Consider the following 56,961-nt stretch of genomic DNA (forward strand, 5'->3'; position numbering starts at 1 on the left):
GGATGTCGGGGCTGCACGCGCAGGTCGTCCGCGAGCAGCGCCGCCTCGGCGTCCGGGTGGCGTCCGCCGGCGCGGCCGCGAAGACCGGCAAGGCCGGGAAGGACCTGCCGTTCGGGCTGTCGCCGCGCGAGCACGAGATCGCGCTGCTGGTCGCCGACGGCCTCGGCAACCAGCGGATCGCCGAGCGGCTCTACCTCAGCGTCCGGACGGTCGAGACCCATCTGTCCCGCGTCTTCGCCAAGATCGGCGTCTCCTCGCGGGTCGGCGTCGCGACCGCTATGAACCGTTCCGAGTAGAGCCGACTCTTACTTCACGTACGTCCCGTACGTACTGCGGGCCCGCTCGCGCACGTAAGTACGGGTTCTCCACGATGCCGCGCCGATATCCGTGTTTGGCAAGGTTGGGGCGTCAGGAAGCGGAGGAGACGGACATGGATGAGCAGCGGATCGCGCGCTTCACGCACGCGGGCGTCGCCGACGCCGAGATCTCCGTGCATCCCTTCGCGACCGGCGACGGGCTGGGCCTGAACCTGACCCGGTTCCGCCGCGCCGGCGCCGACCGCGGCGACGACACCGTCCTGCTGGTGCACGGCCTGACGACGTCCAGCGACATGTACATCATGCCGGAGCACGCCAACATGGTGAACTTCCTGCACGACGCCGGGTTCGGCGACGTGTGGGCCGTGGACCTGCGCATCAGCGGGCGGTTCCCCTACAACTCCGAGATGCAGCGCCACAACCTCGACTCCCTCGCGCTCTGGGACCACCCGGCGGCGCTCGCCGAGCTGCGCCGCCACATCGGCGACAGGCGCCTCCACGTGATCACGCACTGCGTGGGCTCGATCTCGTTCGCGATGGCGCTGTTCGCCGGCACCGTCACCGGCGTCACCAGCCTGGTCTGCAACAGCGTCGCGCTGACCCCCCGGACCCCGGCCTGGTCGAGGATCAAGCTCGGCTACGGGCCCGCGCTGATGGAGTACGTCGTGGGGCCCTGCCACCTGGACCCGAGGTACGGGACCGCGCCGGTCATGACGCGCGGCTGGATGCTCGCCAAGGCGGTCGCGCCGTTCCACCGCGACTGCGCCGAGCCCGCCTGCCACATGCTCAGCTTCATGTGGGGCGGCGGCAAACCGATCTTCACGCACGAGAAGATGTCGCCGGTCACCCACGGCCGGTTGCCCGACCTGTTCGGGGCCTGCAACGTCAACTACTACCGGCACCTCCACGCGATGGTGAAGGCCGGCCGCGCGGTGAAGTACGACCGCCGCGACCCGCGCTTCGCCGCCCTGCCGGACGACTACCTGTCGCGCGCCGCCTCGGTCACGACGCCGATCCTGTTCCTCACCGGAGACCGCAACCACGTGTTCACCGACTCCAACATCGTCTGCCACCGCACGCTCGAAGAGGCCGCGCCCGGCCTGCACGAGCTGGCGATCCTGCCCGGCTACGGCCACCAGGACCCGTTCATGGGCCGGTACGCCGATACCGAGGTGTTCCCGCAGGTCGTCGACTTCCTCAAGCGGAAGGCGGGGTGATCCTCATGGAGCATGCCGACACGGTCGTCGTCGGGTCCGGGTTCGGCGGATCCGTCGCGGCCTACCGGCTGGCGGAGGCCGGCGAGTCGGTCGTCCTGCTGGAGCGCGGGCAGCCGTACCCGCCGGGCACCTTCCCCCGCTCCCCCGCCCAGATGGGACGGGCGTTCTGGGACCCGGCCGAGGGCCTGTACGGGATGTTCGACGTCTGGAGCTTCAAGGGCTGCGACTCCGTCGTGTCGGCCGGGCTCGGCGGCGGGTCGCTGATCTACGCGAACGTGCTGCTGCGCAAGGACGAGCACTGGTTCGTCAACGACCGCCCGGACGGCGGCCACGACCCGTGGCCGATCACCCGCGCCGACCTCGACCCGCACTACGACGCCGTCGAGCGAATGCTGGGCGCGACGCCGTACCCGCTGGAGCAGGTGCCGTTCGACGACACCCCGAAGTCGCACGCGATGCAGGACGCGGCGGCCGAGCTGGGCCTGGAGATCTCGCTGCCGCCGCTCGCGGTCAGCTTCGCCTCCCGTCCCGGCGGCACGCCCGGCCTCAGCCTGCCGATCGCCGACGCCGGCTACGGCAACATCCACGGCGAGGTCCACGGCGCCGCACGGCGGACGTGCAAGCTGTGCGGCGAGTGCGACATCGGCTGCAACGAGGGCGCCAAGAACAGCCTCGACCACACCTACCTGTCGGCGGCGGCGCACCACGGCGCCGACATCCGCACCTCCCGCGAGGTGAAGGCGATCCGGCCGCGGCCGGGCGGCGGGTACGAGGTCGACTACGTCCACCACGCCGACCTGACCGCGAAGAAGAGCCGCCCGCCCGTCCGGACGATCTCCTGCGACCGGCTGATCCTCGGCGCCGGCGCCTACGGCACCACGTACCTGCTGCTGAAGTCGCGGGCGGCGTTCCCGGGCCTGTCCGCGGCGCTCGGCACCCGGTTCAGCGGCAACGGCGACCTGCTGACGTTCCTGCTGCGCGCCAAGGACCGCAACCGGGTCCGGCCGCTGAACGCCAGCCGCGGGCCCGTGATCACCAGCGCGATCCGGCTGCCGGACGAACTGGACGGCGTGCCCGGCGCGGGCCGCGGCGCCTACATCCAGGACGGCGGCTACCCCGGCTTCACCGACTGGATCGTCGACAGCCTCGACCTCGGCAACGACTTCGAACGCGCCGTGAAGTTCCTGTGGAACCGGTTCACCGAGTTCTTCAAGGACGCGCCCGACACGAACCTGTCCAAGGAGATCGCGGACCTGATCGGCGACGGCGCCCTCACGGTCAGCTCGCTGCCGCTGCTCGGCATGGGCCGCGACAGCGCCGACGGGCGGCTGCACCTGAGGGGCGGGCGGCTCGTCGCCGACTGGGACGCCGAGACCAGCGAGGCGCTGTTCAACCGCGTCCGCAAGACGATGCAGGGGATCGCGGACGTGCTCGGCGCCGACTACCACGACAACCCGATGTGGTTCCGCAAGCGCATCATCACCGTCCATCCGCTGGGCGGCGCCCCCATGGGGGGCCACCCGGGCGAAGGCGTCTGCGACGCCTTCGGGGAGGTGTTCGGGTTCCCGGGCCTCTACATCGCCGACGGGGCGGCGATGCCGGGGCCGGTGGGCCCGAACCCCTCGCTCACCATCGCCGCGCACGCCGACCGGCTGGCGACGCGGCTGCTGGAGGACGCGTCCGCACAAGGGCGTGCGGCCGGGTCCGCCACCGCCCCGTCTGCCACGGGGGCCGAGCCGGCCGGGGGGGCCGGCTCGCTCGGCGGGGCGGGGAACGGCTCGATGTACGGCCCGTCTTCAGGGGGCCGCGGCGGGACACGGGGACCGTCCGCCGCGGCTGCGGGCCGTACGTCGCTGTCGTTCACCGAGGAGATGAAGGGGTTCGTCACCTACGGGGAGGCCGACGCGCGGATCGGCGAGCTGGCGGAGGGGCGCCGGCCCCTGTCGTTCCGGCTGACGATCACCGCGGACGACACCGACCGCTTCCTCGCCGAGCCGGGCCACGAGGCGAAGGCCGAGGGGTGGATCGACGCGGGCGGGCACGGGGGCCGCTGCCCGGTCGAGCGGGGCACGTTCAACCTGTTCGTCGCGGACGGCGCCGACGACCGGCGGCTGATGCGGTACCGGCTGCTCTACACCGACGGCGAGGACCGGCGGCGGACGCTGAGCGGGCACAAGAACGTCCTGCACGGGCCGCCGACGCGGATCTGGCCGGACACGTCCACGCTCTACGTGCGGCTGCTGGACGGCCACGTCGGCGCGGACGAGGAGGACGGCGCGGACGTCGTCGCGGCGGGCGTGCTGCACATCCAGCTGACCGACTTCGCGCGGCAGCTGACGACGTTCCGCACGTCCGGCCCGGACGGGGCGGGCAAGCTCCTCGACTTCGGCAGGTTCTTCGCCGGGGAGCTGTGGGAGGTGTACGGCCCGGACCCCGTCTGAGCGGGGTCCGAAGGGGGGCCAGGTTCGTGCAGGCCGAGGGAACTGCGGGGTGCTCTCGGCCTGCACCTTTTCGCCGGAGGCCGTGCGGGGGGTCGCGCGGCCTCCGGCCTTCTCCCGTGTCGTCCTAGATGTCGCCGGCCAGGCGGGCGGGGCAGTCGGCCGGGCAGTGCTCGAGGTGCGCGGGCAGCCGGCGGACGAACGTCTTCAGCATCAGCCCCAGCGCGAACCCCACCAGCGGGCGGGTGCCGGGGATCAGCGGCTCGAACGCCGCCTCCCAGCGGATACCGGTGCCGGAGTCGCGGGCCTCCAGGTACACGTCCGAGCGGTAGCGGCGCACCGGCAGCCCCGACAGGGCGATGTAGCCGAAGTGCGAGTACGGCTCGTAGGCGACGGTCTGCTCGCTGGCGGGCCAGATCTTCTTGACCGTCCCGACGCCGTAGGCGGTGGTGTCGCCCTTGCGCACCTGCTTGGCGGGTGTGGGGAACCTGCCCCAAGCACCCCACGCCTCCGGGACGGCCAGGTGCCGGAACACCTCTTCGGGCGTGGCGCTGGTGGTGGCGGTGGCCTGGATCATCACCGAACCGTAGCCACCCGCGCACCACCCGCACAAGGATTGTCAGCTCGCGTGCCCGTAGAGGCGCTCGACGTGGAGGCGGATGACGAGGCGGCCGTCGGCGACCATGACGCGCCGGTAGTCGTCCCAGTCGGGGTGCTCGCCGCGGATGTCGCGGTACACCTCCACCAGTTCCTCGACGGCGGCGTCGTGCGGGTCGGCGGCGACCGCGGACAGCTCGGCGCTGCCTTCGGCGACGGCGTAGGACCAGCCGTCCTGCGAGCTGACGTGCAGGCTGGCGCGCGGGTCGCGGGCCAGGTTGCGGGCCTTGGCGCGGTCGGCGGTGACGGAGATCCGGACGAGCCGGCGGTCCTCGTCGAAGTGGTAGTTGATGTTGGACAGCTGCGGCCGCCCGTCCCGCTTCAGCGTGGCCAGGACCCCGAGGTCCCGGTCCTTCAGCAGCTTCACCAGCGCCGCGTCGTCCGCCATCGTCCGCCTCCAGGGAGAGAGATCCGCTTTCCCTGCCACAACCGCCGCCCGCCCTGATCCCTTCCCGGTCAGCGCGCCGCCGCGGCCGGGAGGGGCAGGACGCGGGCGTGCGGGGGCGCCCCGGCCTCGGGACGGGGAGCCGGGACGGCGGCGGGGCCGCCCCGCTCGCCGTCCGAGCCCGCCTCCCGGTGCGCGGCGCGGCGGGCGGCGCGCCCGGTGTGGACGTGGCCGGTGTGGACGTGGCCGCGGAACACCGCGCCCTTCGCGGTGACCTTGACCGCCTGGAAGTCGCCCGGCGGCAGCGCGCAGAACCCGGTCCGGACGACGTCGTCGAACAGCGAGTCCGACACGACGTAGGCCAGGTCGCGCGCCGGGTCGCCGGTCAGCAGCCGGCGCAGCGGCCCCGCGTCCAGCAGCCGCTGGACGACGATGGGCGCGTCGCCGGCGGGCCCGAACGGCCCGGCCGTCAGCGTGCCGTGGTGCAGCGCGAGCCGGACCCGGAGCCGGAACCGGCCGGCGTCCCGGTTGGTCTCGCGCAGCGCCTCGCCGAGGCCGATGACGAAGTCGCCGGCGACCGGCGCGGGGTCGACCCCCTCCGGCAGCGTGGCGAGTTCGCCGTCCCCGCCGACCTGCTTGGCCCAGCCGGCCCGGTCGAGGCCGACGCCGCGCGCCGCGCGGTCGAGCGCGTCCGACAGCTGCCGCTGCGCGAGCAGCTGCTCGCGCACGTCGCGCTTGCTGTACCCCTGGATGTCCACCGCCACCAGCAGGCGGTAGCTGAGCTGTGCTTCCCCGTTTCCTTCCACTGTGCCGATCCCGCCCCTCGGTCCTGTCTGGGCAAATGGGCCTGATGCCCGCATTCGCTCCAATGCCTGGAGTGAGCGTCGCCCCGGCTGAGGACTCCCTGATGGGGATCGTGTCGCCATCGTCACGCCCCCTTGGACGCGGCATGGTGACCGCCCGCGCCGGAGGTAAGGAAAAGGTGGCGAACTAGTTAGGGATGAACTGGAAAATCCACCTCAAACCGGTCTCGGTTGAACCGGGCGGCCCCGGTATCGCGTACTGCCTCCCAGCGTGACACCCGACACACGGTCACCGCGTCGATCCGCCCCGCACCGCCCCCGCACCCGCCCGGAGACCCCGATGGCCCACAGATCACCGGCCGCCTCGGCCACCCGCGAACGCCCCCCCGGACCGTGGAGCTGGTTCCGCGGCGAGCAGCCGGCCGGCGGCGTGGACGACCAGGTGATCGTGAACGAGCTGTACCGCGTGTACGGGCGCCCGCTGCTGTCCTTCGTCCTGCGCCTCACCGGCGGCGACCGGCACTGGGCCGAGGACGTCGTGCAGGAGACCATGATCCGCGCGTGGCGCAGCGCGCACCAGCTGGACGAGAACGCGGCCTCGCTGCTGCCATGGCTCGCGACGGTCGCCCGCCGGATCGTCATCGACGACCAGCGGCGCAAGAACGCACGACCGCAGGAGGCGGGCGAGGGCCCGCTGGAGAACATGCGCGTGCCCGACGGGTTGGAGGATCTGCTGCGCTCCGTCGTCGTGTCCGAAGCCCTCCTCGCGCTGTCCCCCGCCCACCGCGAGGTCCTCAACGAGACGTTCTTCCGGGACCGCTCGGTCAACGAGGCGGCCAAGCATCTCGGCATTCCCGTGGGCACCGTGAAGTCCCGTGTCTACTACGCGCTCAGGGCGCTGCGCGTCGCCCTGGAGGAGAGGGGCGTGACGCCATGAGCGCGGACATGCTGCACATCGACGTCGGCGCCTACGCCCTCGGGCTGCTGGAGGAGCCCGACCGCCGCGCGTTCGAGGCGCACCTGTCGACCTGCCCGGCCTGCCACGAGGAACTCGGCGCGCTGCGCGGGCTCGCCCGGACGCTGGACGGCATCGGGCCGATCGCCGAGCCGGCCGACGCGCTTCCGGCGCCGCCCGAGCCGGCGGTGGTGACCGACCTGATGCGGCACCGGAGCCGGCGGCAGCGCCGGTACCGGGCGGCGCGGGCGCTGGCCGCGGCCGCCGCCGGGGTCGTGCTGCTCGGCGGGGCGCTCGGCACCGGGTTCACGCTCGGCGCCGACCGCGGCACGCCGGCGCCCCCGCCCGCCGGGCAAGGTGACACCACGGCCGTGCTGCTACGGGATGGCCAGCGGACGTCGGCGACCGACGCGGGCACCGGCGTCACCGGCACGGTCGCCGTCCAGCAGAAGGCGTGGGGCAGCCGGATCGGGATGGAGCTCAGCAAGGTCCGCGGGCCGCTGGAATGCGAGCTGGTCGCGGTCGACGCGCGCGGCAACCCGCATACGGTCGTCGGCTGGGCCGTCCCCGCCAAGGGCTACGGCCTGCCGGGGTCGCCGCAGCCGCGGCTCGCGCTGCAGGGCGGCACGGCGCTGCGGCCCGACGAGATCAGCCGGTTCGAGGTCCGCACGATCGGCGAGGGGCGCACGCTGCTGACCGTCCCGGCGTAGGACCCGCGGCGCGCCCCGTGGCGGCCCGGCCGCACCGGCCGCCGGGGGACGCGCCGCATCCCCGTACTCGGCGGGCCGGCGTGTCTCCTACCCTTGAGGGGTGAGTACGAGCCGGTCTTCGACAGGCCCCGAGCTGATGCTCCCGGGGCTCCGCGATGTGTACGCGGCCTACGTGCGGGAGGCCGACGGCCTCCCGGCGCTGCCCGGCCCGCTGCAGGCGGAGGTGTGGGCGTCCGCGCAGCTCGGCGCCCTGGAGGCGGCCGCCCCGCACGTGCAGGGACGGCGCGCCGCGCTCGGCGACCTGATCGGCTGCCTGCGGGCGGCGGCGACGCCGGGCGCGCGGGCGTTCCTGCGGGCGATCGCCGCGATCGGCCCCGTGGAGGGGCGCAAGGCGGCGGGACGGGCGGCGGGCGGGCTCGGCGACGTCCCGGCCGCGCCCTGGGAGCAGTCGCTCGGGCGGGTCGTGCCCGGCCAGGCGTGGCTGATCCAGGAGGGGCCGCTGGACGGCGACCGCCTGGTCTGCGAGTTCCGTTACAAGGGCGCCGGCACCGCCGGGATGCACGCCCTCGCCGTCCGGCTGTCCTACGGCGACGCGCCCGCCGAGGTCGTGATCGTCGGGGACGTCCCGGCGCTGATGGGCGCGGCGCGGCAGGCGATGCAGGCCGAGCTGTGCGTCGTCCAGCCGTACGACGCCGCCGCGGTGGGGGCGAGGCTCCGCACCGTGCTGAACGGCACGGAGCCCCTGCCCGAGGCGTGCTATCCGGCGCTGCCGCTGGCCCGGCACCGCGCGTCACTACTGCCCTAGCGCCACAACCGCTCTACCGCCTCAGCGCCCCATCGCCCGGTACCGGCGGACGGACAGCGGGACGAACACCGCCGCGATCACCAGCGGCCACACGAGCGCCATCAGCACGCTGTGCTGCGCCACCCACGAGTCGCCGGTGACGGGCGCGCCGAACAGCTCCCGGCACGCCGTCACCGTCGACGACATCGGGTTCCATTCGGCGACCGCGCCCAGCCAGCCGGGCATCGTGCTCGGCGCGATCAGCGCGCTCGACAGGAACCCGATCGGCCACACCAGGATCTGCACGGCCGCCACCGATTCGGGGCCCTTGGCCATCAGCCCGAGGAAGACGCCCATCCAGACCAGCGAGAACCGCAGGAGCAGCAGGAGCCCGAACCCGGCGAGGGCGTTCGCAGGGCCGTCCTGGACGCGCCAGCCGATCAGCACACCGCAGGCCGCCATCACCGCCAGCCCGGCGACCGAGTAGATCATGTCGGCGCCGACCCGGCCGGCGACGACGGCGGACTGCGACATCGGCATCGTGCGGAACCGGTCGGTCACGCCCTTGGCCGCGTCGCCCGCGACGCGCACGAACGTCTCCTCGACGCCGAACGCCATCGTCAGGGCGAACATGCCGGGGACGATGAACGCCCGGTAGCCGCCCCCGCCCGGGACCTCCATCTGGCCGCCGAACAGGTAGCCCATCATCAGCACGACCATCACCGGGAACAGCAGCCCCAGGGCGATCTGGCCGGGCTGCCGCGCCCAGTGCGCGAGGGCGCGGCCGGTCAGCGTCCGCGCGTCGGCGAGCGCCCAGCGAAGCGTCCCGGCGGTCATGCGGGCACCTCCTTCTTCTCGGTGAGGTGCAGGAACACCTCGTCCAGCGTGGGGCGGCGGAGCCCGATGTCGGCGACCGCGAGTCCCGCCTCGTCCAGGGCGCGGACGGCCTCGGTCAGCGCCGCGGCCCGCCCGGTCACCGGCGCCCCGATCCGCAGGCCGCCGGCGTCGACGTCGACCTCCCCGGCGGCGACCCGGCCGATGATCGCGGCGGCGGCGGTGAGCGCGCCGGGGTCGTCCAGGACGACCTCGATCCGGTCGCCGCCGAGCCGCTTCTTCAGCTGCTCGGGAGTGCCCTCGGCGATGACGCGGCCGTGGTCGATCACCGAGACGCCGGCCGCGAGCCGGTCGGCCTCCTCCAGGTACTGGGTGGTCAGCAGGACGGTCGTGCCGCCGTCCACCAGCGCGCGGACGGCGTCCCAGACCTCGTGCCGGCCGCGCGGGTCGAGACCGGTGGTCGGCTCGTCCAGGAACAGCACCGGCGGCGCGAGGATCATGGACGCGGCGAGGTCGAGGCGCCGCCGCATGCCGCCGGAGTACTCCCCCGCGGCCCGGCCGGCGGCGTCGGTGAGGCGGAAGCGCTCCAGCAGCTCGTCCGCCCGCCGCCGGGCCTCCCTGGCCCCGAGGTGGTAGAGGCGGCCGAACATGACGAGGTTCTGCCGCCCGCCGAGGATCTCGTCGACTGCCGCGTGCTGCCCGACGAGCCCGATCCTCCGCCGCACCTCGCCCGCCTCGCGGGCGACGTCGTGCCCGGCCACCCGGGCGCTGCCGCCGTCCGCCCTGGCGAGGGTGGTCAGGACCCGGACGGCGGTCGTCTTGCCGGCGCCGTTCGGCCCGAGCAGCCCGTGCACGGTGCCGGCGGGCACGCGCAGGTCGAGCCCCGCGAGGGCCTCCGTGCCGCCGTAGCGCTTGCGCAGCCCCTCGGCGACCACCGCGAACCGTGGTCCGGTCATGGCGCCCTCCAATCTCTGTACGCAGTACGGATTTATCGTCGCGGGCCAATATAACGTACGTCGTACAGAGTTTCATCCCTGAGAGGATCGGAGCGTGACCGAGTACAGCGGGAGCGGCGACCCCAAGCGCAGCCTGGAGCTGCTGTGGGGCGTCCAGGAGCGGCCGAAGCGGGGGCCGAAGCCGCGGCTGACCGCCGCGGAGATCGTCCGGGCCGCGATCGCACTGGCCGACGCCGAGGGGCTGGACGCCCTGTCCATGCGCCGCATCGCCGACGAGCTGGGCGTCTCCCCCATGTCGATCTACACCTACGTCCCCGGCAAGGCCGAGCTGATCGACGCCATGCTGGACCGCGCGTTCGGCGAGCTGACCCCGCCCGCGGACGAGACCTGGCGGGCGCGGCTGGAGCACATCGCGCGCGACAACTGGGCGCTGTTCCACCGGCACCCGTGGCTGCTGCAGATCACCACGGTGCGCCCGCCGATGGGCCCGAACCTGCTCGGCAAGTACGAGTACGAGCTGCGCGCCGTGGACGGCCTCGGCCTCACCGACCTGGAGATGGACTCGGTCGTCGCACTCGTCACCGGTTTCGCCGAGAGCGCCGCCCGCGTCTCGGTCAACGCGGCCGAGGCCGAGCGGCGCAGCGGCATGAGTGACGAGCAGTGGTGGGAGTCGGTCGCCCCCGTGCTGGACACGCTCGTGGACGAGGCCGACTACCCGCTCGGGACGCGCGTCGGCACCGCGGCCGGGCAGGAGTACAACGCCGCCGTCGCGCCCGGCCGCGCGTTCGAGTTCGGCCTCGCCCGCGTCCTGGACGGTATCGAGGTCCTGATCAGCTCCCGTTAGCGCGCTTGGTCCGCTTCGTCGGGACGGCGCTCGCCGGGTCCTCGGGCCAGGGGTGCTTCGGGTAGCGTCCGCGCAGCTCGGCCCGGACCGCCCTGTAGCCCTCCCGCCAGAACGAGGCCAGGTCGGCGGTGACGGCGGCGGGACGTCCCGCCGGCGACAGCAGGTGCACCACCAGCGGCACCCGCCCGCCCGCGAGCGGAGGCGCCGCGTCCCACCCGAACAGCTCCTGCACCTTCACCGCGAGGACGGGCCGCTCCCCCGAGTAGTCGACCCGGATCCGGGACCCGGACGGAACCTGGACCCGCTCCGGTGCGTACTCGTCCAGCCGCTTGGCCTGCTCCCACGCCAGCAGCCCGCGCAGCATCCCCGCCACATCGACGCGCGCGAGATCGGCGCGCCGCCGCGCGCCCGCCAGCCACTCCGGGGCCCGTTCCAGCAGCGCCGCGTCATCGACGGCCGGCCACGGCTCGCCGAGCGCCCCGTGCAGGAACGCCAGCCGCCGCCGCAGCGCGACGGCGCCCGGGGTCCAGGTGAGCAGCCCGAGCCCTTCGGCGCGCACGCCGTCCAGCAGCGCGGCCCGCACCAGATCGGGGCCGGGGTCGCGCAGCGGCCGGACGTCCACCTCGATCGCGCCGAGCCGCTCGACGCGCCGCGCTACCACGTCCCCGTCCCGCCAGGCGACCTCCTCGGCCGTCTCCAGCAGCGGCGCCGCCGCGGCCCGCGCCACGTCCTCGTCGATCACCACGGCCTGCCGCACCCGCGCCGAGGCCGCCCCGGCAGGCCGATCGGCCTCCGCGATCACCAGCCACTCCGGCCGCGCCCCGGCCAGCGCCGACGCGTCCGCCAACACGGCCCCCGTCCCGGACGCCATCAGGTACCCGCTCCCCCGGCGGCGCGCCACCCGCTCCGGAAACGCCAGCGCCACCACGACCCCCGCCACCTGATCGTCCCCACGCCCGCGCCCCGAGCTCGCGCCGTTCGGCATCCCGCCCGGCCGGCCGCCACCACGCCGTGCACCGTCGCCGGGGACTGGTACTTCACCGCGGGCCTTCTCCGCTGCGGGCGGGGCGGTCACCGCGGGTGGGCGGGCGTCCGGACGCGAGGACGCCAGGGAGCGGCGGAGTCGTTCCGCCTCGTCGCGCCAGCGGGCGCTGTGGGCGTCGGCGGGGCGGTCCCGGCGGCGCAGGGCGCGCCAGGTGGCGGTCAGGTCGTCGCCCGCGGAGCGGGGCGGAGGCTCGGAGAGCAGCGCGACGATCTCGGACGCGCTGCGGGGACCGACCTCCGGGGCACCGTCGATCAGGGCGCGGGCCAGGCGCGGGTGGAGGCCGACGCGGGCCAGGCGACGGCCCCGGTCGGTGACCTGGCCACCCTGGACGGCGCCGAGGGCGTGCAGGGTGGCTCGGGCGGCGTCCATCGCGGCGGGCGGCGGCGGGTCCGGAAGGGACAGGCCGGCCGCCTCGGGGTCGCCCCAGCAGGCCGCCTGGAGGGCGAAGCCGGTGAGGTCGGCCAGCTCGATCTCGGGACGGGGGCGGGCGGGGAGGCGGTCGTGCTCGGCCTGCGTCCAGCAGCGGTAGACGGTGCCGGGGGCCTCGCGTCCGGCGCGGCCGGCGCGCTGCTCGGCGGTGGCGCGGGACGCCCGGACGGTGGTGAGCGACCCGAGGCCGCGGGCGTGGTCGGTGCGGGGCTCGCGGGCGAGGCCGGAGTCCACGACCGCGCGGACGCCGGGCACCGTGAGGCTCGACTCGGCGACCGACGTGGCGAGGACGACCCGGCGGCGGGACCCGGGCGCGAGCACCGCGTCCTGCACGGCGCGGGGCGCCTGGCCGTGGATCTGCAGCACGTCGGCGGGCAGGCCGCCGAGGAGCCCGGCGACGCGGGCGATCTCCCCGACGCCCGGCAGGAAGCACAGCACGTCGCCGTCGCGTTCGGCCGCGGCGCGGCGGACGGTCGCGGCGACGTGCGCGAGGAACGCCGGGTCGACGCGCATGCCGTGCGGCGGCGGGACGGGCCGGGCCGGCGGCGCCCAGACCGTCTCGACCGGGTGCAGCGCCGCCTCGGTCTCCACGACGGGCGCGTCGCCGAGGAGCCGCGCCCAGGGGCCGGTGTCGGCGGTCGCGGACGCGGCGACCAGGCGCAGGTCCGGGCGGAGCGTGGCGCGGACGTCGAGCAGGAACGCCAGCGCGGTGTCGGCGTCCAGGTGCCGCTCGTGGCACTCGTCCAGGATCACCGTGCCGACGCCGGCGAGTTCCGGGTCCGCTTGGAGTCGCTGGAGGACCACGCCCGTGGTGACGACGTCGACGCGGGTGCCGGGACGGTTCTCGCCCCGGACGGTGACGCCGATCCGGCCGCCGACGCGTTCGCCGAGGAGCCACGCCATCCGGCGGGCGGCGGCGCGGGCGGCGAGCCGGCGGGGCTCCAGGACGAGGACCTTCCCGGCGGCGGGCGGGCCGCCGAGGGCGAGCCCGGCGAGGGCGAGCGGGACGAGGGTGGTCTTCCCCGTGCCGGGCGGCGCCGCCAGCACCGCCGCGCCGCCGCCGTCCCCGCCGATGTGCCCGCCGATGTGCCCGCCGATGTGCCCGCCGATGTGCAGGGCCGCGCGCAGCGCGGGCACGGCGTGGCGGACGGGCAGGCTCTCGGCGGCGCTGAGGTGCATCGCCCCAGTCTGCCGGGCACTTCCGCGGGCGCGAAATCCATTGCACTGAAAAAGGCTCTGTTTGTTGCGATGGAAGTTGCATCGAGCCTTTCATGCATTCACCCCGGGGATGTTCCGGATTCTTCCCGGAACCGGCGCCGCCAACCCTGTCGAAAGGGCAGGTGAGCAATGATTTCAAGTCCGGGAGTCACTTGGAAGTTTGATTTAAGTCACCTTCCGAACGGTAGCGGCAATGCCTTGGGTATCCGCATACTGATGGCGTCATCGCAGGTGCTGGGAGGTTCGGCATGTTCGGCAGCTCCATCTACCTCAGAGACAGGACCGCGTTCACCGGCGGTTCCCCGCAGGCGGTCTACGAGGAGCTCTGGCAGCGTGGCCGAAAAGGGAGATTGCGGACCCGCGCATTTCTCGCGACGGCGACGCTCATACTGTGCGGACTGCTCGTCAACGCTGTTTTCGGAATCATGATGGGCGTTCTGGTGGCGGCAGCGGACGTTTTCGTCCATTGGCGCGTCTACCACTCGACGCGGGTGTGGCGGCTCGGGCTGCGCGGCGAGGAGCGCACGGACCGGCTGCTGCGCTACACGCTGGAGCGGCACGGCCACCGGGTGCTGCACGCGCGGACGGTCCCCGGGCACGGCTCCGCCGACGAGCTGGTGATCGGGCCGGGCGGGGTCTGGCTGATCCACAACGAGGCGTGGCATCCCGACGCGGAGATCTCCCACCACGGCGGCAGGCTGTTCATCGACGGCCGCACCCAGTCCAAGCTGGTGGCGGCGGTGACCGGGCGGGCCGAGGCCGCCGCCCTGGAGATCTCCCGCGTCGCCGAGGTGCCGGTGCAGGTGACGCCGGTGCTCGCCGTGCACGGCGGCGGGCTCGTCCGCACGCCGTTCGCCGCGGACGGCATCGTGTTCGCGCCGCCGCTGAAGCTGATCCGCTGGATGCGCCGCAACCCGACCGCCGACCTATCGGCGGACGAGGTGGAGGCCGTCACGCGGGCGGCCGTGCGCGCCCTGCCGATCGGCGGCCGCTCATCGCTGTCTGCCGCGGCATGACCAGGGGACACCTGTGGCCGGAGGGCTCACACGCCGCCGCTCACAGGGCGCCCACCGCCCGCGCCGGTCCCGCCGGCCGCGCGGGCGGTGCGGCGCAGCCACAGCAGTCCGACGACCGGCAGCACCAGCGGGACGAAGCCGTAACCCCGCCCGTACCCGGACCAGACGGTCTCATCGGGGAACGCCGCGGAGTCCGCGATGCTGAGCGTGCCCACGATCAGCACCCCGGCCAGCTCGGTCGAGCAGGCGGCGACGGCGACCCGGAACGACGTCCGGCCGCCGCGGGCCAGCGCGACCGTCGCCAGGACGTAGACGGCCGCGGCGAGCGCCGACAGCACGTAGGCGAGCGGCGCCTCGGAGTACCTGGTGGCGATCTGCACCGCCGCCCGCGCACCGGCCGCGAGCGCGAAGATCGCGTAGACGGCGACCAGCAGCCGTCCCGGCCCCGTCGCGGTGCCGGGGCGGGTCCCGCCGCCCGTGCGGGCGACGGCGCCGGCGCGGGCGCCCTCGCCCGCGCGGGCCTCGGGCCGGACGTGCTCGGATTCAGACACCGGTACCGCTCCACAACTGGTTCATCCGGACGACCATGACGGCGACGGCCACCCCGGCGATGACGATCACGCCGGACCCCCACCGGGTGCGCTCCAGCAGCCCCCACCCGGCGCCCGCGGCCGGGACGAGCAGGGACGCGAGCAGGTAGCCGACGAAGGTGGCGGACCCGTCCGGCCCCTCGCCGCCGGACAGCTTGACGAACCCGGTGACGACCTGCGCGATCAGCAGCGCCTCCAGGACGCCGAGCGCGATCAGGTGCCCGAGGTCCATCGCCCGGTTGCGCAGCGCCGCCACCAGCGCGTAGGCGGCGGTCAGCAGCGCCACCGCGATGATCACGGTGCTCAGGACGTCCGTCACGGCACCGAGAGTACTACCGCGTGTAGAGCACGGCCGCATCGCGCCGGCCCGCGCCGGCCCCCACCGGCCCGCACCGGAGGGGGACGCGGCGCCGAGCGGGCATGGCAGCATGGCGGGCGTGAGATCGCTGCAGTGGCTGAACCTGACCCGGCACGGTGAGAGCACCGGCAACCTCGCCTACCAGGCGGTGCGCGGAACCGACGCCGAGGAGGCCGGCATCCCCGAGCGCGACGCCGACGTCCCGCTGACGGACGCCGGCCGCGCCCAGGCGGCGACGCTCGGCCGCCTCCTCGCGGCACTCCCGGCGGACGAGCGCCCGACGCACGTCGTCGCCTCCCCCTACCTGCGCACCGTCGACACCGCCGAGATCGCGCTCGCACAGGTCCCCTACGCCGCCCGCGGCGGCCTGACCCTGCGCGTGGACGAGCGGCTCCGCGACCGCGAGCAGGGCGCCCTGCAGGGCCTCACATCGCTCGGCGTCAAGCGCCGGTTCCCCGACGAGGCGGCCCGGCTGCACCAGCTCGGCAAGTTCTACTACCGCCCGCCCGGCGGGGAGTCGTGGGCCGACCTCGCGCTGCGGCTGCGCAGCTTCTACCGCGACCTGGAGGCGGACGCCCCCGGCGGCCGGGTCCTCGTCGTCACGCACGACGCGATCATCGTCATGACCCGCTACCTGGTGGAGGACCTCACCGAGAAGGACGTCATGGACATCGAGCGGGTGCCGGTCGCCAACGCCTCGCTCACCCGCTGGCGGAGCGACGGCTCCGGGCTCCAGGCCGTCTGCTACAACGACTGCTCCCACTTCACGGCTCGCCGTTGAGCAGGCGGTCGCTGCGGGAGGCGACGGCGGCCCGCCGCGGGTCGCCCGCCGGCAGGACGGCGCGCAGCCGTTCGAGGGCCTCCAGGTCGGTGCGGCCCGGCTCGGTCTGCGCGTAGGCCCACAGCGCGTCCGCGCCGCCCCGGTCGAGGGCCTGCCGCCGCACCCGCACCGCCAGCTCGTCGCGTTCCGCGCGGATCGCGGGCGCGTCGGAGCGGGGCAGCAGCTCGCCCCCGTACAGCCGCACCGCGCCGGGGACGTCGCCGTCGTCCAGCATCCGCCGGACGGTGAGGAAGTCGGCCTCGACCGCGCAGCCGAGCCGGTAGGGGCGGGCGTGGACGATGCCGCCGAGCTGCTGGCGGAGCCGGTGGATCTCGGGGCGGACGGTCCCGGGGCTGCCGTCGTCGCCGTACAGGTACAGCGAGAGCCGGTCGCCGCTCAGCCCGCGCGGGTGCAGGGCGAGCAGCGCGAGGATCTCGGCGTGCCGCAGCGTCAGGTCGAACCGCCGGCCGTCCAGCAGCGCGTGCGGCTGCCCGTCGCCGAGCAGCGACAGCGTCAGCAGCGGACCGTCCGCCCGGCCGGGCCGCTCCGGCGAGCCGGCCGCCACCCGGCCGGTGGTCCGCAGGAGGAACGCCTCGCCGAGCGGCTCGGCGACGGCGACGCGGCCGTCCGGCAGCGCGAGCGCCCCGCCGGGCTCGGGGGCGGGCACCCGGCGGCCGCGCAGCCCGGGCGCGCCCGCCGCGAGGATCCGGCCGGTGGCGGTGACGAGCAGCCCCGCCTCGCCGAGCCCGCGCAGGTGGGGCAGGAGCCGCTCGCGCATCCGCTCGTCCCGCGCCAGCATCTCGTTCTCCAGCCGCGACTCGGCCAGCCGCGCGGCGGCGGCGACCAGCGCCACCGTCGCCGGATGCAGCGCCGCCGCGGACGCGCTGACGTCGATGCAGCCGACGACCCGCGCCGAGTCGGGGTCGATGATCGGCGCGCCGGCGCACGACCAGCGGTGCAGGACGCGCGCGACGTGCTCGGCGGCGTAGACGTACTCGGGCCGGCCGGTGGCGAGCGCGGTGCCGATCCCGTTGGTGCCGACGGCGTCCTCCGACCAGCGGAAACCCTCGGCCAACCCGATCGCGTCGGCGGCGCGGCGGGCGGCGGGCGGGCCCTGCGTCCACAGCACGTGCCCGGCCGCGTCGGTGATCACCATCAGGTGCTCGGTCTCGTCGGCGACCCCGCGCAGCAGCGCCTCCAGCATCGGCAGATGCGGCCGGAGCGGGTGGGCGGCGCGGGCGGCGGCGATCGAGTCCCGCTCGAACGCCAGCGGGGCCGACGCGAGCGCGGCGTCGACGCCGGCGTCCCGGGAGCGCCGCCAGGATGCGGAGATGGGCGGACGGACGGCCACCGGATCGTGCACAACCATCAGTCCTTTCCCCCGGAGAGAACCTCGGCCCGTCTGAGGATCGGCCCATCGGCGGGTTCCGCGCAACCGATTCCACCGATCCCGCACGGCCGGATCAGGACACGTTCCGTGATCACCTGATCGCAACGTGCATGCAACCTGCGGACGCATACCGTGACGGCGGCTGGGAGACGAAGGGCCATCCTGTGGGTCCCGCCGTCCCGTTGCGCATCCGGGGGGAATGCGCGCGGGGCGGCGGGCCGGAAACCCACCGGGCACGGGGCGCTCCCGGCCTTACGGGGAGGACGAACACCGCATGCTCTGCCTGACCTGTCACCGTGTCCGCCCGGCGCTCAGCCAGGCCGACTACACCACCGAACGCGCCTCGCTCATCGTGAGCAGGGGCCTCTGCGCATGCAGCCCGCCACCTGCGGCCCGGACGCGGCGCCCGCCCGCCGTCCGAAAACGGGCCCGCTCCCCGAAATAAACATCTTGGTTCACAAAATCTTCACGGCCGGTTCGCCTAGAGTTTAAGGAGAATCCATACGAACCGGCCCCTGGAGGGAGCGCCATGACCGTGATCCCGGGTCTCGTCCGCCGCGCCGCCGCCGAGGCGGAGCGCCATCTGCGCGAGGGCATCGGCGTCCTCGTCAAGGTGGGACGAGATCTGGAACGGTCTGCGGAGCTGGGGCGGCTGCTGCCCTCCTACGTCGAGCGCGTGGAGATCCTGGAGCAGGCCGTCCAGGACCAGGACGCCGAGCTGCGCACCATCCGCACCGAGCTGGACTCCCTCGTCGGGCAGCTCAACGACCGGCTGCTGCCGCGCATCGACGAGCGGATGGACGACACCGAGCGCGACCTGGCCGCCGTCGCGACCAGCCTGATCCGCACCGGCCGCGACACCGCCGGCAACCGCACCCGGCTGGAGGCCGCCGAGCGCCGCATCGGCGACCTGCGGACCAAGGTCGCCCAGCTCGAGCAGCGCACCGGGCTGTGGCGGGACCTGCAGTCCACCGTGGCCCGGTTCGGCGACGACCTCGACGCCATGCGCGCCCGGATCGCGCTGCGCGCCGCCGAGCCCCCGGCCGACGCCTCGCCCGCCTCGGTGCAGAACATCACCGACCGCCCGGCCTAGAGATCCAGGGGCGGCCGGCGTCCCCGAGAATGGACGCATGACTCAGCCGCCCGAGAACCGTCCCGCCGCCGCGCGCGGATTCGCCAGCGACAACCAGGCGAGCGTCCATCCGGACGTCCTCGCCGCCCTGGCCGAGGTCAACGGCGGGCACCAGCCCGCCTACGGCGACGACGCCGTCACCGGCCGGCTCCGCGACGTCGTCCGGCGGCGTTTCGGCGACCGGGCCGAGGTGTTCCCGGTGTTCAACGGGACGGGCGCGAACGTGGTGTCGCTGCAGGCGATGTCCGAGCGGTGGAGTTCCGTCGTGTGCCCGGAGTCGGCGCACATCAACACCGACGAGTGCGGCGCCGCCGAGAAGATCGCCGGGCTCAAGCTGATCACCGTCCCGACCCCGGACGGGAAGCTGACGCCCGGCCTGGTCGCGGCGTACGCGACGGGGTTCGGCAACGTCCAGCGGCGGCAGCCCGCCGTCGTGTCGATCACCCAGAGCACCGAGCTCGGCACCGTCTACACGGCGGAGGAGACCGCGGCGATCACGGCGGCGGCGCACGAGCGCGGCCTGACCGTGCACATGGACGGCGCCCGCATCGCCAACGCCGCCGCGTCGCTCGGCGTCCCGCTGCGCGCCCTCACCACCGACGCGGGCGTGGACGTCCTGTCGTTCGGCGGCACCAAGAACGGGCTGCTGCTCGGCGAGGCGATCGTCGTCCTGAACCCGGACTCGGTGCGCGGCGTGGCCTACCTGCGCAAGTCGAGCATGCAGCTGGCGTCCAAGATGCGGTACGTGTCGGCGCAGCTCGTCGCGCTCCTGGACGGCGACCTGTGGCTGCGCAACGCGTCCCACGCCAACGCGATGGCCGCCCGCCTGGAGGCCGCCGCCCGCGCCGTCCCGGGCGTGGAGATCACGCAGGCCGTGCAGGCGAACACCGTCTTCGCGCTCATCCCGAAGGACGCGGCCGACCGGCTGCGCAAGCGGTTCCCCTTCTACACCTGGGACGAGGCGGCCGGCGAGGTCCGCTGGGTCTGCTCGTTCGACACGACCGAGGACGACGTGGACGCCTTCGCCGCCGCGCTCTCGTCCGAGATGTCCGGCTGACCGGCGGTTTCGTCCCGATCATCGGGAGCGCCCCTGCCCGCCCGGCACGCGGCGCGTTATCGTGTGACCGAACAGGATTCGGTAACAGGAGGCGACCCCGATGGCCAACCGCACCTTCGTCGTCGGCGTGGGCATGACCAAGTTCGAGAAGCCCGGCTCCCGCGACTGGGAGTACCCCGACATGGCCAAGGAGGCCGTCGGCAACGCCCTGAAGGACGCGGGCGTCGGCTACGACAAGGTCGAGATGGCCTACGCCGGCTCGATGTACGGGTCGATGGGCCAGCGCGCCCTCTACGAGACCGGTATGACCGGCATCCCCGTCATGACCGTCATGAACGCGTGCGCGACCGGCTCCAGCGCGCTGTTCCTCGCCCGCCAGGCCGTCCGCGGCGGCCTCGCCGACTGCGCGCTCGCGCTCGGCATGGAGAAGATGAAGAAGGGCTCGCTCGGCGCGGGCATGGGCGAGTCCAAGGTCACCATCATCGACCACCACCTGCGCTCCATGACCGCGGGCCGCGAATGGGAGCTGGACAAGGCGCCCATGCCGCAGATGTTCGGCAACGCCGGCCGCGAGCACATGGAGAAGTACGGCTCCACCCCGGACCACTTCGCCTGGATCGGCTGGAAGAACCACAAGCACTCGGTCAACAACCCGTACGCGCAGTTCCAGACCGAGTACTCGCTCGACGACGTCAAGAACGCCACGATGATCTTCGACCCGCTGACCAAGCTGCAGTGCTCCCCCACGTCCGACGGGGCCGGCGCCGCGCTCGTCGTCAGCGAGCGGTTCCTGGACGAGAACGACCTGTGGGAGCAGGCCGTCGAGCTCGCCGGCCACCACATCGCGACCGACATCCCGCAGAGCTTCGAGGACCACTCGTCCATCCAGGTCGTCGGGTACGGCGTCTCCCAGCTGGCCGCGCGCAAGGCCATGGACGAGGCCCAGGTCTCCATCGACGACGTCGACGTCATCGAACTCCACGACTGCTTCAGCGCCAACGAGCTCATCACCTACGAGGCGCTCGGCATGGCCGGTGTCGGCGAGGGCCACAAGCTCATCGACGACAAGGCCACCACCTACGGCGGCAAGTGGGTCGTCAACCCGTCCGGCGGCCTCATCTCCAAGGGCCACCCCCTCGGCGCCACCGGCCTCGCCCAGTGCGCCGAGCTCACCTGGCAGCTCCGCGGCCAGGCCGGCAAGCGCCAGGTCGAAGGCGCCCGCGTCGCTCTCCAGCACAACATCGGCCTCGGCAGCGCCTGCGCCGTCGCCGTCTACAAGCCCGCTGCGTAGGCCCAGGGGGCGACCCCCTGGAACCCCCGATACGACGCAGGCGATCCTCACGCCGTCGTTACGCTCTCCGTTCCCGTTACGGTTTGTGCGACGTCGCTGCGGTCGCCTGCGTCGCCGGGCATGCCCGTGCTCCGGTGGCCGAGGTGCGGTCCACGCCCCGCTCGCGTCATGCACCGTGCGACAAAGATTGACTCTTGTCTCAGCACGGTTCTACGCTTGGGGTACGTGGTCACCGGTCTGGAGGTGCGATGCCCGCCTCGCCCCTGCCCCGAGCTCGCTCCTCCCGGACGGTCGCGCACGCGCCGCTGGTCCCGGGGACGCTTCTGTGGCGCTACGCCGGTGATCTGCGCTCGCTGCTACCGGGGGCCGCGGCCGGGCTGATGCAGCTCATGCACCCGGGCATCGGCGCCGGGGTCGGCGAGCACTCGGCGTTCTTCGACGCGCCGTTCGACCGGATCCACCGGTCCGTCCCGCAGATCTGGGCGACGATCCTCGCGCCCGACGGCGTCACCCGCGCCCGCGGGATCCGGGACCTGCACCGCGACATCGGCGGCGTGGACGAGCACGGCAGGCGGTACCACGCCCTCGAACCCGAGACGTTCTGGTGGGCGCACGCCACCTTCACCTGGGAGATCTTCAAGGCAGCCGAAATCTTCCACCCCGGCACCCTCACCGCCGAGGACCACGAGCAGATGTACGCCGAGACCGTCACCTGGTACTCCCGCTACGGCGTCAGCATGCGGCCCGTGCCCGCCGACTACGCGGCGTTCCAGTCCAAGTTCTGGCACATCTGCGCCAGGACGCTCGAACTCACGCCCGCCGCCGCGCGGGCCCTGGAGATCGCCAAGCACGGGTCCGGCACCGTCACGATCCTGCCCGTCGGCGGCCCCCGCCTCGACCGGGCCGGCCGCCTCGTCATCGAGCGCCCGCTGCGGCTGATCACCTTCGGGTGCCTGCCGCCGCTCGTCCGGGAGCGGTTCGACATCCCCTGGTCACCGCTCGACCAGGCCCGGTTCGCCGCGATGGCCATGGCCAACCGGCAGGGCTACCGCGTGATGCCCAGCGGCATCAACCACTGGGCACTGCGCAGCATGCTCCGCTACATCGGCGCGCAGACCCGCCAGGACCGGTACCAGCCCGCCGCGTGAGGGTCACACCGCCGCGGCCGCCCGGGGACGGAGTTCTCCGCACGCGGCGAGGATCCGGCGGACGTCGCCGTCGCTCAGCCCGGCATGGGCGGAGAGCCGGACCAGCGTGCGGCCCACCGACGCCGCCGGCGGGAACACCGCCGCGCTGAAGATGTCGCGGCCGACGAGCGCGTCCCGCATGAGGGTCGCCTCGGACTCCGAACCCGCTTCCAGCGCGATGATCTGCGTGTCCGACTCGACCAGGCGGTAGCCGAGGCCGGCCAGCCCGTCCCGCAGCCGGGCGGTGACCGCGCGCAGCCGGACGCGCCGCCAGCCCTCCCGCCGGGCGACCTTCAGCGCCGCGGCCAGGCCCGCGATGTCGTGCGGCAGCAGCGTCGAGCTGAACACCGCCGGGAGCGCGGTGTGGGTGAAGTAGTCCGCGAAGCCGGGACGGTCGCAGGCGATCAGGCCGGCGCGCCCCGTCAGGGCCTTCGCCAGGCTCGCCGTGCGGAAGTCGACGCGGCCGGTGAGGCCCAGTTCGGCGACCAGGCCCGCCCCGCGCTCGCCGTGCGTGCCGAGCGAGTGCGACTCGTCCACGACCAGCAGGCAGCCGTGCTCCTCGGCCAGCTCCGCCAACTCGGCCAGCGGAGCCACCGACCCGTCGGTGCTGTAGACGGCGTCCACGGCGATCAGGCCGGAACCGCTCACCTCGATGCGGCGGCGCAGATGGTCGAGGTCGTTGTGGCGGAAGTAGGCCAGCTCCGCGCCCGCCGTCCGCGCCCCCTCCCACAGCGACATGTGCGCGAGGACGTCCAGGTAGACGGGGACGTCCGGGCCGGCGACCACCTGCAGGAGCCCGGTGTTGGCCGCCCAGCCCGACGAGCAGAGCACCCCGGCCCGCGCCCCCAGGTGCCGGGCCAGCTCCGCGCCGAGGACGGTCTGCGGGTGGTCGCCGGGCAGGCAGAGGCCGGGCGCGGGCGCCGCCGGGTCCGCCGCGCGCAGGCTCGCGATCATGGCCTCGGTGATCACCGGATGCTCGGCCAGCGCGAGATAGTCGCTGCAGGTCAGTACGATCGCCGTGTCGCCGGGGGCCTTCGCGGGCAGGGCCCGGCGGCCGCCGCGCGTGCCCCGGAACACCCTGATGCGTTCGCTCAGCCGCTGGTGAGCGCTGGTCATGGTCGTCACACTCCCCGGTCAAATGATCGTCACAACCCGTAGCGGTCCCTGATCATAGTGTGAAAGAAATTCCAGGCGAGGACCAAACCCGCGCGCCGCCGGAAAAACGCGCCGGGGGGCCGCGGCGGCGCCGCCGGCGACGTTTCCGACCGGTCAGGCAGAACGTCCCATACCGTTCGCCCGAGCGGGTATCAGCCGGACACGCGCTCTTCATTCCCGTCACCGGACAGTGGGGTGTGAACACGATCGCCGCCGGCGCCGAACGCGTGGTGACCGCCGAGCTTCCCGGCCTCGGCGGCGCCACCGCACCGCTTCCCGCCGTCCAGCGGATCCGCCGGGTCCGCTGGACGATCTTCGCGGCTCTCCTCGCGGGCCTCGGTACGGCCCTGCTGGTGACGCTCGGCCCGCTGCGCCAGGCGGCGTCCGCGCTCGGCGCCATGCGCTGGGAGTTCCTCCCGGCGCTGATCCTGCTGTCGCTGCTGCACTACGTGTTCGCCGCGATCGCGCTGCGCGGCGCGGCGGGCCGCCCGCTGCCGCTGGCCGCAACGTCGCTCGCGCAGTTCGCCGCGGCCGCCGCCAACCGGATCACCCCGGGCGGCCTCGGCGCCGTCGCCGTCAACACCCGCTACCTCGTCTGCCGCGGCCTGCCGCTGCCCCGCGCGGCGGTCGCCGTGGCCGTCCTGCAGGTCGCGGGCGTCCCCGCCGACCTGCTGCTGCTCGGCGCGGTCCTCGGCCTCGGCGGCGGGAACGGCCGGATGCTGGACGCCCTGGGCGACCACGCCGCGCACGCCGCCGGGCTCGTCCCGTCCCTCCCGCTGCTCATCGCGGGCGGGGTGCTGCTGCCCGCCGCCGCGCTGTGGGGCCGGCGCGCGGCCCGCTCGGCCGTGGTCGGACGGGCCGTCGACGGGCTCAAGGACCTGTGCCGCCGCCCGCGCGACCTGCTGGTCACCCTGACCGCGTCCGCCGGGACCACGCTCGCCCTCGGGGTGGCGTTCGCGTTCAGCGTCCTCGCCGTCCCCGGGACGGCGGTGAGCCCCGCCGACGCGCTCACCCTCGTGGCGGCCTACCTGGTGGGGGCCGCCGCCGGAGCCGCCATCCCGCTGCCCGGCGGCGTCGGCTCCACCGAGACCGCCCTCGTCGCCGCGCTCGCCGCCCTCGGCATCGACGCCGGCCCCGCCCTGCACGCCGTCCTGCTGTTCCGCGCGATCACGTTCTGGGCGCCCGTCCCGCTCGGCCTGCTCTCCTACCGGGCGCTCCGCCGGTGACCTTTACGTTGTAGATCACTAGAGGCGGAAGACCTTCGCGGCGTTGCCGGCCAGGAACGCCTCCTTGGCCTCCTCGCTCAGCCCGAGATCGTCCAGGCCCTTCAGTGCCCGGTCGGCGGTCAGCATCGGGTAGTTGGTGCCGAACATGACCTTGTGGTGCCTGTCCTGGGTCATGTACCGGACGAGTTCCGGCGGATACCTGCGCACCGTGTACGCGGACGTGTCGATGTAGACGTTCGGGTGCTTGCGGCACACCGCGACCATCTCCTCCGTCCACGGGTAGCCGATGTGCCCGCCCACGATGACCAGCTCGGGGAAGTCGAGCGCGACCTGGTCGATGTACGGGATCGGCCGTCCCGTCTCGGACGGGCGCAGCGGACCGGTATGGCCGACCTGCGTGCAGAAGGGGACGCCCAGTTCCACGCATTCGGCGAACAGCGGGTAGTAGCGGCGGTCGGTGGGCGGCAGCTCCCACAGCCACGGCACGACGCGCAGCCCCTTGAAACCCAGGTCCCGCACGCACCGCCTCAGCTCCCGCACGGCCTCCATGGGTTTGCGCAGGTCCACCGACGCGACGCCCACGAGCCTGCCCGGGGCCTGCTCGACGAAGGAGGCGACCTCGTCGTTGCTCACCAGGTCGCCCTCCGGCCCGTACCAGGCGCTGATGAGGCCGACGTCCACTCCCCCGGCGTCCATGGCCTCGACGGTCGCCTGGACGGGCGGCTCCTCGGCCGGAGGCTTCCGCCCCAGCCACCGCCACAGCGAATCCAGCATCTCGTGCTGCAGGAACCGGACCGTCCCGTGCTGCATCCACGCGTCAATCAGCATGGTCCCCTCCTAGCGACCGCCATGCGGCCTCGCTCAGCCATTCGACCTGTTTCGCGTCCGGCTCCGGGATCTGGCCGTTCAGCCACATCCGGCACAGCTCCTGCGCGGGCCCGAGCCAGAGGACGAACGCGGTCGTTCCGTCCACGCCGATCAGCGCGCCGTGCCGCTCGTGGACGCGCCACCAGCTGCGGACCTCCCGGAAGAACGCCCTGTTGCGCTCGGCGAGCGCCTCGCTCGCGGCCGGACGTTCGGTGAACATGAACCGGGCCCTGTCGGCATGCTCTCTGCACCACCGCACATGGAACGCCACGACACCGGCCACCGCCCCGCGCGCGCTGTCATGCGCCCTCAACTCGGCGAGGAACGCGTCCTGGTACATGGAGACGCATTCCACGAACAGCGCTTCGGCCACCTGCTCCTTGCCGGCGAAGTGGTGGTAGAAGCTGCCGACGCTCACACCGCTCGCCGTCCGGAGCGCGCTCAGCGTCGTCCCGGCGACGCCGTCCCGCCCGAACAGCCCCAGCGCCGCCCGCAGCACCTTCTCCCGCCCGATCTCGCTCACAGAACATTATTCTACCCTCCCAGAACATTATTCTGTAGTGCGATGGCAGTCATCGAACCGGAAGTCAGAACTTGCCACGCATGGCCGTGATACTGGGACAAAATGACGCAGTGTCCCCATGGCGCCGTCCTCCATACCTGTTAAGCCTGTTCGGGCTGACCTGCCTGCTGGTCGCCCTCGCAACGTTGTTCGCGGTGCTCGGCCTGGACGCGGCGGACAAGGTGGCGAGCGTGCTGGGCGCATTCAGCGGTGTACTCGGCTTGGTCATCGCCGGTATCGGCCTCACCCAGGCACAGACAACACAGCGGGAGGCCGCCGCCGAGCAGCTGGCGGCCCTGTCCCGCGCACTGCGCCGCCCGCCGGCGATCCCCGCCCGCGCGACACGGAGCCTGCCGACGGACATCCCCGATTTCGTGAACCGCGACTCCACGCTGAGACGCATCGAGGCCGCGGCAGGGAGCACGGCCGCGAGCACCGCCGCCATCTGCACGATCAACGGGATGGCCGGCGTCGGTAAGACGACCCTCGCGGTGCACGCCGCGCACGGGCTCGCCGGCTCCTTCCCCGACGGTGCGCTGTTCCTGAACCTGCACGCCCACAGCGCCGACCAGGCTCCCGTGTCTCCGGACAGGGCGCTGGAGGCCCTGCTTCACGCGGTTGGACTCGCACCCGACCAGGTTCCCGAGTCACTGGAGGAACGTGCCGCACTGTGGCGGTCCGAGACCGCGAATTCCCGGAGGCTCCTTCTCCTGGACAACGCCGCAGACCAGGAACAGGTGGTGCCGCTCATCCCCGCGGGTCCCTGCCTCACCATCATCACGAGCCGGCGGCGGCTCGTCCTGGACGGCGGAAGGGTCGTCGGCCTGAACGCGCTCGCGATCCAGGACGCCGTGCAGCTCCTGAGCCATGTCGTGGGGACCGAGCGCCTTCGCGGCCATTCCGCCGACGCACGCGAGATCGTGTCCCGATGCGGCTGCCTGCCCTTGGCCGTCCGCCTGGTGGCCGGGCACCTCGAGAGCCACCCTGCCTGGACGCCCGGAAATCTCCTTTCGGAGATGGCGGCGTCCGAGGGACCGGATGATGCGCCCGTTCCCGGGCAGAACGGTGTGATGGCCGCGCTCCACCCCTCTTACGAAGGAATCGCCCCCGACCATCAGCGTCTGCTGCGGCGCCTGGCACTGCACCCCGGCCCCGAGTTCGGCGTGCACGCCGCGGTGGCGCTCTACGGCGGCACCCTCGCCGAAACTGTCCTCGGTCTAGACGCCCTGACCGACCAAAGCCTGCTGGAAGAGCCCGCATACCGGCGCTACCGGATGCACGACCTCGTCCGCGACTACGTGGCGCACCGTGCGGACGAGGACCCGCCCGCCGAGACGTCCGCCGCGGAAGACCGCGCCATCGACTACTACACGGTGCTGACGCTACGGGCTGAGCGCATCATCAATCTCCTCGGATCCAGGGACTTCGAGGACGAGATCGAACATCCGCCGGTCGAAACCCCGGTCTTCGCCTCGCACGCGGAGGCCATGACGTGGCTGGAGACCGAACGCCCCAACCTTCACGCGTGCGTCGAGCTCGCCATCGACACCGGCCGGCCGGCCCGCGCGGCGCGCCTCGCCCGGGCGATGGCGTACTTCCTGCGCCTCGGCGGCCATTGGAAGGATGCCGCGGACCTGTGCCGCCGGGCCGCGCGATGGTGCGCGGACCTGGACGACGTGACGTGCGCCGCCGACATGAAATTCCTCAGCGGCGACATCGCCCGGCTCTCCGGCCACCAGCGTGAGGCCCGCGCCTTCTACGAGGAAGCGCTGGCGGTCTACCATGACCTGGCCGATCGGTACTGGGAAGCTCGTACGCTGCACTCCATAGGCGACATCGAGCGCATGCAGGGACAGTACAACGCGGCGATCGGCATCTACACGCGGGCGCTGACCGCGTACGAGAGCACAGGGAACCGCCTCGCCACGGCACGGGCACTGCACAGCATCGCGGACGCGCATCGCCTCGCCGGGGACGGCAACGCGGCGATGGATCATTACGAGTCGATCCTCGACATGTACCGCGAGCTGAACGATCCGGTCGGCACCGCACGCGCCCTGCACAGCATCGCCGACGTCCACGTCCTCAACGGCGACGGCCCCCGGGCGCTGCCGAGCTTCAGGGACGCCCTGCGCACGTACCGGATGCTGGGCGACCGGCTCGGCGAGGCCGACACCCTGAACAGCATCGGCGTCGCCCATCTCGCCGGCGGGGACCGCGAGGAGGGCATCCGTCATCTGCGCGAGGCAGTCGGCCTCTACGTCGCCCTAGGCGACCACCGCCAGGAGGCCCGGACGCGCATGGCGCTGGGTCGGGCGGCGACCAGCGATCCCGAAGAGGCGGTGACCTCCTGTGAGGCGGCAGTCGCGGCCTCACAGGAGGTCGATGACCCGCTTCTGCGGGCGGACGCCGAGCGCGCCCTGGCGATGGCCCTCCTCTCCGGTGGCCGCCAGGACGAGGCGCGCGCGCATGTGCGCACCGCGCTCACGCTCCTGCGGAATCTCGGATCGCCGCTGGCCGAGACCGTGCAGGCGGAACTCGACCGGCTCGGCGGCCCCTGACTCCGGTCAGGTCTGCTTCTGCAGGGCGAGGGCGGCGGAACCGGTCAGGGCGGGCAGGTAGCCGAGGCGGTGGCCGCGCGCGGTCGGGTGGTAGGAGGACTCGATCGGGATCGTCACCGCGTTGAGCCAGTCGTCGCCCGAGCACAGCTCGTGGCCGGCGAACTCGTCGCGGACGTCGGACCAGGTGAAGCCGGCGCGTCCCGCCGCCTTCGCGAGGACGCCGTCGAGGGTGTCGGCGGCCCCGTTCAGCGCGGTGCGCTTGGCGTTGCTGAGCCCCACGCACACGTTGACGATCTTGTAGAGGCGCGGGTAGCCGAGCACGACCACGCGGGCCGACGGCGACTTCGCGCGGATCTTGCCGTAGAGGGAGTCGAGTCGGCCGGGCAGGGTGTTCGTCATGTAGCTCTCGGCCTGCGCCACCCTGCTCTGGCATGTCGACGTCGAGTGCAGGACGCAGGTCTGCATCACGTCGCTGAACCCGGCGTCGTTGCCGCCGGCCGTGATGCTGACGAGCGTCGTGGACGAGCCGAGCGCGCCGAGCTGCCCGCTCGCGACCGTCGCGGTGGTCGCCCCCGAGCAGGCCACGAACTTGTACGAACTGGTCGAGTGCGCCGCCGCCCACAGGTTCGGGTAGGCGTTGGCGCTGCGGTTGCACGACCCGCTGGCGGGGTCGTAGCTTCCGGCCCCCGTGCCGGAGGAGTAGGAATCCCCGAGTGCGACGTAGTTGGTGCCGGCCGCCGAGGCGGAACCGGACCACAGCAGTGATGTGGCGGCGAAGGTCGCCGCACCGAGAGCGGCCAGACAGGGGCGGGTGAGACGCATCTGCACTCCGGAGCGTCGTATCGAATTGTGCCGCCCGACTTATACCCGCCCCGCCATTCTCCCAAGCCCCGGAGCTGATCAACAGTATTTGTCAGAATTCGCCCTTGCAATCCGCAAATCAAGGGATTTTTCGGCTGTCAAGACACGAGAAGTAACAACCATTCTTCGGTGCATCCCGGCAGTCCCGGAGATCACAGGAGTCCCATGGGTTCAGGCGCCGCCGTCCGGGCGCCAGGGGCCGGTCGCCACCGGTCGCCGGCCGTGCACGCGGAGGGTCTCGCCGAACGTGCGCTGCCGCCCCGGAATCCCGTGGACGAGCATGACCTCGCGGGCCGCGACCTCGTCGGAGATGCCGAGAAGGCCCCGGCGGTCGGCGTGCGCGGAAAGGCGGACCGTGTCCACGCGGGCGCGCACCGGAACGGTGATCTCGCGGCCCCGGCCGGGAAGCGGGAATTCCCCGCCCTTTTCCGCGAGGTCGCGCAGCGCGCGGCCGGGCGACTCCTCGTCCTGGTAGCCGGAAATGAACAGGGCGCTGCCCGGTTCGGGGAGGATCCGGCTCGCCCACTGGACGGCCGGGCCGCCGGTCAGCATGCCGGACGTGGAGATGACGACCCCGGTGCGGAAGGTGTCCAGCTCGGCGGGACGGTCCGCGACCGCGGTGGCGCCGCCGAACACGCGCAGCGACGGGTCCAGGGACTCGAAGACGACGGCAAGGTCGGCGGCCATGCCGTCCAGCCGCACCGGCACCTCCGGCAGGTGCCGCCGCATGATCAGCGCGATTTCCTGGGCGCGGCCGAGCGCGAACGCCGGGATCAGGACCCGGCCGCCGGCCCGGTGGACGTCCGCGACCGCGCGCACCAGTTCCCCCACCCGCAGGTCGCGGTCGTCGTGGTCTTCGGTGCAGCAGGTCGACTCCATGACCAGGAGGTCGGCGGCGCGGGCGGACTCGGGGACGGCGTAGCCGCCGACCGTCTCCTGCCGGAATCCCGAGATGTCGCCCGTGATGACGACGCGGCGGTCTCCGGCGCGCACCACCACCCCGGCCGCGCCCAGGATGTGCCCGGCCGGGAACAGCTCGACGGCCAGCGCGCCGATGCCGCGCGCCGCCCCGAACGGCAGCTCCTCGCGCCGCCGGGCCGCGGCCTCGGCGTCCGGCGGCCCGTAGAGGACCTCGCCGGCGTCGCCCCAGCGGGCCCGGCCGCGCTCCCGCGCCGCGAGGACCTTGGCGGTGTCGGCCCACATCACCGGCATGAGCGCCGCGGTCTCCGGCGACGCGAGCACCCGCAGGCCGGGGCGGCGGGCGACCAGCGCGGGGACGTAGCCGCAGTGGTCGTTGTGGGCGTGGGTGACGACGACGGCGTCCAGCGGGCCGTCGAGGGCGCGCTCGATGTCGCGGGGCGGCTCGGCGCGGTCGCCGGGCCGGAGCCCGGCGTCGACCAGGATCCGGGTGCCGCCCGCCTCGACGAGCAGGCACGACCCGCCGATATGCGTGTCCCCGCCGAGCGGGACGACGCGCAGGCCCAGCTCGGTGGTGACGAGGGCCGGCGGCGGCGCCGGATCCACGAGCGCCCGCAGAACGTCGAGCACCTCCTCCGGCCCTTTCCCCAGGGCGCGGGCGGCGGCGCCCAGACGAGCGTTGGCCGTTTCGGGGGCTGAGGGCGCGCCGTTGTGCCGGGGCGGGGGCCGTTCGATGACGGCGAGGAGGGCGGCGGCGAGGGCGCGCGGGTGCGTCCACCGGTGGCGCTCGGTCGCGAGCCGCCGGGTCAGCGCCTCCGCTCGTTCTTCCTTCTCTGCCAGTGCCTCCCGGGCGGCGGTGAGACGCTGGGACGCGTCGCGCAGGTCGCGGCGCGCGTACTCCAGGCGCCCCTGCTCGGTCCGGACTCGCTTGCGCAGGTGGTCGATCCGGTGGGCGGCGCGTGCGGCGTCCCGGCCGGCGCGCTCGGCGGCCCGGTCGCGGCGCCTGATCCAGCTCAGCCCCGCCCGTACGACGCCGTCGTCGGGATGCAGCAGGACGGCGGCCAGCGCGCGGGCCTCGTCGCCGGCGTCCCCGAGCCGTCCGGCGGCACGTCCGCGCAGCGCCGGGAACCTCCCGACCGCTTCCAGCAGCAGCGGCGTGTGCTCCCTGACCAGCGCGCCGGGATCGGACGGGAGCCGGGTGGCGGACGGACGCTCCAGCACCGCCAGCGCCACCGCGCGCAGCACCTGGGCGAGCGCGTCCCCCGCGATCGCGGGCTCCGTGACGGCGGGCTCCGTGACGGCGGGCTCCGTGACGGCGGGCTCGGCGGTCATCCGGCCGCCGCCCGCCGGGTGGCGCCGGCGAGGACGGGCTCGCAGCCGAGCACGCCGTCCGCGGACTCCAGCGCACCGAGCACCCGCAGCGCCTCGACCAGGTCGGCCGTCCCGTCGTAGCCGTGTTCGCGCAGGTCGGCGGAGGTGAGCCCGTCCGTCCCCTCCTCCCCGTAGAGGGTGAGGAGCGCGGCGAGGTCCTCGGCCGTGCCGCGGTCGTCCTCCTCGACGAGGACCCGCCACGCGGCGGCGAGGCACGGGTCGGCGAGGACGCCGGTGTCGTCCAGGAACGCCGCCGGTTTGGCGCGCACCTGCCGCAGCACCTCGTCGAGGGCCTGGTCGCGGTCGCGCCCGGCGAGGCCGGTGACGACCCGTCCGACGAGCGTCGGCCAGCCGCCGGTGCGCCGGACGAGCTCGCGCTGCCCGGCGTCGTCGGGGAAGCCGAGCGAGTCCTCCAGCATCCACTGCCGGATCGCGGCGCCGTCGAACCGCCGCAGCGGCACCAGTTCGACGTCGTCGTCGGCCGCGTACCGGAGCCAGCCGGCGGCCGCGGCGGGGCCCGCGACGAGCACGACGGACAGGGTCCCCTCCCCGGACCGGTCCGCGACCGCGTGCCGCGCCTCGGCGAACCGCCGCTCGAACGGCTCGCCGTCCCGCGCCGCGTGCAGGTCGGCGACGATGACGTCGTGGCCGGGGTGGCGGCGGGCGCGCAGCACCGCGCTGTCGAACGTCCCCTCTCCCGGCCGGACGACGCGGATCTCCAGGTCGGACCGGTCGGACGGCATCGCCTGCAGCGACGCCGCCACCCGCTCGGCGTGCAGCGCCGCCGACCCGGCGACCACGTGGACGAGCCGGCCCGGCCGAAGCAGCCCGGTGATCTGCCCAATGCTGAGCGGCGCCCGGTCCGGCCCGGACAGGTGCGGCATCCGGTAGGAGTGCGCGTCGAACTCGTCGGGGCCGTCGAAGTCGGCGGCGCTCTCCAGCACGTTCTCGATCTCGCGGACGCCGCCGAGCAGCCGCAGCACGTGCGGGGTGCGCAGCCGGTACCGGCCGTCGTCCACGCCGAGGACGCCCAGGTTGACGCACTCGTCGAGGAGGCTGCGGAAGTCGTCGCCGCTGCAGTTCTCGAAGCCCCGCGCCCACCAGTACCGGCACTCCTCCCGCAGCTGCCGGACGGTCAGGGCCTCCCCTGCGCCGTCGTCGAGCGCGTGCAGCGCGACCGTGTAGGCGATGACCTTGTAGCGCTTGTCGAGGGTGAGGGTGTAGTCGAACCGCTTCTGGAAGCCGTCCACGAGCTTCTGGTCGCGCCAGACCTCCGCCACGTCCTCCCGGGTGATCTCGTACGGGAGGGGCCGCGGGGTCTCCCGCAGCCGGGCGAGCAGGTTCCCGGCGAACAGCTGGACGAGCGCCGGGGCGTTGTTGGCCTCGGCGATCACCCGGGCGGCGAGCGTCTCGGGGAACGTGAACCCGAGCGTGGCGAGCGGCCGGACGAGCAGGTCGAAGGCGTCCTGCGGGTCGAGCGGGCCGATCGCGATGGGCTCGCCGAGCTGCGCGAGGGGCTGGTTCGGCAGGCCGTGGAACCGCGCGGTCTGGTGCAGGCCCGCCCACACCACCTTGACGCGGCGGCCGGTGTCCTCCATGAGGGTGCGCAGCGCGGTGACGTCCTCGAAGCGGCCCCGCTCGGCGTCCCGGTTGAGGAACGCGTCGGCCTCGTCCAGCAGGATGAGCAGCTGCCGGTTCCCGTCGGCGGCCGCCCAGCCGCGCACCGCGTCGATCACCTGGTCGCGGCCGGTCAGCCCGGACCGGACGACGCCGGCCTTGGCGAGCCGGTCGCCGAGGATCGGCCACAGCGAGATCGACCGGACCTTCCCGACCGTCTGGATCGTCTCCAGGATCACCGTCCGGTTCGGGTCGGACGCGAGGTCGCGCTCGGCCTTGCGCAGCAGCGCCGACTTGCCGAGCTGCCGCCCGCCGAACACGAACGACGGGCCCCGCCTGTCGGTGACCTTGCGGAGCTGCTCGGACCGCCCGTAGAACATCTCCTCCGGGACGCCGCCGGTCGGGGTGTAGGGGTCGGTGGCGGTGAACGGCGCCATCAGCGCCACCGCGACCGACCAGTCCTGCGGCCGGCACGCCAGGTAGGCGATCGCGGCGTCGTCGAGCACCCCGGCGACCGGCGCGCGGCGCTTGCGCGCGGCCTCACCGAGCTGCGCGCGGTCGTCCGCGGACAGGACGCCGAAGTACAGCACGAGGACGGTCTCGCCCTCCGGCTGCCCGTTCAGGAGGTCGACGAGCTGCTGCGGGCCGGGGCGCCCCCAGTGCAGCAGCAGCCGGAGCCGCCCGCCGGACGGGCTCTTCTGCGAGCCGAACGCGGGCAGCAGCGCCCCGCCGACCGAGCCGACGTGCCGGACGTCGTCGAGGACGATCCACATCCGGTCGGGGCCCTGGTCGGCGTCGCCGTGCGTGCCCTCCAGCCCGACCATCTTGAGCATCGCGTCGATCAGCGAGCGCAGGTTCCCCGGCGACTTGCTGCGCCCCTCGCGGAGGGTCACCCACTTGCGCAGCCCCTCCCCCGCGACCCGGCGGGACGCCTCGCGCATGTCCCGGATGTCGATGCCGGCGCCGGCGAGCAGGCCGTACAGGTCCGGTTCGGCGACGTCCCGCCCGGCGATCAGGGCGTCCTTCAGCGCGTCGATGTACCCGCTGGTCTCCTGCTTGCGGGCGCGCTTGCCGGTCTGCCGGGAGTGCCGGTGGAAGACGTCCGGGAACGCGGGGTAGAAGCGCTCGAAGTCGGGGCTCTCGGCCTTCTCCGGGAGCTGCCTGCCGGCCTTCAGCTGCGCGATGAACTCGCGCGCGGTCGTCAGGTCGCGGCCCTCGATGTGGTCTTCGATGCGCTCGATGTCGGCCGCGCGGAGGTCGCCGGCCCGCCGCGCCTCGGCCAGCGCCTCCCGCGCCGCCGCGACGCTGGCGTCGCACAGCCGCTCCAGCCGGGCGCGCAGCGCGTCGAGTTCGCGCCCGATCCGGTCGAAGTCGTGCCGGTCGCCGGCGGTGAGGAGCCGGACCGCCTCCTCGGCCTCGCGTTCCTCGCCCTCGGTGAGCAGCCCGTCCCGCCGCGACATCGCGATCAGGTCACGCAGCCGCTCGACGCGCTCGTCCCGCCTGTCGCGGGCGTCCCCGACCAGCTCGTCCCGGCGCGCCCGCAGCCTGGACGCGGCCTCCGCGTCGAGCGTCTCCAGGACGGACACGACCGCCCGCGTGCCGCCGTGGTCGAGCCGCGCGGCCCGCGCCTCGAACACCCGGGCCCAGTCGGGCGGGCCGGCGTGCGCGACGGCCGCGAGGTCCGCCAGGGCGAGCTCGCCGGCGGGCTCCAGGGTGCGCGGGTCCAGGGCGAGGCCGGGGGCCGGCAGCAGGTCCCGGTTGCGGACGTGCGCGGCGGGCGGCTCGGTCTCGGCCGGCTTGGCCCCGTCCAGCAGGGCGAACGCGCCGCCGAGCAGGTACCGGGCGGCGTCCGCGGCCGCCTCGCCCGCGGTGCCCGCCAGCGCGGCGAGCGCCGCGTCGATCTCCGCGCGCCGTCCCGTGACGGCGTCCCGCAGCTGGCGCAGCGGCACGACCCGCCAGTCGCGGTCGCCGGACGCGGCGTCCTCATGCTCCTTCACCGCCGCCGCCCACCGCCCGGCGGTGCCGAGCGCGTCGTCGATCAGCTCGCGCAGCCGGCGCCGGGCCCCCGCGATGATCGGCTTGCCCTTCTTCGGGCCGTTGACGCGCTTGTCGGTCTCGTCGATCAGCCGGTCGACGCCGGCGCCGCCGCGCAGCCGGACGACCTCCGCCGCGACCTCCGCTGCCCGCGCCGCGTCGTCCTCGGCGGCCGGCCGCAGCAGCCGCCGGAGCTCGCCGTCCGCCGGCAGCAGCGCCTTCCACACCTCGGTGGCGCGGGCCAGCTTGACGGTGCGGTGCGGCGCCTCCTCCAGCAGCCGCGCCGCGTCCCTGGACGCGTCGCCGCGCGCCTGCGCCAGCTCGGCGGCGCCGCGGATCCAGCCGTCCATGCCGGGCCCCAGGTACACCCCGGCCCGCGCGGCCTGCGCGAACGCCTCGCCGCACTCCTTGAGGACGGCCTGCCCCGACACGACGACGTTCAGGCACTCCACCACCCGCGCCGTCTCCGGGTAAACGAGGCCCGCCCTGATCGCGGCCGCCCACGCCAGCACCCCGCCGGCCGGATCGTCGGCGAGCGCCTTCGCGTCGAGGTCTCGGGACGCGGCGGCGAACTCGGCCGACAGCGACCCCGCGTACACGCCCATCTCGGGGGCGAGCGCCGCGCACCACCGCGCGTCGACCTCGGCGTCCGGCCGTCCCGCCGCCTTGCGCAGCCAGCCCGCCAGCCCGAACCGCCGGTCCCGCAACGCGGCGTCCTCCGCGCGGACCAGCTCGTCCGCGAGCCCCGTCTCCGAGGCCTCCGGCTCCGGCGGTGTCTCCCCGGCGGGGCGGGCCGCTCGGTCGCGCCGGCGCTCGACACGTGCCGCCGGCTGCGGCTGGACGCCGACCGCCCCTTCCAGGAAGGCGTCGAGGGCATCGTCTTCGGCTCGGCGCTCATCCCGGACGGTCTCGGCCACGGGCGCCTCCCGGGGAGCGGGCACCCCGACCACGCGGTCGCCGGTGGTGACCGGCTCCGGCGCGGCGGTCTCCTGGACGGGGGCGGAGGTCCCGGCGGCCATCTCCGCCGGACCGGACGCCTCCGCCGCAGGAGGCCCGTCCACCCTCCCCGGGACCTGCGGTTCCACTGAGCCGGGCCCCGGCTCATCACCGGGGGCGTCCCCGATCGCGAGTTCCCCCACCAGCGCCAGGTCGATGAGGCGGTGCCAGCGCCCGGGAAGCTCCGCGCGCGCCCGCTCCGCCAGGGCGGGTGCGCGCAGCCGGTCCTCCGCCCGCACCTGGACGAGCTCGGCGAGCACGGCCAGCTCGTCGTCCCCGCCGTCCGCGGCCCGCCGCAGCTCCGCCAGCAGCTCGGCCTCGGAGTCGGGCCCCTCGATCCTCCGCAACGCGCGCACCCGGGCGTCTCTCCGGCCGGCCTCCGCCGCGGCCCGGACCAGGGCCGCCAGCTCGTCCAGCCCCGCGGGCCGCTCCCCGGGGAGGATCTGCGCGCCGAGCCCGTCGAAGTCGGCGGCGACGCACTGGACGGCCACCAGGTCTCCGTCATCGGGCCGATGCCCGTCCCGCAGGCACCCGGCGACGCGCTCCGCCGCGTCCGCCGCGGTGACGAACCGCCCGCGCAGCTCCTCCAGCTCCGCTTCAAGCCGTTCCGGGTCGGGCGCGGCCTCCTGTTCCCCGGCGGCGATGGCCCGCATCTCCAGCATGCCGACGGGCCGTTCCGGCAGTTCGGGATGCTCCTCCCTGAGCGCCTCCCACAGGGCCCGCGCTCCGGGCATCCTCTCCGCGGGCTCCGCCGCCAGCAGGCCGAGCGCCACCACCGCGAGCGGGCGGTCCTCCACGATGACCCGCACCAGGCCCCAGCGCACGAACGCCACGGGGGCGTCCCACCCCAGCAGACTTCGCAGCCCGGGAGCCCGCTCCAGCACCTCCGCCGCCGTGCCCGCGCCGAGCAGCCTCGCGCAGTCGTCCGCGCCGAGCTCGTCGGCATTCCCGAAGCCGTGCACGAACACACCGCCGAGGTACACCCGCAGATGCCCCCTGCGCCTCTGATCACCGTGCCGCAGGGTGCGCAGCACCTGCTCGGGCGCCCCGGCGGGAATCTTCTTGGCCCCGCCGAGACGCACGACGTCGAGGACGGCGCGCTGCAGCTCGGGCGGCCCGAGCCGCAGCACCTCCCGGACGTCCTCAGCGGACACCGCCGCCAGAGCCGCGTCCTCAAGCCCGGTCAGGTCACCGACCCGCCCACCGAGCGCCCCGAAGGGCGCGGCCCCTCCCTGGCACGCCTCGCACCGAGACCCATGCCCCATGTCGCCCCGCCTCTCCGCCTGCACACTCTGCGACCACTCGACAACAAGGTAACGCGACACGCTGACATTCGTCATCAAAACATAAATACAGTGTTGATCGAATTCACATTACCCACCCTGACCGTACCTCCCCACTCGACCGCTGACCTGCACAGCCGTTCGGCCTTCGCCGCCCGCGGCCACTACCGGTCACGTGCCGCTAAATCACATTTTGTCGCCCCCTGGGCGCGACGCCCGCTACCCTCGCCCCCACGCCGGTGCTAATCTCCGCGTTGATCGAGTTCACGCCACCGCCTGTTCTCGGCGGCCGCCTGAACACGTGCACGGCGCAGGCCGTCCACCGGCGTCGCGGCACACCAGAAAGGGCCGGTTCCCCCTCGTGCATCCTCCGTCGTCACACCGTCACGGCGGCCGGACATGACCGCCCGCAAGCCGCTGACCTCGCGCGATCCTGAGAGCATCGGCGGCCACCGGCTGATCGAACGGCTCGGCGAGGGCGGCCAGGGCATCGTCTACCTCGCCGAGGACGAGACCGGCGGCCGGGTCGCCCTGAAGGTCCTGCACGACCGCGGCGGCTCCCGCGACGCCTTCCTCAAGGAGATCGCGGCGGCCCGCAAGGTCGCCTCCTTCTGCACGGCCGAGATCCTGCACGCCGGCGAGGACGACGGCCTCCCCTACGTCGTCACCGAGTTCATCGACGGCCCGTCCCTCCGCGAACTGGTCGAGGAGAAGGGCCCGCAGGCCGGCCCCACCCTGTACCGCCTCGCGATCGGCACGGCGACCGCACTCGCCGCCATCCACCGGGCGGGCATCGTCCACCGCGACTTCAAACCCGGCAACGTCCTGGTCGGCCCGGACGGCCCCCGCGTCATCGACTTCGGCGTGGCCCGCTTCCTGGACGCCACGGTGACCGCCTCCAGCACCGTGATCGGCACACCGTCCTACATGGCCCCGGAACAACTCGCCGGCGACCCGGTCGGCCCCGCCGCCGACGTGTTCGCCTGGGGCGCGACCATCGCCTACGCCGCGAACGGCCGCCCGCCCTACGGCCAGGACACCATCCCCGCCGTCATGAACCGCATCGTCAAGGGCAAACCCGACCTTGGCGGCCTGAGCGGCCCGCTACGCGACCTCGTAGCCCAGGCCCTGCACAAGGACGCGCCCAAACGCCCCCACAGCCGCGACATCCTGCTCCGCCTTCTCGAACACTCCCAAGGCCCGATAGCCGCCCCCGAAGCCCTGGCCCAAGGCCGCGCCCTGGCCATGGCCGACGACATAACCCTCACCACCGACCGCACCGCCCGCTGGGCCACCGTCAAACTCCCGTTGCCGAACGGCCCCGCCAAACGCCCGGTCTCCCATCGCACGGCTCTCGCAATAGGCGCTCTGACCGTGGTCGCCCTGCTTGCCGGAACCGCCGTGATGGCCGCTGCCCGCAATGCTGATGAACGGCCCCGTAGCGCGGGCGCTTCCCCTTTCGACAGCACGTCGCAGCCGACGGCCGCCGTCCAGCGGCCCCCATCCACCGCGCCCCGAACGGGCCCGCCGACCACACCGGCAGCGGTCGGTGCGGCCATCGACGCGGCGGTCTCCGCGCAGAAGAGCGCCGCATTCACGGCGGAAGGCCGCATGGGGGAGAGCGCGGACGCGTTCGACGCCGAGGGCACGCTCTACTACCAGCCCGGCAAGAGCACTAATTACAACCTCGAGGTGCGGACCGAACTCTTCGGTGACCTGTACACCGACCTTTCGGGGCCACGGATAATACTTCTGGGCAACTGCGCCTACTTCCGCGCGAGCCCGAGAACCTGCCAGCCCATCGACGCCGACTCCCTCCGCACGGGCGACAACATTCTCGCCTGGGCTGCGGCAGAAGTGAGGTGGGTTTCGTCCCCATACAACATTGTGGAACTCCTCCGGAAAACACCATCTCTCCGCCGGAGCGCGGAGGCCGGAAGGATCACCTACCGCGGCACCGCAGCGGCCGTACGGCTCGTGTCCGACGGCCCTGTCGCCCCGTTCTACCGAGCTTTCGGCAGCAACCTCACCCAGGCCACTTACACCCTGGTCACCGGTCTCGATCACCTTCCCGAGCGCCTGGAGATCGATCTGTCGAGCAAGGTCACGACGGCTCCCGCCTCCCATTCGCTCTACTCCGTCACCTACCGTGACTGGGGAAAGACCGGCACCATCACCCGCTCGTATTGATGCTCGCCCTACGGAACTCCGTTCGGAAGGTTTCCCATGCAGGCCCATGAAGTCGCGTTCTTCAAGCTCATCGAGGGCGAGAAGCAGTTCCAGATTCCGCTGTACCAGCGCACCTACAGCTGGGGGCATCGGGAATGGGCGCGGCTGTGGGCGGACGTCCTCGAACACGCGGAGATCATCGCGGCCGGTGAGGACCGGCCGGCGCATTTCATCGGCTCGGTCGTCCTCGCGCCGGGCACGATGTCGGCGGGGGACATCCAGCGGTGGCTGGTCGTCGACGGGCAGCAGCGGCTCACGACGCTGATGCTCGCGTGCTGCGCACTGCGCGACCGCCTCCAGGACATCTCGCCTCGCGAGGCGGGCCGGATCCACAAGCAGTACCTCGTCAACGAATACCGCGATGGCCTGGAGCACTTTCGCCTCCTGCCCACCCAGGCCGACCGCGGGGCGTTCGCCGCCTGCATGGAGAGCGAGGCGAGCGCAGGCGGCAGCGACGGCATCGGCGCCGCCTACCGGTTCTTCAAGCAGGCGCTGATCGACTTCGACCCCGACGGCGACGTGGAGGCGCTCAAGCGGCTGGAGACCGTCATCCGCAGCCGGCTGTCCGTCGTGGAGATCACCGCCGAGCACGGCGACAACGTCTACCGGATCTTCGAATCCCTCAACAACACCGGCGTCAAGCTCAGCCAGACCGACCTGCTCCGCAATTACGTCTTCATGCTGCTCCCGACGATCGGCGAGCGCGTTTACACGAAGATCTGGCTGCCCATGCAGCAGGAGCTCGGCGCCGCAAATCTGGAGCTTCTCGCCTGGCTCGACCTGGTGATCCGCGGCGACTACCGGGCGAAGCAGAGCGAGATCTACCGCGCCCAGCAGCGGCGTCTCGGCGAGATCGTCCACGGCGGCGGCGAAGAGGCGCTGGAGGGCGAGATCGCCGAACTGTACCGGCGCGGCCGCCTCCTCATGCGCGTCATCGAGCCGGTCCGGGAGCAGGACGCCGGACTGCGGGCCGCCCTGCTGCGGCTGCACGAATGGGGCGGGCAGATCACTTTCCCGATCGCCCTGCACATGCTCGACCTCCTCGACCACGGAAAGACCACGGCCGCGCAGGTCGCCCGTTCCCTCTCTTTCGTCGAGAGTTTCCTCGTCCGCCGGATGATCGCCGGGATACCCACCAACAACCTCAACCGGATCCTCAACAGCGCGCCCAAGGAACTGGAGGCGGACCGCCCGATCGACGAGGCCGTGCACCGCTACCTCTCCGGAGAACGCCGCTACTGGCCCTCCGACGACCAGCTCCGCACGGCCGTCCGGACGAGGCCGTTCTACTGGTCCGGCCGCCCGAGCCAGCGCTTCTTCGTCCTGAAGCGCCTGGAGCAGAGCCACCAGTCCAGCGAACCGGTCGACTTCGCGGCGGCCAAGCTGACGATCGAGCACATCATGCCGCAGACCGTCACGCAGGACTGGCTGGACCTGCTGTCCACCGAGGTGACCGACGAGGACGGCCCCGCAGAGCTGCACGCCGAACTCCTGCACACCCTCGGCAATCTCACCCTGACGGGTGACAACTCGAAGCTCTCCAACCACCCGTTCCAGCGCAAGCAGGAGATCCTCGACGCCAGCGCGCTGCACATGAACCGCGAGATCGCCGACGCGCCCAGCTGGGGCAAAGCGCAGATCCTGGCCCGCGCCGAGGCGCTGACCGAACGCTGCGTCGCGCTCTGGCCGGCACCGCTGCCCGGCGGTTCCGACCTCGAGGACGAGCGCCGCACCTGGGTGCAGCTCCGGCGCGTGCTCGCCGAACTCCCCACCGGCTCGTGGACGACGTTCGGCGACCTGGCCACCGTCATCGGCTCCTCCCCCGCCGGCATCGGCACCTACCTGGCGTCCCGCACCGGCCTGGAGAACGCACACCGGGTCCTCACCTCGGAGGGAACGGTGTCGCCCTCGTTCCGCTGGCCGGACGGCCGCGCCGAGACGCCCCGCGCCGTCCTGGAGACCGAAGGCGTGACCTTCTCCGCCGGCGGCACCGCCGACCCCGCCCAGCGCCTCACCGCGGAGTCCCTCGCGAGAGCCATCGGCATGGACACCCCCGACGACGCCGACGACGACCCGGACCGGCTCCGCGGTCGCTTCGAAGCCCAACTCTCCGTCCACGGAGACGAGACCGCCGCACTGGCCGCCCGGGTCATCCAGCACTGGGATGAGAAGGGCGGCAACATCGACTTCGGAGGCAGCAAGGCCGCTCCGAGCTGCTACCCGTGGCTGGAGAACCCCACGGACGCCCGCGACTGGATCTGGCCCGTCGTCCTCTACCCGCGCAACGCCACCGTCGAGGTGGTCTTCCAGTACCTCGCCAATCGTCCTCCCTTCGACGACACGGCGCTACGCGAGGAATTCCGCCAGCGCCTCAACCGGATCGACGGCGTCGCCATCCCCGAAGACCGCCTGACCAAGCGCCCCAGCTTCCCCATCAGCGCCCTTTCCGGCGACGGCATGAAGCACTTCATCGAGGCACTCGACTGGTTCATGGACCAGGTCGGCACCGCCCGTCCCCGCGAAGGAGCCCCGGCCACCGAGCCAGACGACGCGAACCTCACCGCCGAATTCCACAGCGCGATGCTGCTGCTCTACACCCGCACGAAAATCGAAGCCGACTACAACGCGTCCGCCTTCCTCAGCATGGTCACCGAATACGGCGGCGTGGGCGCGGCCAAGCGCCTCCTCGCCTCCCCGCACATCTCCGACGGCTTCGCCGCCCTCCACGACCGCAAGCGCCTCGACCTCTCCGTAGAAGCCCACGTCACCGACTTCCGCTTCACAACCCTCTTCACCGAAGAAGAACAGGCCCGAGCCACCCACCGCCTAACCGAATCCGGCTACACCCCCTGACGCGCCTCGTTTGGAGACCCGCATGAGCGATCACGACCTCCGCTATGAACCTCCCGGCAAGGGCTGGGGCTGGCTCACGACATTGGCCCCGGCCAGTTGTCTAGTCATCGGGAACACACCTGATGGTGAGCGTGACGCGATCTGCGCGGTTGCTGCGGACGTTCGTGAGATACCAGCGAGTCCCCTCGCGCAGGCGGTGATGCGTCGCGGGGGTTATGCCTTCCGCAAGAACGAGAAGTGGTATGCGCTCGTCGTGTGGGCCGGCCTGAATCCTGGGCCTCCGGATACGGGGAATAAGCGCTCCAATCACAATGACCACCTTGAAATGGCCATGCTCGCCTATGAGACGCATTGGAAAGAAGGCACCCAGTTCGCCGGCGACTCCCTCTTCCGGGTCGGTGACATGGTGCAGACAGTCGACACTGGAACGATCGGCCGGATCCGCAACATCTCATCCGGAACGGCGGGTTACTCCTACAACGTCGATGTCGGCGGTGCGCTCAAGCGGTTCACCCAGCAGGCGCTCACGCGCATCGAAGGGGACCCCAAAGACCCCTCTTTTTGGCTCTCCGCACCACCTGCGGACGCGACCGCGACCAGCCTCACGCTGACGTGGACGAAGCTCCGGCACCATCTCACCGACACCCTCTACTCTTTCGCCAGCAGCAAAACGCTCTTCCGCGCCTACCAGTTCACGCCCGTGCTCAAACTGCTGAACGGATCGTCCGGGCGCCTGCTCATCGCCGACGAGGTCGGCCTGGGTAAGACGATCGAGGCGGGACTGATCTGGAGTGAACTGGAGCAGCGCCTCCACCTCGACCGGGTCCTCGTGGTCGCCCCTTCGGCGCTGACCCGGAAATGGAAGGCGGAGATGTCGCGGCGCTTCGACCGCGAACTCGACATCTTGAAGCCGGCGGATCTGGAGAAATTCGCCGCCGGCCTCGCCGACCGGACGGAGCCCGAGCTGCGCGGCATCATCTCCCTGGAATCCTTGCGAGTAGCGGACAGGGTGCTCACCGAACTCACCGAACTGCACCCGCGGTTCGATCTGGTCATCGTGGACGAGGCCCACTATCTGCGGAACAGGGAGAGCAAATCGCACGCGCTCGGCCGCCTGCTGGCCGACTGGTCGGACTATCTCCTCCTGCTGTCCGCCACCCCGCTGAACCTCGGCAACGACGACCTGTTCAATCTGATGAGCCTGCTCGACGAGGAGAACTTTGGGGACCGGGCGGTGTTCGAGCAGCAGCTCGAACCGAACCAGGTCCTGAACAAGGTCGCCCGCTCATTGCTGGACCAGGGCCTGAGGCGGGAGCCGCGCAAGCTCGACGCCGAACTCGCACGACTCGAAGACACTCGTTTCGGCGCCGCGATCACCGCGCAGGCGGGTTTCACCGCCCTGCGACAACTGCTCGCCACCGACCGGCCGCTCGGGCCCCGCGACATCGCGCACGCCCGGCGGTTGCTCGGCGACCTGAACGTCCTGAGCAGTGTCCTCACCCGTACCCGGAAAGTCGAGGTCACCACCGATTACAAGGCCGTCCGTGAGGCCCGCACCATCAACGTCGACTGGACCCCGGAAGAGAAGGCCTACTACGACGGCGTCTACAACTGGTGCATGCGCCGCGCCCGGGAAATGGGCACTCCGCCCGGATTCGCGATGCAGATGCCGCTGCGGCTGGCGGCGAGTTGCATACCCGCATCACAGGAGATGCTGCGGTCGAAGGACCCAGTCCTCTTCCAGCAGAGCCTCGACGATTTCGACGACGAACGCCAGACCTCCCTCAGCGGCGTGGACGTGCCGCCCGTGGTCGCCGTCCGCCCGTCCACGGACACGAAATACGAGCGGCTGCTGGACACGCTGCGGGAGGTCAGGCAGGCCGGGATCCGGCAAGCAATGGTCTTCTCCTTCTTCCGGGGAACGCTGCGCTATCTGGGCGACCGGCTCGGCGAGCACTTCAGCGTCCGGGTCATGGACGGTGGCGTCAAGCCGGAGAACCGGCAGGAGATCATGGACGATTTCCGCGCCGGAAAGTTCGAGCTTCTGCTGCTCAGCGAGGTCGGCTCCGAGGGCCTGGACTTCGAGTTCTGCAACGTGCTCGTCAACTACGACCTGCCCTGGAATCCGATGCGCGTCGAGCAGCGCATCGGCCGTCTCGACCGCTTCGGCCAGCAGAACGAGAAGATCTTCGTCTACAACATGCACGTGCCCGGCACCATCGAGGCGGACATCTTCGAGCGGCTGTACGCCCGAATCGGGGTGTTCGAGGGGTCGATCGGCGAGCTGGAACCGATCCTGCGCAGCGAGGTGGAGAACATCCCCCGCCGGGTCCTGGACCCCAAGCTCGACGCGAAGAGCAGGCAGGCCGAGATCGACCGGATCGCGGCCGCCATCGAGCAGCGCAGGCACGACACCGAGGGTCTGGACAGATCACGGGCCTTCCTCTCCGGGCTGGACAACCTGCTGGTCGAGGGGCTCACCGAGAAGGGTCTCGGCAGCGGACGCTTCATCGGGCAGGGCGAAATCCGTCAGATCGTGGCCGAGATGCTGCGGCTTCTCGGTGGCCGGATCGGCCGTCCCGACAGGGACGGCGTCTTCACCCTCGTCGGTTCCGCGCCGCTCGCCGAGCGGCTCCGCTCCAGCCGCGCCGGGGACGACGGAAGCCGCTATCCCCGCGCCCGCCTGGCCGCCCTACTGCAGAACGAGGACCGCATCCGCTGCACGTTCCGGCCTGAGGTGGCGAGCGTCTCCAATGTCGAACTGCTGTCCGCGCGCCACCCGCTCGTGAAGCTCGCCCTGGAGGTGCTGGAGGCGGAGGGGCTCGCGCTGCAGCGGTTCGGTTCGGTGACCGTCCCCGGCCTGCCGGAGAACGGGCGTTACCTCGTGCGGCTGGATCTGGCGGAGACCTCCGGTCTTCGCCCGCTGGTGGAACTGTGGGCGACGGCCATCGACCTCGACACCGGCGAGACGGACGAGGACGCGGGCCGACTCCTCCTCACCGCCCTCGCCGAGGGCACGCTCGGAGATGGGCCGTCCGCTACGCCGCCCGGCGCGCAGCGCGCCCTGGCGCTCGCCGACGAACACGCCGCCGAGCGCCAGCAGCAGACCGAAGAGACGCGCAAGCGGGAGAACGCGGCGCTCGTCGAGAGCCGGATCCTGGCGCGGGAAAGCTCACTGGACATCCAGATCCGCAAGACCGAGGAGCTCATCGCCCGCCTGCGCGGCGAGCACAAGTCCGACAGCATCATCCGGCTCCACGCCGGCCGCATCCGGAACCTGCGTGCGCATCGCGTGCAGGTCCGTCAGGACCTCACCCGGCGAAAGGAGCTGACCGTCTCCACCACCCCGGTCGCGCTCGTCCTCACAGCAGGTGCGGAGGGGCGTATTCCTTCACGAAATCGGCCGCCCGAGGGGAGGAGTCTCCCGGGCGGTACTGCTCCATGACCAGGCTGTGGTAGCCCGGGCCGCGGATGATCGGCCATCCAACTACGCGCAGATTCAGCTCCTGCTGCGTGGCATCCCGGACGACGAGCTGCCCATTGGGATACATCTTGAAGAGCATGCCGGGGCCGAGCCGCAGCTCGATCCCGGCCATTTCCTTGCCCTCGTACTGAAGCGTGAGGTACTCGCCGGACGTGGAGCGGACCCGCAGCCCACCCGTGCCTCGCCCGGGCCCGGGGAAGTCGGCCCCGTGGCACTCGAATCCCAGCACGGACTTGCTCATCGCCTCCCACGGCTCGTAGAAGGGCGTGTGGGCGGGGTAGATCGTCTCGACGTGCGACCGGCCTCCCTCGGTGTACTCCAGGACGAAGTCGAAGCCCGGCCGGAGAAGGTTCAGCCGCTCGTAGGCCGTGGTGTCGGACAGGCCGGCGGCGACGGCCTCCTCGGCTCCGACACCGGCGTCGTCGAACACCTGCGCCTTGGGGAAGAGTTCGCCGATCCTGCGCTCCACATACGGGATGCGGCTCATGCCGCCGGTCAGCAGCACAAAGTCGACGTCGCCGCTGAGTTCGTCCGGCCCCATCGCACGGAGTTCGGACGGCGACGGACTCGGCAGTCCGGTGAGCTTCGCGGCCCGGAGCGCAGCCCAGATGAACTCCTCGGCGTCGGCCATCTGCGGACGGAAGAGTTCTTCGAGGTGCGCCCGCTCGAACGTGAGGGTAGGCAGCCCGAGCCTGGCACCGAGACCACGGACGACGATCTGGTCCCGCTCCTGCCGGGACAGCCGGACCTTGGCCTCCCGCGCCTCGCGGAGCATCACGGCCTCCAGCATCCGGCCTTGCGGGTGCGCTGCCGCGTCGAACCTCTTATCGGCCAGCTCCTGAAGCAGCTCATCGGCGATGGCCCGGTCCAGTGCGTCGCCCGCCTGGTCGACACCGGCGGCGGCCAGCACCGAGATCTTCGGATGGGCGCCGCCGTCGACGTCCAGGACCCCGATGTCGAGCGTTCCGCCTCCCATGTCGAAGACGAGCAGGCGCCCCTCCGGGGAGTGCCGGTGAGCCAGGTACCGGTGGGTCACCCACGCGATTCCCGCCGAAATCGGCTCGTCCACGAGCGAGGAGATCGTGACCGGCAACCCCGCCCGATCAGCGAGTGTCAGCAGTCGGCCGCGCTGCTCCCCGTCCCACATCGCCGGGCAGCCGAGCCGCACCTCCTCCTCCGTTCGCAAGGGTGTGCCCGCCGCTTCGGCGCGGCCACCGATCTCACGGAGCAGCGCGACGATGATCTCGTCCGCGTCGACCGTGCGCGTCTCCGCATCGGTCGAGATCTCTACGTGATCGCGGCGCTCGGTGATGGTCCGCTTGACCGAGCGGACCGTCTGGTCCACGGGTAGGTTCTCGGCGTCCTCACCGATGAGGAGCCGGCCGGCGTCGATCCCGGCGAGCGACGGCAGCCAGTTGGTGCTGTGGCCGAGCGGCACGATGCCGACCGGGGACAAAGCGCTGCGCTCCGCGAGCAGGGACGTCGACGTACCGAAGTCGATTCCGATCGCGTGGTCCGCCGCTTTCGCCATCCGTAGTCCTCTCACCTGGTCTGACGATGTGAGAGCCGACCTTAGACCAGGCTTCGGACATTCCTCCGAAGCGGGGTGGCAACGATTCGGCCACGCCGCCTACTCGACGCTCACCACGGCCCGATGAAGAAGCACGTCCTCTCCCCCCGCTCGCCACCGGTATCCCGGGCGGAGCACGGTCACGGCCGTGTCCGCGGCAGGGGCTCCCATCAGCGGTTCGTGCAGCGCCCGGTCGAAGGCGACCTGCCCACCGACCTCGCCGATCGGCTCGATTTCCTGCGCCGACACCAGACCTCGCACCCGCTCGACCATGACCTCTGGACCGGTGTTCGCCGCGGCGAGTTCCTCGACCTCGGCGGCGAGTTCCGCCAGCGCCCTGATCGCATCGATCTGCAGTTGACGTCCTTGGGAGGCCCGCAGACCCGCCACGCGGTCATGCTGCTGCTGGAGCCGCAGTTCGAGGTCGGCGTACCGTGCGCTCATGTCGGCCGCCTGTGCCTCGGCGTGAACTCTGCGTTCGGCGGCTTCCTTCACTTCTTCCTGCGCTCGGTCGAGTTCCTGCCGCAGGCTTGCCACCCGCTCTCGGCCCTCCAGCGCGTCCAGCCATGCGGAGGCGTACGGATCATCGACCGCCGCCCGCTGGAAGGCCGCCGCCACCTCGCCGGCTTGAAGGTGTTCGACGAACTCACTGGGCAGGGCCATCAACCGGGCGAGCCGCGTCCGGCTCGTCACTGACGCCAGCTCACGCTCCATGACCGGCGAGATCACCCGTTGTGCCACGTCAGGGCGGACCAGGACCCGCCGCAGCGCCCCCTGCGCGAGCGCCGCCAGCCCCTCTGCCGTAGCGTCTCGCCACCACGCAGGGTCGGTGACTCGCTCAGGCCACAGCTCGGCGACGGCAACGATCAGGGCCGCACGCCCCGCCTTGAACGGCAGCCGCGGCGCGAACCTGGCCAACGCGTCGGGATCGGCTCCGTCCCGCATCGGGCCGGGCAGGCGTTCCCCGAGTTCCTGGACGACCCTGTCGAGGGCATCAAACTCGCTCCGCCCCGTTTCGGCGGCCACCAGCGAGGCGAGTTCGACGATCGGACCGGGTGCGGGTGGCGGCTCTGCGGCCACGGCACGACGCAGCAGCCAGGTGGCGGCAGCACACAGTCCGTCATCGTCGGTCCCGCGGATCTCCGCGATCGCGGCCTCAAGCAGTGCTGTGAGGGCCGCCGGATCGATGTCATGGGTGTCCAGTACGGGCGTCTTCTGCGGCCGGGAGAAGAGGAGAGTCATGACGATCGCCTTGTCGTCCGGCGTCGCCTCCCCTAGAACGCGCTCTACGTCCCTACTCGTCAGCTGCCCAAGCCCGGCGCCCGTCCGTAGAGGCCTGCTCAACAACGCGCGCTCGTCCGCCGCGGGACTCACCCCGATGGCGTTGGAGATGACCTCCCCTACCGGCAAGGGCGCTTCCGCAGTTGGAGTCCTGTTGGAAGGCGAAGCGTTGCCGGCGGCCGACGTGTCGGGGATCTCTCTCGCCTCCTCTGTCTCCGCACCGGCTTCCACCGCTTGGTTGACTTCCTCAACCGCTTCGGCCACAGAGTCGCCATCGGCTTGCCCAGGCTCTGCGTCACCCGGCACTGACGCGACGGCGGACGGCAATTTCGTCGTCTCCCTCGGGCCGTGCCATGTGTAGGTCCCCTTTTTGACGACAATGTCGTCACGCGAGGACAGCTTCGTCTGCGCTCTCTTCCACTCAGTGTCGACGCTGTCCGGCTCCAGGCCGAGATTCCGGAGCCGTTCCTTGATCGCTGCCGCATTCATCGCGGAGTCGGTCTCCCGCAGCAGCCGAGCGATCAAGCCCAGTGCATCCCGTTCCCACCACGATCGCAATGCCTCCGGATCGACGAACGACCGGTGGCGCAAGCTGCCCCTTGGGGCGAACGTCGTGGTGCCGCTGATCCGAACGTCCTCCTCCCGGCCGTCATCGTGCCAGCGGACGCTCAGTACGCCGCCCTTCCGTTCCAGAAGGTCCCCTGTGCGTACCCCCCCGTCCGCACCCGGCAGTCTGCTGACAACGATCAGGCTCTCTTCCACGGCTGACACTCTAGACGCAGCGGCGGGTGAAGCCCGTCAGGTCCTGGGGGACGCCAAGGCTCCCGCTCCTATCGAGAGGATCGCAATCTGGAGGCGGTGGTGCGGAGTTTTTGCCAGGCCGCCTTGGCGTGGTTGTTCAGGCGGGTGCTGAGGCGGCGGGCGGTGGGGAATTCGGTGCCGAGGAGGCCGAGGCCGGCGAGGATGGCGACAATGCCGGGGCCCGGGAGGACGAGCATGGCGGCACCGGCGATCATGAGGGCGAAGCCGGCGATCGCGACCGCGATCTTGCGCAGGAGGCGGACTGACGCCCCGTGCCGGGGCTTCGTCCTCACCTCGGAGCGTTCCATCGTGGTCGTCGTCACAGCGTCCTCCCCCGTCGCGTGGCCCCTTAAGTGGGACGAACGGCGGGGCGGCCGAGGATCCCGATCCGGCGGGATGTGACCAGGGCCACGCCGGGCGGTCCCCGGGGGCTAGCATCTCGGTAATGGAGATCCCGTTCGGTGCGGGGCGCCGGGTGCGCGGGCGCCTGGGGGCCTGGGCGGCGCCGGTGTGGAGGCGGCTCGGCGGGCGGGCGCAGTGGCGGATCGCGCGGCTCCGGCATCAGACGTTCCTGGTGTACGCGGGCGGGATCGTCCGGGACGAGCGGGGGCGCATCCTGCTGCTGCGGCACCGGCTTTGGCCCGGGTACCGCGCGTGGGGGCTGCCCGGCGGGTATGTCAACGCCGGTGAGCGGCTGGAGGACGGGGTCGCCCGCGAGGTCCGGGAGGAGACGGCCCTGGTGGTGGACGTCCCGGGGCCTCCGCTGGGGGTCGCCAGCGGCTTCCGGCACCGGGTCGAGGCCTACTACGAGGCGCGGGTCGTCGGCGGGCGGCTTGAGCTGGACGCGGCGGAGATCCTTGAGGCGCGCTGGTTCCCCATGGACGAGCTGCCAGACGAGATGTCGCCCCGGCTCCGGAAGGTCATCGTCGCACTTGACCTCAAGCTGAGTTGAGGTCGCAGGGTGGGCGGCATGAGCCTCACTGACGTGGAACGCGAGTACCTGGCGACGCAGCGGCTGGGCCGGCTCGCCACCGTGGGCCCCAAGGGCGACCCGCAGAACAACCCGGTCGGTTTCGTTTACAACGCCGAGACCGGCACCATCGACATCCGCGGGTGGAACCTCGCCAAGAGCCGCAAGTACCGCAATCTGCGCGACAACGACCAGGTGGCGTTCGTCGTCGACGACCTGGCCTCCGTCCAGCCGTGGCACGCGCGTGGCATCGAGATCCGGGGACGTGCTGAGACCGCGGTCGCGGAGGCTCCGGAAGGGACGCATTTCGGGGACGACGTCATTCGCGTCCATCCCCGCACCGTCTTCTCCTGGGGCATCGATCCGGACGCCGAAGGGATGACCAAACGCGTCGTTGAGTAGGGCCATCCGACGGGGTCCCGAACGCGCCGCGGGCCGCGCAGATCGGCGGTCCGTCGCCGGGCCGGCGGGCCTCAGGCGCCCGGGAGGGGTTCCTGGAGGGCGAACCGGTCGCCGGTGGCGTGGCATTTGGGGCAGCGGGCCGGCGCGTGCTTCCCCCGGACGACCTCACCGCAGACGGCGCACGCCCATTCGGTGGTCAGCAGCGCCATGACGTCCGAGCGGGAGACGACCCCGACGAGGTCGCGGCCCGACAGCACCGGGACGCGGCGGATGCGCCGCTCCAGGAGCAGGTGGCGGGCCTCCTCGACGTCGGTGTCCTCGGTGACGCTGATGACACCGGTCGTCATCACGTCCGCGGCGGTCTCCCCTTCGCGGGACAGCAGGTCGTACTCGCTGACCAGGCCCACGACGGCGCCGTGGCCGTCGACGACGGGGACGGCGCTGATCCGGCGGGCGCGCAGCAGGGCCGCGACGTCGGGCACGGGCGCCTCCCGCTCCACGGTGACCACCGGGCTCGTCATGATCTCTTTGACCTTCACTGCTGCCGCCCCAGAATCAAGCGGGCCCCCGCACCGTCCGGTGGGGGAAGCCCGGTCGTCGTCCTCCCACATGACCTTAGATGTCGCGATCGTTCCGGTCTGCACCGGGCCGGAACGGGCCGCTCGTCCGCAGGTCGCTATCACTCCTTCCCCGATATCGCACGGATGATCCGGATCCGGGCCGGGCCGCGCACGGCAGGGCCCGGTACGGAGGCGCCGAGCCTCCGCACCGGGCCCCCGGAATCACCTGGCGGAGCAGGTGGGAGTCATTCCCGTGCCGGTGCCGGTCCCCTGGAAGCCGAACTCGGTTGACTGGCCCGGGGCGATGGAGCCGTTGAAGCCGACGTTGCCGAACTGGACCGCGCCGCTGTCCCCGCTGCGGTCGGCGTTCCAGGCGCTGGTGACGGCCGCGCCGGGCGGCAGGGTCAGGGAGACCGTCCAGCCGTTGACCGGCGAGGAGCCCGCGGACACCCGCACCGTGGCGACGAAGCCTCCCGTCCACTGGTTGGTCGACACCGCCGCCGAGCAGCCGCCTTCGGACGGGGGCGGAGTGGTGGGCGGCGGGGTCGTGGGCGGCGGGGTTCCCGGGCCGTCGGAGAGGGCCGGGGTCTGCCAGTCCCTCCACTGCGCCAGGTCGCCTGCCTTGCCGCTCGCGATCCTGAACCCGCCGGTGGAGCCGCCCGAGCGCAGCAGGAACCTCTGGATGTTCGCCCGGAGCGGCGCCTGCCATTCGGAGCGGCTGGCGCAGTGCGTGCCGTCCTGGACGTCCGACCAGTAGGTGATGGCGCCGCCCGCGCCGAGCGCCTTGTAGACCTCCGCTCCGCCCAGCGCCGACACGCTTCCGGACTTCGCGGCCAGCCAGTCGATGTGCGGGTTCTCCATGATGAACAGCCCGCGCGGAGCGATCATGGCGACCATCTCGTGGGTGTCCACGGGCAGCCCGCCCGGGTTGCCGGTGTAGGAGCCGAACGCGTCGCCGAGCCACGGCTGCTCGGAGTAGGCGCTGCTCAGCGGCTGCGCGCCGCTCTCCTGAGCGATCCCGCGGAAGACGGGGACGCCGCCGCTGCCGGACTCGATCGGCATGGTCAGCGCGATCCGCTGGTCGAACACGCCGGCCGTGAAGGCGCCCTTCCCGTACCGGGAGCATCCCGTGACGCCGACCGAGTCGGCCTTCAGGATGCCGCCGCCCGACTGCTCGATGACGTCGATGATCCGGCTGGCGCCCCAGGCCCAGGCGGCCAGCAGCCCGGTGCCGCTCGACGACCCGTAGATGCTGTAGAAGGCGCCTTGCTTGTTGCTGCGGGCGGTGCCCTCTTTCCCGACCGCGAGCGGGTCGTAGCTGATGACGGCGGCACCGGACGATCTGATGGTGTTCGTGTCGGCGCCGAACCCGCCGAGGACGATGACCGCCGGGAAGGGCCCGCTGCCGCTCGGCAGCTGGACGCCCGCCGAGAAACCGGCGCTCCTGCCGTTCTGCGACACGTTGACGGTGATGCTGCTGCTGGAGACCGTCCCGGTGACGCTCGCCGGCTTACCGGGCTTCTCGCCGTAGACGTACTTCTCCGCCAGCTTCTTGATCTCCTCGCGCCGGCAGCGCCAGTCGGGCTTGCTGGTGATGCGCGTCCCGTCCAGCTTGGTGAAGGGGTCGGGGAGCTTGGAGTTCGCGGGGAACGACCCGGGCAGGGACACCGGGCAGTCGGCGCCTTCGTCCTCAACGCCCGCCGCGGCGGCCGCGCTTCTCGCCAGCACCGCCACCGCCGCGGCGACCACGAGCGCCACCACCGCCAGCAGGACGACCGGCAAGCGGGCCTGAGAGCGGCCCGAGTTGATGATCACTTGGCCTCTCCTTCCGGGGGTGATGGAGACCGAGCCAGCGACCATTGATCACACGGTCAACTCTCGAAAGTTTCGAACTCTATACCGAAATATGTCAACGAAGTTTCCACCGCTTTCAGCCGGGACGCGGCGGGGACCGGCCCGGCTTACGGCTGCGATGGCTCCCCGCTCGACGCCGGGGCGGAGGGCTCTTCGCTGGGAGTCAGGCCGGACGGTCCTTCGCTCGTCTCAGGCGGGGACGGTTCCGTGCTCGGCCCGGAGTCCGACGGCTCCTCAGTGGGCGTCGAGGTCGACGGGGTTTCGCTCGGCGCGGGGGTCGGCGACTCACCGCCATGCCGGGGTTCGCAGTCGATACCGTCGTGATCGCGGTCCTGGTACCAGCCGTATTCGGGGTCCACGCCTTGGTAGTACGGGCCGTATCCGGCGGCATTCGCCTGCGCACAGGTATCGAACCGCGGATCGAGTCCGTTCCCTCCGCCCGGCTCCGGGGTCGCGGGTTCGGCGCTGTTCAAGGGCTCGCAGTCGATGCCGTCGTGGTCACGGTCCTGGTACCAGCCGTATTCAGGGTCCACGCCTTGGTAGTACGGGCCGTATCCGGCGGCATTCGCCTGCGCACAGGTGCCGAACCGCGGATCGAGTCCGTTCCGTCTGGCCGGTGGCGGCCCTCCCCCGCCCGGAGGTGTCGTCGGCGGGACGGCCGTGGACGGTGTCGTGGCGGGGGCCGGCTCCCCCTGCGACGACTTCTGGGACGCCTCGCCGCCGCACGACGCGAGGCCGGTAAGGAGCAGGACCGCGGCCAGTGCGGCCAGAACCGCAGAGAGCTTCCGCGTCGCGGGTGGGCGGTCGCGACGCGATGGCGGGCGGGATTCGGTAGGCATGACATGCCCTTCGTCCGGGGAGTCCGCCGCATCAAGCCCTTATTCCACCCCAAACACCCCATTATCGACATAAGACACAAATAACGCGGCTCTCAATAGTCCCCCAAATCTCACAGCGCACACGATGCGGATCTCCCGCCGGCCGGCCGGGTCATTCGGCCGGGTGACGTCTCGGGGCCGCGCGGACGTGGGCGCGTTCGCCTTGTTTCCCGACGAGGCTCAGGAACTCGACCGGACCGGCGCTGGTGGCCCCGAACCAGTGCGGGGTGCGCGTGTCGAACTCCGCGGCTTCTCCCGGCTTGAGGATGAGGTCGTGTTCCCCGAGGACGAGGCGGAGCGTTCCGTTGAGGACATAGGCCCAGTCGTAGCCCTCGTGGGTGCGCAGGTCGGGTTCGGTGTCGTCGCGTCCGGCGGGGAGGACGAACTTGTAGGCCTGGATTCCCCCGGGCCTCCGGGTCAGCGGCAGGATGACCGAGCCGTCGTTGCAGGCGATGGGACACGCATTCGACAAGGACTATTGGGAGCTGCACTGGCAGCAGGGCCGAGCCGCAGGCCCCGGCTCCATGGGCGGCAGCCCGCCGAACCCGTACCTCGCTCGCGAGACCGCCGGCCTGGCACCGGGGACGGCACTGGACGCGGGGTGCGGCGCCGGCGCCGAGGCGATCTGGCTCGCGTCCCGCGGCTGGGACGTCACCGCGGCCGACATCTCGTCCGAAGCACTGGCTCACGCCGCCGGACGCGCGGCGGAGGGCGGGGTTTCCGGGCACCTCCGGTGGGTCGAGGCGGATCTGAGCATCTGGAGCCCGGACACGCGGTTCGACCTGGTCATGACCCACTACGCCCATCCGGCGATGCCCCAGCTGGAGTTCTACGACCGCATCGGCGCATGGGTCGCCCCGGCGGCACGCTGCTGATCGTGGGTCATCTGCACACCCACGGCTCCACCGGCCACGGGCACCATCCTCCCGCCGAAGCGTCGGCCACGTCCGCCGCCATCACCGCGCGCCTGGACGACACGGAGTGGGAGATCGTCACCGCCGAGGAGAACCTCCGCACGCTCACCGGCCACGAGGGCCGAGAGGTACCCCTCCACGACGTCGTCGTGCGCGCCGCCCGGCTCCGCTGATCATGGCGGTCATCGCGTCGGTGTCCGGGCTGAACGTCGCCCAGCCGGAGCTCGCCGTCGCCTTCGACGCCTCGCAGAAAGAGGTGCTGTGGTTCATCAACATCTACACCATCAGCCTGGCCGCGCTGCTCCTGCCGCTCGGCGCGCTGGGCGACCGGTGGGGCCGCCGGCCGGTGCTGCTCGCGGGCCTGCTCGTCTTCGGGACGGCGAGCGCGGCGGCCGGCCTCGCCCCGTCGCCGGAGGTCATGCTCGCCGCGCGGCTGCTGAGCGGCGCCGGCGCAGCGATGATCATGCCGGTCACCCTCGCCGTCATCACCTCGACGTTCCCGGACGGGGAGCGCTCCCGGGCGATCGGCGTGTGGACCGGCGTCGCCGGCGGCGGCGGCATCCTGGGGATGTACCTGTCGGCCGCCCTGGTCGACCTGGCGAGCTGGCGGTGGCTCTTCGTCCTGCCGGTCGTGCTCGTCGCGGTCGCCGTGGCCATGACGCTGCGGTCCGTCCCGAACTCGCGCCAGGCGCCGGAAGGCGGGTTCGACGCGGTCGGTTCGCTGTTGTCTCCGTCGACGGCGGCTACCTCTCGATCCTTCCCGGCATGCTCGCCATGGGCTTCGGCATGGGGTTGGCGGGGGCGCTGGCCCGAGCCGCCCGTGAGTCCTTCGTGGACGGCTGGCAGCAGGCCATGTGGGCGGGCGCGGCGGTCATGGCGGTCCTGTTCGTCTACGTCCTCGCGCGTGGTCCGCGGGACCGGCCGCAGGGCGTTGAGCAGCGTGGATCCGACGTGCCGGGGCGGCCCGCCCGGTCTCGGCGGCCCAGGTCGGACGCCGATCAAACGCGAAGTTTCTGATTTTTCGGTTATCGCCCGTCCTGGCGGGGGTCTGCACCGTATCTACAGGCACCCGACGAGAGGACGTGGCATCGCCATGAGCAACCCCATTCCCCCCAGGAGCGGAGGGCCGGGCCCGAGGCGGCGGCAGCGGACCGTGTCCGGTCGCGCGGCGGCGTGGACGGCCGCGGGCGCGGCGGGGCTGCTGGTCGTCGGCGGGATCGCGGGCACGGCGAGCGGCGCGTTCGACGGCGGCTCCGGCGCCGCCCCGGCCGCGAGCGGCTC

Annotated in this window: 44 protein-coding genes and 1 pseudogene (1 of these 45 cut by a window edge); 23 read left to right on the forward strand and 22 right to left on the reverse strand. The window is 72.5% G+C overall.

All coding sequences use genetic code 11. From position 1 onward, the window contains the following. The 3 genes from AL2_RS30955 to AL2_RS30965 form a co-directional block, all read left to right on the forward strand. On the forward strand, positions 1-296 hold the 3' end of the coding sequence (locus AL2_RS30955; protein ID WP_067639995.1) for a helix-turn-helix transcriptional regulator. 2,635 nt of this gene lie to the left of the window's left edge; the window shows 296 of its 2,931 coding nt (coding positions 2,636-2,931); the start codon falls outside the window, past its left edge; the stop codon is at positions 294-296. A 134-nt stretch (positions 297-430) separates the two neighbouring features. After that, positions 431-1,534: an alpha/beta fold hydrolase gene (locus AL2_RS30960; protein WP_067639922.1), complete on the forward strand. Its 1,104-nt coding sequence runs from the start codon at positions 431-433 to the stop codon at positions 1,532-1,534. A 5-nt stretch (positions 1,535-1,539) separates the two neighbouring features. Beyond that, the gene (locus AL2_RS30965) at positions 1,540-3,975 is read left to right on the forward strand and encodes a GMC oxidoreductase (RefSeq protein WP_067639997.1); all 2,436 of its coding nucleotides are present in this window, start codon (positions 1,540-1,542) and stop codon (positions 3,973-3,975) included. A gap of 124 nt (positions 3,976-4,099) precedes the next feature. Here AL2_RS30965 and AL2_RS30970 read toward each other — a convergent pair whose 3' ends face one another. The 3 genes from AL2_RS30970 to AL2_RS30980 all read right to left on the reverse strand — a co-directional run bounded on the left by AL2_RS30970 (position 4,100) and on the right by AL2_RS30980 (position 5,820). After that, positions 4,100-4,549 (reverse strand): SRPBCC family protein, encoded by a 450-nt coding sequence (locus AL2_RS30970; RefSeq protein ID WP_067639924.1) that lies wholly within the window; start codon positions 4,547-4,549, stop codon positions 4,100-4,102. Between the two features lie 42 nt (positions 4,550-4,591). Continuing rightward, a complete protein-coding gene (locus AL2_RS30975) occupies positions 4,592-5,017 on the reverse strand; it encodes a PPOX class F420-dependent oxidoreductase (RefSeq protein ID WP_067639926.1) in 426 nt (141 codons plus the stop codon). A 68-nt stretch (positions 5,018-5,085) separates the two neighbouring features. Beyond that, entirely contained in the window at positions 5,086-5,820 is a 735-nt protein-coding gene (locus AL2_RS30980; protein WP_245667057.1) for a hypothetical protein, read from the reverse strand. A gap of 337 nt (positions 5,821-6,157) precedes the next feature. On the opposite strand from AL2_RS30980, the gene AL2_RS30985 reads away from it, so the two are divergent. From AL2_RS30985 to AL2_RS30995, 3 genes are all read left to right on the forward strand, one after another. Beyond that, positions 6,158-6,754, forward strand: a complete 597-nt coding sequence (locus tag AL2_RS30985; protein ID WP_067639928.1) for a sigma-70 family RNA polymerase sigma factor — start codon at positions 6,158-6,160, stop codon at positions 6,752-6,754. Beyond that, positions 6,751-7,482, forward strand: a complete 732-nt coding sequence (locus AL2_RS30990) for an anti-sigma factor family protein (protein ID WP_067639930.1) — start codon at positions 6,751-6,753, stop codon at positions 7,480-7,482. Before AL2_RS30985 ends, AL2_RS30990 begins: the two co-directional genes overlap by 4 nt. Before the next feature lie 100 nt (positions 7,483-7,582). Beyond that, complete coding sequence (locus AL2_RS30995; RefSeq protein ID WP_083947065.1) at positions 7,583-8,287, forward strand: hypothetical protein; 705 nt, start codon at positions 7,583-7,585, stop codon at positions 8,285-8,287. 21 nt (positions 8,288-8,308) lie between these two features. Here AL2_RS30995 and AL2_RS31000 read toward each other — a convergent pair whose 3' ends face one another. Continuing rightward, entirely contained in the window at positions 8,309-9,103 is a 795-nt protein-coding gene (locus AL2_RS31000; RefSeq protein WP_067639934.1) for an ABC transporter permease, read from the reverse strand. Then, entirely contained in the window at positions 9,100-10,056 is a 957-nt protein-coding gene (locus AL2_RS31005) for an ATP-binding cassette domain-containing protein (RefSeq protein ID WP_067639936.1), read from the reverse strand. The genes AL2_RS31000 and AL2_RS31005 overlap by 4 nt, the downstream gene beginning before the upstream one ends. 94 nt (positions 10,057-10,150) lie before the next feature. Between AL2_RS31005 and AL2_RS31010 the strand changes: the two genes are divergently transcribed. Further along, positions 10,151-10,900 carry a TetR/AcrR family transcriptional regulator gene (locus AL2_RS31010; RefSeq protein WP_067639938.1) on the forward strand — a complete coding sequence of 250 codons (750 nt, stop codon included), beginning with the start codon at positions 10,151-10,153 and terminating at the stop codon, positions 10,898-10,900. On the opposite strand, the gene AL2_RS31015 is transcribed toward AL2_RS31010, so the two are convergent. Continuing rightward, positions 10,887-13,553 carry an ATP-dependent RNA helicase gene (locus AL2_RS31015; RefSeq protein ID WP_067639940.1) on the reverse strand — a complete coding sequence of 889 codons (2,667 nt, stop codon included), beginning with the start codon at positions 13,551-13,553 and terminating at the stop codon, positions 10,887-10,889. The genes AL2_RS31010 and AL2_RS31015 overlap by 14 nt on opposite strands. 464 nt (positions 13,554-14,017) lie before the next feature. Here AL2_RS31015 and AL2_RS31020 point away from each other — a divergent pair, with 464 nt between their 5' ends. Next, positions 14,018-14,608 (forward strand): nuclease-related domain-containing protein, encoded by a 591-nt coding sequence (locus AL2_RS31020; RefSeq protein WP_245667059.1) that lies wholly within the window; start codon positions 14,018-14,020, stop codon positions 14,606-14,608. 26 nt (positions 14,609-14,634) lie between these two features. Here the strand turns inward: AL2_RS31020 and AL2_RS31025 are convergent, their stop codons facing one another. After that, positions 14,635-15,042, reverse strand: coding sequence for a hypothetical protein (locus tag AL2_RS31025; RefSeq protein WP_067639999.1), 408 nt, complete (start codon positions 15,040-15,042; stop codon positions 14,635-14,637). 109 nt (positions 15,043-15,151) lie between these two features. Then, positions 15,152-15,517, reverse strand: coding sequence for a hypothetical protein (locus AL2_RS31030; protein WP_067639944.1), 366 nt, complete (start codon positions 15,515-15,517; stop codon positions 15,152-15,154). 109 nt (positions 15,518-15,626) lie between these two features. Between AL2_RS31030 and AL2_RS31035 the strand changes: the two genes are divergently transcribed. Further along, entirely contained in the window at positions 15,627-16,337 is a 711-nt protein-coding gene (locus AL2_RS31035; RefSeq protein ID WP_067639945.1) for a histidine phosphatase family protein, read from the forward strand. Here the strand turns inward: AL2_RS31035 and AL2_RS31040 are convergent. After that, on the reverse strand, positions 16,321-17,745 hold the full coding sequence (locus tag AL2_RS31040) for a helix-turn-helix domain-containing protein (protein ID WP_083947066.1): 1,425 nt from the start codon (positions 17,743-17,745) through the stop codon (positions 16,321-16,323). The genes AL2_RS31035 and AL2_RS31040 overlap by 17 nt on opposite strands. Positions 17,746-18,295: 550 nt before the next feature. Between AL2_RS31040 and AL2_RS31045 the strand changes: the two genes are divergently transcribed. From AL2_RS31045 to AL2_RS31060, 4 genes are all read left to right on the forward strand, one after another. Beyond that, positions 18,296-18,859: a hypothetical protein gene (locus AL2_RS31045; protein ID WP_067639949.1), complete on the forward strand. Its 564-nt coding sequence runs from the start codon at positions 18,296-18,298 to the stop codon at positions 18,857-18,859. A gap of 37 nt (positions 18,860-18,896) precedes the next feature. Then, positions 18,897-19,955, forward strand: a complete 1,059-nt coding sequence (locus tag AL2_RS31050; protein WP_067639950.1) for a threonine aldolase family protein — start codon at positions 18,897-18,899, stop codon at positions 19,953-19,955. Positions 19,956-20,055: 100 nt separating this feature from the next. Then, the gene (locus tag AL2_RS31055) at positions 20,056-21,246 is read left to right on the forward strand and encodes a thiolase C-terminal domain-containing protein (protein WP_067639952.1); all 1,191 of its coding nucleotides are present in this window, start codon (positions 20,056-20,058) and stop codon (positions 21,244-21,246) included. Between the two features lie 248 nt (positions 21,247-21,494). Beyond that, positions 21,495-22,394 carry an oxygenase MpaB family protein gene (locus AL2_RS31060; protein ID WP_067639954.1) on the forward strand — a complete coding sequence of 300 codons (900 nt, stop codon included), beginning with the start codon at positions 21,495-21,497 and terminating at the stop codon, positions 22,392-22,394. A 3-nt stretch (positions 22,395-22,397) separates the two neighbouring features. Here the strand turns inward: AL2_RS31060 and cqsA are convergent, their stop codons facing one another. Further along, positions 22,398-23,549, reverse strand: a complete 1,152-nt coding sequence (gene cqsA, locus AL2_RS31065; RefSeq protein WP_067639956.1) for an alpha-hydroxyketone-type quorum-sensing autoinducer synthase — start codon at positions 23,547-23,549, stop codon at positions 22,398-22,400. A gap of 236 nt (positions 23,550-23,785) precedes the next feature. Between cqsA and AL2_RS31070 the strand changes: the two genes are divergently transcribed. After that, the gene (locus AL2_RS31070; RefSeq protein WP_067639958.1) at positions 23,786-24,814 is read left to right on the forward strand and encodes a lysylphosphatidylglycerol synthase transmembrane domain-containing protein; all 1,029 of its coding nucleotides are present in this window, start codon (positions 23,786-23,788) and stop codon (positions 24,812-24,814) included. 18 nt (positions 24,815-24,832) lie between these two features. Here the strand turns inward: AL2_RS31070 and AL2_RS31075 are convergent, their stop codons facing one another. Together AL2_RS31075 and AL2_RS31080 are read right to left on the reverse strand one after the other, a co-directional pair. After that, positions 24,833-25,642, reverse strand: a complete 810-nt coding sequence (locus tag AL2_RS31075; protein WP_067639960.1) for an amidohydrolase family protein — start codon at positions 25,640-25,642, stop codon at positions 24,833-24,835. Continuing rightward, positions 25,632-26,204, reverse strand: a complete 573-nt coding sequence (locus AL2_RS31080) for a TetR/AcrR family transcriptional regulator (RefSeq protein WP_245667061.1) — start codon at positions 26,202-26,204, stop codon at positions 25,632-25,634. The genes AL2_RS31075 and AL2_RS31080 overlap by 11 nt, the downstream gene beginning before the upstream one ends. A 110-nt stretch (positions 26,205-26,314) precedes the next feature. Between AL2_RS31080 and AL2_RS31085 the strand changes: the two genes are divergently transcribed. Beyond that, positions 26,315-28,804, forward strand: a complete 2,490-nt coding sequence (locus tag AL2_RS31085) for an ATP-binding protein (RefSeq protein ID WP_168444698.1) — start codon at positions 26,315-26,317, stop codon at positions 28,802-28,804. Positions 28,805-28,810: 6 nt separating this feature from the next. Here the strand turns inward: AL2_RS31085 and AL2_RS31090 are convergent, their stop codons facing one another. From AL2_RS31090 to AL2_RS31100, 3 genes are all read right to left on the reverse strand, one after another. Beyond that, positions 28,811-29,626 carry an SGNH/GDSL hydrolase family protein gene (locus AL2_RS31090; protein WP_067640003.1) on the reverse strand — a complete coding sequence of 272 codons (816 nt, stop codon included), beginning with the start codon at positions 29,624-29,626 and terminating at the stop codon, positions 28,811-28,813. A 210-nt stretch (positions 29,627-29,836) separates the two neighbouring features. Next, positions 29,837-31,915, reverse strand: a complete 2,079-nt coding sequence (locus AL2_RS31095; protein WP_067639964.1) for an MBL fold metallo-hydrolase — start codon at positions 31,913-31,915, stop codon at positions 29,837-29,839. Next, positions 31,912-37,866, reverse strand: coding sequence for a hypothetical protein (locus AL2_RS31100; RefSeq protein ID WP_157438469.1), 5,955 nt, complete (start codon positions 37,864-37,866; stop codon positions 31,912-31,914). The genes AL2_RS31095 and AL2_RS31100 overlap by 4 nt, the downstream gene beginning before the upstream one ends. A 417-nt stretch (positions 37,867-38,283) precedes the next feature. Here AL2_RS31100 and AL2_RS31105 point away from each other — a divergent pair, with 417 nt between their 5' ends. The 3 genes from AL2_RS31105 to AL2_RS31115 are packed head-to-tail and all read left to right on the forward strand — an operon-like array spanning position 38,284 to position 46,411. Further along, the gene (locus tag AL2_RS31105) at positions 38,284-40,074 is read left to right on the forward strand and encodes a serine/threonine-protein kinase (RefSeq protein ID WP_067639968.1); all 1,791 of its coding nucleotides are present in this window, start codon (positions 38,284-38,286) and stop codon (positions 40,072-40,074) included. Between the two features lie 36 nt (positions 40,075-40,110). Further along, entirely contained in the window at positions 40,111-42,966 is a 2,856-nt protein-coding gene (locus tag AL2_RS31110; protein WP_067639970.1) for a DUF262 domain-containing protein, read from the forward strand. 22 nt (positions 42,967-42,988) lie between these two features. Continuing rightward, entirely contained in the window at positions 42,989-46,411 is a 3,423-nt protein-coding gene (locus tag AL2_RS31115; protein ID WP_083947069.1) for a DEAD/DEAH box helicase, read from the forward strand. Here the strand turns inward: AL2_RS31115 and AL2_RS36860 are convergent. The 3 genes from AL2_RS36860 to AL2_RS31130 all read right to left on the reverse strand — a co-directional run bounded on the left by AL2_RS36860 (position 46,329) and on the right by AL2_RS31130 (position 50,425). Beyond that, complete coding sequence (locus AL2_RS36860; RefSeq protein WP_083947070.1) at positions 46,329-47,981, reverse strand: Hsp70 family protein; 1,653 nt, start codon at positions 47,979-47,981, stop codon at positions 46,329-46,331. The genes AL2_RS31115 and AL2_RS36860 overlap by 83 nt on opposite strands. A 99-nt stretch (positions 47,982-48,080) precedes the next feature. Next, a complete protein-coding gene (locus AL2_RS31125) occupies positions 48,081-50,063 on the reverse strand; it encodes a hypothetical protein (protein ID WP_067639975.1) in 1,983 nt (660 codons plus the stop codon). A gap of 68 nt (positions 50,064-50,131) precedes the next feature. Further along, positions 50,132-50,425 carry a PGPGW domain-containing protein gene (locus AL2_RS31130; RefSeq protein WP_067639977.1) on the reverse strand — a complete coding sequence of 98 codons (294 nt, stop codon included), beginning with the start codon at positions 50,423-50,425 and terminating at the stop codon, positions 50,132-50,134. A 122-nt stretch (positions 50,426-50,547) separates the two neighbouring features. On the opposite strand from AL2_RS31130, the gene AL2_RS31135 reads away from it, so the two are divergent. Together AL2_RS31135 and AL2_RS31140 are read left to right on the forward strand one after the other, a co-directional pair. Next, positions 50,548-51,054 carry an NUDIX domain-containing protein gene (locus AL2_RS31135; protein WP_157438471.1) on the forward strand — a complete coding sequence of 169 codons (507 nt, stop codon included), beginning with the start codon at positions 50,548-50,550 and terminating at the stop codon, positions 51,052-51,054. A gap of 18 nt (positions 51,055-51,072) precedes the next feature. After that, a complete protein-coding gene (locus AL2_RS31140; protein ID WP_067640006.1) occupies positions 51,073-51,474 on the forward strand; it encodes a PPOX class F420-dependent oxidoreductase in 402 nt (133 codons plus the stop codon). Positions 51,475-51,545: 71 nt separating this feature from the next. On the opposite strand, the gene AL2_RS31145 is transcribed toward AL2_RS31140, so the two are convergent. The 4 genes and pseudogenes from AL2_RS31145 to AL2_RS31155 form a co-directional block, all read right to left on the reverse strand. Next, a complete protein-coding gene (locus tag AL2_RS31145) occupies positions 51,546-51,995 on the reverse strand; it encodes a CBS domain-containing protein (protein ID WP_210748287.1) in 450 nt (149 codons plus the stop codon). 261 nt (positions 51,996-52,256) lie between these two features. Next, entirely contained in the window at positions 52,257-53,849 is a 1,593-nt protein-coding gene (locus tag AL2_RS31150; RefSeq protein WP_067639981.1) for a glucuronyl esterase domain-containing protein, read from the reverse strand. Positions 53,850-53,995: 146 nt separating this feature from the next. Continuing rightward, positions 53,996-54,727 (reverse strand): excalibur calcium-binding domain-containing protein, encoded by a 732-nt coding sequence (locus AL2_RS40175; protein WP_083947072.1) that lies wholly within the window; start codon positions 54,725-54,727, stop codon positions 53,996-53,998. Positions 54,728-54,878: 151 nt separating this feature from the next. Next, positions 54,879-55,205: pseudogene (locus AL2_RS31155) on the reverse strand (cupin domain-containing protein); the annotation flags it as partial. A gap of 13 nt (positions 55,206-55,218) precedes the next feature. On the opposite strand from AL2_RS31155, the gene AL2_RS31160 reads away from it, so the two are divergent. The 3 genes from AL2_RS31160 to AL2_RS31165 all read left to right on the forward strand — a co-directional run. Then, positions 55,219-55,641 carry a class I SAM-dependent methyltransferase gene (locus AL2_RS31160; protein ID WP_210748285.1) on the forward strand — a complete coding sequence of 141 codons (423 nt, stop codon included), beginning with the start codon at positions 55,219-55,221 and terminating at the stop codon, positions 55,639-55,641. Between the two features lie 2 nt (positions 55,642-55,643). After that, the gene (locus AL2_RS38795) at positions 55,644-55,853 is read left to right on the forward strand and encodes a hypothetical protein (RefSeq protein WP_210748284.1); all 210 of its coding nucleotides are present in this window, start codon (positions 55,644-55,646) and stop codon (positions 55,851-55,853) included. A 2-nt stretch (positions 55,854-55,855) separates the two neighbouring features. After that, positions 55,856-56,961 (forward strand): MFS transporter (locus tag AL2_RS31165; RefSeq protein ID WP_218003728.1); only part of this gene is annotated, 1,106 nt, incomplete at its 3' end.

This window comes from Actinomadura latina NBRC 106108 (assembly GCF_001552195.1).
Taxonomy (GTDB): domain Bacteria; phylum Actinomycetota; class Actinomycetes; order Streptosporangiales; family Streptosporangiaceae; genus Spirillospora; species Spirillospora latina.

Bases quoted from the DNA above. Each gene is read 5' to 3' on its own strand.
- AL2_RS31075 (WP_067639960.1), bottom strand. From the start codon at position 25,642: ATGCTGATTGACGCGTGGATGCAGCACGGGACGGTCCGGTTCCTGCAG.
- AL2_RS31135 (WP_157438471.1), top strand. From the start codon at position 50,548: ATGGAGATCCCGTTCGGTGCGGGGCGCCGGGTGCGCGGGCGCCTGGGG.
- AL2_RS31045 (WP_067639949.1), top strand. From the start codon at position 18,296: ATGACCGTGATCCCGGGTCTCGTCCGCCGCGCCGCCGCCGAGGCGGAG.
- AL2_RS30965 (WP_067639997.1), top strand. From the start codon at position 1,540: ATGGAGCATGCCGACACGGTCGTCGTCGGGTCCGGGTTCGGCGGATCC.
- AL2_RS31040 (WP_083947066.1), bottom strand. From the start codon at position 17,745: ATGGTTGTGCACGATCCGGTGGCCGTCCGTCCGCCCATCTCCGCATCC.
- AL2_RS31090 (WP_067640003.1), bottom strand. From the start codon at position 29,626: ATGCGTCTCACCCGCCCCTGTCTGGCCGCTCTCGGTGCGGCGACCTTC.
- AL2_RS31020 (WP_245667059.1), top strand. From the start codon at position 14,018: ATGATGGGCGTTCTGGTGGCGGCAGCGGACGTTTTCGTCCATTGGCGC.
- AL2_RS31005 (WP_067639936.1), bottom strand. From the start codon at position 10,056: ATGACCGGACCACGGTTCGCGGTGGTCGCCGAGGGGCTGCGCAAGCGC.
- AL2_RS31035 (WP_067639945.1), top strand. From the start codon at position 15,627: ATGGCGGGCGTGAGATCGCTGCAGTGGCTGAACCTGACCCGGCACGGT.
- AL2_RS31145 (WP_210748287.1), bottom strand. From the start codon at position 51,995: ATGACGAGCCCGGTGGTCACCGTGGAGCGGGAGGCGCCCGTGCCCGAC.
- AL2_RS31000 (WP_067639934.1), bottom strand. From the start codon at position 9,103: ATGACCGCCGGGACGCTTCGCTGGGCGCTCGCCGACGCGCGGACGCTG.
- AL2_RS31100 (WP_157438469.1), bottom strand. From the start codon at position 37,866: ATGGGGCATGGGTCTCGGTGCGAGGCGTGCCAGGGAGGGGCCGCGCCC.
- AL2_RS36860 (WP_083947070.1), bottom strand. From the start codon at position 47,981: ATGGCGAAAGCGGCGGACCACGCGATCGGAATCGACTTCGGTACGTCG.
- AL2_RS31160 (WP_210748285.1), top strand. From the start codon at position 55,219: ATGGGACACGCATTCGACAAGGACTATTGGGAGCTGCACTGGCAGCAG.
- AL2_RS30975 (WP_067639926.1), bottom strand. From the start codon at position 5,017: ATGGCGGACGACGCGGCGCTGGTGAAGCTGCTGAAGGACCGGGACCTC.
- AL2_RS30970 (WP_067639924.1), bottom strand. From the start codon at position 4,549: ATGATCCAGGCCACCGCCACCACCAGCGCCACGCCCGAAGAGGTGTTC.
- AL2_RS30985 (WP_067639928.1), top strand. From the start codon at position 6,158: ATGGCCCACAGATCACCGGCCGCCTCGGCCACCCGCGAACGCCCCCCC.
- AL2_RS31105 (WP_067639968.1), top strand. From the start codon at position 38,284: ATGACCGCCCGCAAGCCGCTGACCTCGCGCGATCCTGAGAGCATCGGC.
- AL2_RS31015 (WP_067639940.1), bottom strand. From the start codon at position 13,553: ATGCACCTCAGCGCCGCCGAGAGCCTGCCCGTCCGCCACGCCGTGCCC.
- AL2_RS31060 (WP_067639954.1), top strand. From the start codon at position 21,495: ATGCCCGCCTCGCCCCTGCCCCGAGCTCGCTCCTCCCGGACGGTCGCG.
- AL2_RS31110 (WP_067639970.1), top strand. From the start codon at position 40,111: ATGCAGGCCCATGAAGTCGCGTTCTTCAAGCTCATCGAGGGCGAGAAG.
- AL2_RS31095 (WP_067639964.1), bottom strand. From the start codon at position 31,915: ATGACCGCCGAGCCCGCCGTCACGGAGCCCGCCGTCACGGAGCCCGCC.
- AL2_RS30960 (WP_067639922.1), top strand. From the start codon at position 431: ATGGATGAGCAGCGGATCGCGCGCTTCACGCACGCGGGCGTCGCCGAC.
- cqsA (WP_067639956.1), bottom strand. From the start codon at position 23,549: ATGACCAGCGCTCACCAGCGGCTGAGCGAACGCATCAGGGTGTTCCGG.
- AL2_RS31050 (WP_067639950.1), top strand. From the start codon at position 18,897: ATGACTCAGCCGCCCGAGAACCGTCCCGCCGCCGCGCGCGGATTCGCC.
- AL2_RS30990 (WP_067639930.1), top strand. From the start codon at position 6,751: ATGAGCGCGGACATGCTGCACATCGACGTCGGCGCCTACGCCCTCGGG.
- AL2_RS31115 (WP_083947069.1), top strand. From the start codon at position 42,989: ATGAGCGATCACGACCTCCGCTATGAACCTCCCGGCAAGGGCTGGGGC.
- AL2_RS31055 (WP_067639952.1), top strand. From the start codon at position 20,056: ATGGCCAACCGCACCTTCGTCGTCGGCGTGGGCATGACCAAGTTCGAG.
- AL2_RS40175 (WP_083947072.1), bottom strand. From the start codon at position 54,727: ATGCCTACCGAATCCCGCCCGCCATCGCGTCGCGACCGCCCACCCGCG.
- AL2_RS31140 (WP_067640006.1), top strand. From the start codon at position 51,073: ATGAGCCTCACTGACGTGGAACGCGAGTACCTGGCGACGCAGCGGCTG.